At 46.6% G+C, this 49,255-nt stretch carries 48 protein-coding genes, 1 tRNA gene, 1 other RNA gene and 1 riboswitch; of the genes, 38 read left to right on the top strand and 12 right to left on the bottom strand.

Annotated elements, in window-relative coordinates:
* Positions 1–403 precede the first annotated feature (403 nt).
* The 9 genes from guaB (at position 404) to FE296_RS01375 (ending at position 8,675) form a co-directional block, all read left to right on the top strand.
* A complete protein-coding gene (gene guaB / locus FE296_RS01340; protein ID WP_062838151.1) occupies positions 404–1,861 on the top strand; it encodes an IMP dehydrogenase in 1,458 nt (485 codons plus the stop codon).
* Between the two features lie 416 nt (positions 1,862–2,277).
* Positions 2,278–3,666, top strand: coding sequence for a D-alanyl-D-alanine carboxypeptidase family protein (locus FE296_RS01345; protein WP_124118845.1), 1,389 nt, complete (start codon positions 2,278–2,280; stop codon positions 3,664–3,666).
* A gap of 339 nt (positions 3,667–4,005) precedes the next feature.
* Positions 4,006–4,596 (top strand): pyridoxal 5'-phosphate synthase glutaminase subunit PdxT, encoded by a 591-nt coding sequence (gene pdxT / locus FE296_RS01350; RefSeq protein ID WP_150364086.1) that lies wholly within the window; start codon positions 4,006–4,008, stop codon positions 4,594–4,596.
* A 273-nt stretch (positions 4,597–4,869) separates the two neighbouring features.
* Positions 4,870–6,153 (top strand): serine--tRNA ligase, encoded by a 1,284-nt coding sequence (gene serS, locus FE296_RS01355; protein ID WP_150364087.1) that lies wholly within the window; start codon positions 4,870–4,872, stop codon positions 6,151–6,153.
* Between the two features lie 194 nt (positions 6,154–6,347).
* Positions 6,348–6,436, top strand: a tRNA-Ser gene (locus FE296_RS01360).
* 192 nt (positions 6,437–6,628) lie between these two features.
* Complete coding sequence (locus tag FE296_RS01365) at positions 6,629–6,970, top strand: hypothetical protein (RefSeq protein ID WP_124118848.1); 342 nt, start codon at positions 6,629–6,631, stop codon at positions 6,968–6,970.
* Between the two features lie 25 nt (positions 6,971–6,995).
* The gene (locus tag FE296_RS32590) at positions 6,996–7,172 is read left to right on the top strand and encodes a hypothetical protein (protein ID WP_017691325.1); all 177 of its coding nucleotides are present in this window, start codon (positions 6,996–6,998) and stop codon (positions 7,170–7,172) included.
* 21 nt (positions 7,173–7,193) lie between these two features.
* Positions 7,194–7,346: a small acid-soluble spore protein P gene (locus FE296_RS01370; protein ID WP_036607296.1), complete on the top strand. Its 153-nt coding sequence runs from the start codon at positions 7,194–7,196 to the stop codon at positions 7,344–7,346.
* 234 nt (positions 7,347–7,580) lie between these two features.
* Positions 7,581–8,675, top strand: a complete 1,095-nt coding sequence (locus tag FE296_RS01375) for a hypothetical protein (protein WP_150364088.1) — start codon at positions 7,581–7,583, stop codon at positions 8,673–8,675.
* 255 nt (positions 8,676–8,930) lie between these two features.
* Here FE296_RS01375 and FE296_RS01380 read toward each other — a convergent pair whose 3' ends face one another.
* Positions 8,931–9,500, bottom strand: coding sequence for a GNAT family N-acetyltransferase (locus FE296_RS01380; RefSeq protein ID WP_150364089.1), 570 nt, complete (start codon positions 9,498–9,500; stop codon positions 8,931–8,933).
* Positions 9,501–9,543: 43 nt separating this feature from the next.
* Positions 9,544–10,050, bottom strand: coding sequence for a tRNA adenosine(34) deaminase TadA (tadA, locus tag FE296_RS01385; RefSeq protein ID WP_124118851.1), 507 nt, complete (start codon positions 10,048–10,050; stop codon positions 9,544–9,546).
* Positions 10,051–10,382: 332 nt separating this feature from the next.
* On the opposite strand from tadA, the gene FE296_RS01390 reads away from it, so the two are divergent.
* Together FE296_RS01390 and FE296_RS01395 are read left to right on the top strand one after the other, a co-directional pair.
* Positions 10,383–12,722 carry an ATP-binding protein gene (locus tag FE296_RS01390; protein ID WP_124118852.1) on the top strand — a complete coding sequence of 780 codons (2,340 nt, stop codon included), beginning with the start codon at positions 10,383–10,385 and terminating at the stop codon, positions 12,720–12,722.
* 18 nt (positions 12,723–12,740) lie between these two features.
* Entirely contained in the window at positions 12,741–13,442 is a 702-nt protein-coding gene (locus FE296_RS01395) for a pseudouridine synthase (protein WP_150364090.1), read from the top strand.
* Between the two features lie 133 nt (positions 13,443–13,575).
* Here FE296_RS01395 and motB read toward each other — a convergent pair whose 3' ends face one another.
* Together motB and motA are read right to left on the bottom strand one after the other, a co-directional pair.
* Positions 13,576–14,394: a flagellar motor protein MotB gene (gene motB / locus FE296_RS01400; RefSeq protein WP_124118854.1), complete on the bottom strand. Its 819-nt coding sequence runs from the start codon at positions 14,392–14,394 to the stop codon at positions 13,576–13,578.
* Entirely contained in the window at positions 14,381–15,181 is an 801-nt protein-coding gene (motA, locus tag FE296_RS01405; protein WP_017691317.1) for a flagellar motor stator protein MotA, read from the bottom strand. Before motA ends, motB begins: the two co-directional genes overlap by 14 nt.
* A 233-nt stretch (positions 15,182–15,414) precedes the next feature.
* On the opposite strand from motA, the gene FE296_RS01410 reads away from it, so the two are divergent.
* From FE296_RS01410 to rbsK, 4 genes are read left to right on the top strand one after another with little or no spacing between them, the layout of a single operon-like run.
* Positions 15,415–15,708, top strand: coding sequence for a hypothetical protein (locus tag FE296_RS01410; protein WP_150364091.1), 294 nt, complete (start codon positions 15,415–15,417; stop codon positions 15,706–15,708).
* Between the two features lie 25 nt (positions 15,709–15,733).
* Positions 15,734–15,928 (top strand): hypothetical protein, encoded by a 195-nt coding sequence (locus FE296_RS01415; RefSeq protein ID WP_150364092.1) that lies wholly within the window; start codon positions 15,734–15,736, stop codon positions 15,926–15,928.
* Between the two features lie 30 nt (positions 15,929–15,958).
* A complete protein-coding gene (locus FE296_RS01420; RefSeq protein WP_062838136.1) occupies positions 15,959–16,255 on the top strand; it encodes a 4a-hydroxytetrahydrobiopterin dehydratase in 297 nt (98 codons plus the stop codon).
* Positions 16,256–16,299: 44 nt separating this feature from the next.
* The gene (rbsK, locus tag FE296_RS01425) at positions 16,300–17,283 is read left to right on the top strand and encodes a ribokinase (RefSeq protein ID WP_150364093.1); all 984 of its coding nucleotides are present in this window, start codon (positions 16,300–16,302) and stop codon (positions 17,281–17,283) included.
* A gap of 74 nt (positions 17,284–17,357) precedes the next feature.
* Here rbsK and FE296_RS01430 read toward each other — a convergent pair whose 3' ends face one another.
* The 5 genes from FE296_RS01430 to FE296_RS01450 all read right to left on the bottom strand — a co-directional run bounded on the left by FE296_RS01430 (position 17,358) and on the right by FE296_RS01450 (position 22,425).
* Positions 17,358–17,714 (bottom strand): c-type cytochrome, encoded by a 357-nt coding sequence (locus tag FE296_RS01430; RefSeq protein WP_124118856.1) that lies wholly within the window; start codon positions 17,712–17,714, stop codon positions 17,358–17,360.
* Positions 17,715–17,864: 150 nt separating this feature from the next.
* Positions 17,865–18,359, bottom strand: coding sequence for a GNAT family N-acetyltransferase (locus FE296_RS01435; RefSeq protein WP_150364094.1), 495 nt, complete (start codon positions 18,357–18,359; stop codon positions 17,865–17,867).
* 355 nt (positions 18,360–18,714) lie between these two features.
* Complete coding sequence (locus FE296_RS01440) at positions 18,715–19,185, bottom strand: C40 family peptidase (RefSeq protein WP_036607285.1); 471 nt, start codon at positions 19,183–19,185, stop codon at positions 18,715–18,717.
* A gap of 3 nt (positions 19,186–19,188) precedes the next feature.
* Positions 19,189–19,326, bottom strand: a riboswitch (cyclic di-AMP (ydaO/yuaA leader).
* Between the two features lie 245 nt (positions 19,327–19,571).
* On the bottom strand, positions 19,572–20,423 hold the full coding sequence (locus FE296_RS01445) for a hypothetical protein (protein ID WP_124118858.1): 852 nt from the start codon (positions 20,421–20,423) through the stop codon (positions 19,572–19,574).
* A gap of 10 nt (positions 20,424–20,433) precedes the next feature.
* Positions 20,434–22,425 (bottom strand): M1 family metallopeptidase, encoded by a 1,992-nt coding sequence (locus FE296_RS01450; RefSeq protein ID WP_150364095.1) that lies wholly within the window; start codon positions 22,423–22,425, stop codon positions 20,434–20,436.
* A 101-nt stretch (positions 22,426–22,526) separates the two neighbouring features.
* Between FE296_RS01450 and FE296_RS01455 the strand changes: the two genes are divergently transcribed.
* Positions 22,527–23,030 carry a YwhD family protein gene (locus FE296_RS01455; protein WP_124118860.1) on the top strand — a complete coding sequence of 168 codons (504 nt, stop codon included), beginning with the start codon at positions 22,527–22,529 and terminating at the stop codon, positions 23,028–23,030.
* Positions 23,031–23,223: 193 nt separating this feature from the next.
* On the opposite strand, the gene FE296_RS01460 is transcribed toward FE296_RS01455, so the two are convergent.
* Positions 23,224–25,302, bottom strand: coding sequence for a transglycosylase domain-containing protein (locus FE296_RS01460; RefSeq protein ID WP_150364096.1), 2,079 nt, complete (start codon positions 25,300–25,302; stop codon positions 23,224–23,226).
* A 413-nt stretch (positions 25,303–25,715) separates the two neighbouring features.
* Here FE296_RS01460 and speE point away from each other — a divergent pair, with 413 nt between their 5' ends.
* Entirely contained in the window at positions 25,716–26,543 is an 828-nt protein-coding gene (gene speE, locus FE296_RS01465; RefSeq protein WP_017691306.1) for a polyamine aminopropyltransferase, read from the top strand.
* 15 nt (positions 26,544–26,558) lie between these two features.
* Complete coding sequence (gene speB, locus FE296_RS01470; RefSeq protein ID WP_017691305.1) at positions 26,559–27,428, top strand: agmatinase; 870 nt, start codon at positions 26,559–26,561, stop codon at positions 27,426–27,428.
* A 309-nt stretch (positions 27,429–27,737) separates the two neighbouring features.
* Here speB and FE296_RS33705 read toward each other — a convergent pair whose 3' ends face one another.
* Positions 27,738–27,869, bottom strand: coding sequence for a hypothetical protein (locus FE296_RS33705; RefSeq protein WP_017691304.1), 132 nt, complete (start codon positions 27,867–27,869; stop codon positions 27,738–27,740).
* Positions 27,870–28,262: 393 nt separating this feature from the next.
* Here FE296_RS33705 and FE296_RS01475 point away from each other — a divergent pair, with 393 nt between their 5' ends.
* From FE296_RS01475 to argS, 5 genes are all read left to right on the top strand, one after another.
* Positions 28,263–29,444 (top strand): WD40/YVTN/BNR-like repeat-containing protein, encoded by a 1,182-nt coding sequence (locus FE296_RS01475; RefSeq protein ID WP_150364097.1) that lies wholly within the window; start codon positions 28,263–28,265, stop codon positions 29,442–29,444.
* Between the two features lie 222 nt (positions 29,445–29,666).
* Positions 29,667–31,148: an alpha-N-arabinofuranosidase gene (locus FE296_RS01480; RefSeq protein ID WP_150364098.1), complete on the top strand. Its 1,482-nt coding sequence runs from the start codon at positions 29,667–29,669 to the stop codon at positions 31,146–31,148.
* Positions 31,148–31,417, top strand: coding sequence for a DUF6171 family protein (locus FE296_RS01485; RefSeq protein WP_223868733.1), 270 nt, complete (start codon positions 31,148–31,150; stop codon positions 31,415–31,417). The genes FE296_RS01480 and FE296_RS01485 overlap by 1 nt, the downstream gene beginning before the upstream one ends.
* Before the next feature lie 265 nt (positions 31,418–31,682).
* A complete protein-coding gene (locus tag FE296_RS01490; protein WP_017691299.1) occupies positions 31,683–32,108 on the top strand; it encodes a YwiB family protein in 426 nt (141 codons plus the stop codon).
* On the top strand, positions 32,105–33,784 hold the full coding sequence (gene argS / locus FE296_RS01495; RefSeq protein WP_124118865.1) for an arginine--tRNA ligase: 1,680 nt from the start codon (positions 32,105–32,107) through the stop codon (positions 33,782–33,784). The genes FE296_RS01490 and argS overlap by 4 nt, the downstream gene beginning before the upstream one ends.
* Positions 33,785–34,070: 286 nt before the next feature.
* Here argS and FE296_RS01500 read toward each other — a convergent pair whose 3' ends face one another.
* Positions 34,071–35,225 carry a S8 family peptidase gene (locus FE296_RS01500; protein WP_124118866.1) on the bottom strand — a complete coding sequence of 385 codons (1,155 nt, stop codon included), beginning with the start codon at positions 35,223–35,225 and terminating at the stop codon, positions 34,071–34,073.
* Between the two features lie 462 nt (positions 35,226–35,687).
* On the opposite strand from FE296_RS01500, the gene rpoE reads away from it, so the two are divergent.
* From rpoE to FE296_RS01570, 15 genes are all read left to right on the top strand, one after another.
* Entirely contained in the window at positions 35,688–36,257 is a 570-nt protein-coding gene (gene rpoE, locus FE296_RS01505) for a DNA-directed RNA polymerase subunit delta (protein WP_124118867.1), read from the top strand.
* A gap of 93 nt (positions 36,258–36,350) precedes the next feature.
* Positions 36,351–36,629 (top strand): hypothetical protein, encoded by a 279-nt coding sequence (locus tag FE296_RS32595; protein ID WP_190944986.1) that lies wholly within the window; start codon positions 36,351–36,353, stop codon positions 36,627–36,629.
* Positions 36,630–36,709: 80 nt separating this feature from the next.
* A complete protein-coding gene (gene pyrG, locus FE296_RS01510) occupies positions 36,710–38,314 on the top strand; it encodes a CTP synthase (protein WP_076217010.1) in 1,605 nt (534 codons plus the stop codon).
* Positions 38,315–38,541: 227 nt separating this feature from the next.
* On the top strand, positions 38,542–38,928 hold the full coding sequence (locus tag FE296_RS01515) for a response regulator (RefSeq protein ID WP_017691292.1): 387 nt from the start codon (positions 38,542–38,544) through the stop codon (positions 38,926–38,928).
* A 260-nt stretch (positions 38,929–39,188) separates the two neighbouring features.
* Positions 39,189–40,043: a class II fructose-1,6-bisphosphate aldolase gene (fba, locus tag FE296_RS01520; protein ID WP_124118869.1), complete on the top strand. Its 855-nt coding sequence runs from the start codon at positions 39,189–39,191 to the stop codon at positions 40,041–40,043.
* Between the two features lie 147 nt (positions 40,044–40,190).
* Positions 40,191–41,444, top strand: coding sequence for a UDP-N-acetylglucosamine 1-carboxyvinyltransferase (locus FE296_RS01525; RefSeq protein ID WP_017691290.1), 1,254 nt, complete (start codon positions 40,191–40,193; stop codon positions 41,442–41,444).
* A gap of 464 nt (positions 41,445–41,908) precedes the next feature.
* Entirely contained in the window at positions 41,909–43,234 is a 1,326-nt protein-coding gene (gene rho, locus FE296_RS01530) for a transcription termination factor Rho (protein WP_036607258.1), read from the top strand.
* Positions 43,235–43,331: 97 nt separating this feature from the next.
* The gene (locus tag FE296_RS01535) at positions 43,332–44,606 is read left to right on the top strand and encodes a radical SAM family protein (RefSeq protein WP_091039190.1); all 1,275 of its coding nucleotides are present in this window, start codon (positions 43,332–43,334) and stop codon (positions 44,604–44,606) included.
* A 102-nt stretch (positions 44,607–44,708) separates the two neighbouring features.
* Positions 44,709–44,906, top strand: coding sequence for a 50S ribosomal protein L31 (gene rpmE, locus FE296_RS01540; RefSeq protein ID WP_036607255.1), 198 nt, complete (start codon positions 44,709–44,711; stop codon positions 44,904–44,906).
* Between the two features lie 146 nt (positions 44,907–45,052).
* Positions 45,053–45,320, top strand: an RNA gene (gene ffs, locus FE296_RS01545) — signal recognition particle sRNA large type.
* A gap of 174 nt (positions 45,321–45,494) precedes the next feature.
* Complete coding sequence (gene dnaX, locus FE296_RS01550) at positions 45,495–47,240, top strand: DNA polymerase III subunit gamma/tau (RefSeq protein ID WP_124118870.1); 1,746 nt, start codon at positions 45,495–45,497, stop codon at positions 47,238–47,240.
* Positions 47,241–47,281: 41 nt separating this feature from the next.
* A complete protein-coding gene (locus tag FE296_RS01555) occupies positions 47,282–47,593 on the top strand; it encodes a YbaB/EbfC family nucleoid-associated protein (protein ID WP_036607248.1) in 312 nt (103 codons plus the stop codon).
* A gap of 35 nt (positions 47,594–47,628) precedes the next feature.
* Entirely contained in the window at positions 47,629–48,228 is a 600-nt protein-coding gene (gene recR, locus FE296_RS01560; protein ID WP_062838113.1) for a recombination mediator RecR, read from the top strand.
* A 233-nt stretch (positions 48,229–48,461) separates the two neighbouring features.
* A complete protein-coding gene (locus FE296_RS01565; RefSeq protein ID WP_124118872.1) occupies positions 48,462–48,686 on the top strand; it encodes a DUF2508 family protein in 225 nt (74 codons plus the stop codon).
* Positions 48,687–48,718: 32 nt separating this feature from the next.
* Positions 48,719–48,988: a pro-sigmaK processing inhibitor BofA family protein gene (locus tag FE296_RS01570; RefSeq protein ID WP_124118871.1), complete on the top strand. Its 270-nt coding sequence runs from the start codon at positions 48,719–48,721 to the stop codon at positions 48,986–48,988.
* Positions 48,989–49,255: the final 267 nt, after the last annotated feature.

The following is a 49,255-nucleotide window of genomic DNA, read 5'->3' on the forward strand; positions in this document are numbered from 1 at the left end:
GACCGCAGGGTCCTGGGAGAGTAGGACGCCGCCAAGCAAAGAACCACTGCCGATGTTATTCGGTGGTGGTTTTTATTATATAGATATATTATGCAATATGGGATTAAAATACAGATTGAATTTGGTGATTTATCAGCACAATAGGATGTATAAATGTAACGTGATTCGATACGAATTGACGTTTTTTGTGTAATAACTAGACTTGTCCGCTCTGGAAAAACAGTTGTGTTCATCAGGCAATACACCTGATATAACCAAGTACTTTTCCTTGACAGTCTAAATATCGCTTTGCTAAGATGGCAATAATAAATTTTTCAGAAAACGTATTTTCGGCGTAAAATACAGCCTGGAATCTTCGGGTTTTGGACCGTAAAGCTGAGCAAACATAAGGAGGAACACTTGCGTGTGGGAAGATAAATTTGGTAAGGAAGGCCTCACCTTTGATGATGTATTGCTAGTGCCACGGAAATCCGAGACACTGCCTAAAGAAGTAGATGTATCTATTCGTTTGAGCGATAGTGTAAAACTAAATATTCCTTTGATCAGTGCGGGTATGGATACGGTAACTGAAGCGACATTGGCTATTGCCATTGCACGTGAAGGCGGCATCGGTATTATCCATAAAAATATGTCGGTTGAACAACAGGCAGAAGAAGTAGATCGTGTTAAACGCTCGGAGAGTGGTGTTATTACGAATCCATTCTCACTGACGGCAGATCATCTGGTATCTGATGCGGAAGCAGTAATGGCGAAATATCGGATCTCCGGTGTTCCTATTATTGAAGGAGATCAGAAGCTGGTTGGTATTTTGACCAACCGGGATTTGCGTTTTATCCATGATTACGGAATCAAAATTAGCGAAGTCATGACTCGTGAGAATCTGGTTACCGCTCCTGTAGGAACTACACTGCAAGAAGCTGAAGGTATCCTTCAGAAGCACAAGATTGAGAAACTTCCATTAGTTGATGAGACGAACACATTGAAAGGTCTTATCACGATTAAAGATATTGAAAAAGCCATTCAATTCCCTCATGCAGCCAAAGACGCTCAAGGCCGTTTGTTGGTTGGTGCAGCGATTGGTATTTCCAAAGATACATTCGAACGTGCAGATGCTTTGGTACAAGCTGGTGTTGACCTGATTACGGTAGACTCGGCTCACGGACACCATATCAATATCATTGAAGCTGTACGTCAGCTTCGTGAACGTTTCCCTAGCCTGACCATCGTTGCAGGTAACGTCGCTACTGGCGCAGCCACTCGTGACCTGATTGAAGCAGGAGCTTCGGTAGTCAAAGTGGGTATTGGTCCAGGTTCGATTTGTACAACACGTGTTATCGCTGGTATTGGTGTACCTCAAGTAACTGCAGTGTACGATTGTGCAACAGTGGCACGCGAATATGGAGTTCCGATTATCGCGGATGGCGGAATTAAATATTCTGGTGAAATTACGAAGGCATTGGCTGCAGGTGCACACGCGGTGATGCTGGGAAGTTTGTTTGCCGGCACAGCGGAAAGCCCGGGAGAAACAGAAATTTTCCAAGGACGTAGCTACAAAGTATACCGCGGTATGGGTTCAATGGCTGCAATGAAACAAGGTAGTAAAGATCGTTACTTCCAAGATGATGACAAGAAATTGGTTCCGGAAGGAATCGAAGGTCGTGTCGCTTACAAAGGACCATTGTCTGATACGATCCACCAACTGATTGGTGGTCTGCGTTCGGGTATGGGATACTGTGGTACAAGTAACTTGGAGCAACTTCGTAACGATACAGGCTTTATCCGAATTACAGGTGCGGGACTGCGCGAAAGTCATCCCCATGATGTACAGATTACCAAAGAAGCACCTAACTACTCGTTGTAATCTGAAGAGAGTTAATCATTTCCAGGACAGGCTCGGTGATTTTCACCGGGTCTGTCTTTTTTTGCAGATACCCCTGTGATAGAATAGAACAAGCGGTGACGATCCATGGGTGGATTAAGGCGTTGCGGCGGCTATTTGACGTGAATCTATGAATATGGTTTTGAAAAGCAAATGCAGTGCAAAAAAGGCTGCCAGTTAAACAGAAGCGCGGACGTCCTTTTACATAAGCATTTGGATAATGCGGACTAAGTGACAATCGATAATGAACTTTAGGAGCAATAATATTGCTCGTTCGATACAGCGCATATAGCACACATCTCATACATCAAACACGCAGGTTAGGGAACAAGAAAATCGCAGCATAAGCTGCACTGAAGCAATTAATAATGCTTTGGATCGAAGGGAGTATTCATCAATTGAAAGCCAAACACATGAATAAAAAGAAACGCCAAATGCTCAAAAAGAGCGTAGCCTCGGTAATGCTAATTAACATGCTTTGCATGTCTGCAGTAATGCCGGTCATGGCTGCTGCGGATAGCTCCGGTCAGGTTCTGACTGCTGCGGCAACAACAACGAAGACGGAGAAAGCCGTGCAAGTCCCTGGGGTAGATTCACTTGGGCTTGAAGTTAGATCAGCGGTGCTTATGGAAGCCTCAACGGGACAGATTCTACTAAATGTCGATGCGGATAAAGCGATGCCACCTGCAAGTATGACCAAGATGATGACAGAGTACATTGTCGCAGAACAGGTCAAACAAGGTAAATTCGGCTGGGACGATATTGTAACTGTCAAAAAGAATGCTGCACAAAGTATCGGGTCGCGAATTTTCCTCGCGGAAGGTGACCAGCACACAGTTAAGGATCTCTATATTGCTATGGCTGTTGGCTCTGCCAATGATGCTACGGTTGCTTTGGCTGAACATGTTGCCGGTTCGGAAGAAGCTTTCGTGAAAATGATGAATGATGAAGCGAAGCGTATGGGCATGAAGGATACGTTCTTCATTAACTCTTCCGGTCTTGATCGAGCAGATATGCCTGCCGACTTCCGTCCAGCTGAAGACAAGGAAACAGTGATGTCCGCACTGGATGCTGCGATTCTGTGCAGATATATCATTATGGATCACCCGGACTACAAAGATTTTACAACTATTCAATCCTATAAGTTCCGTCCAAATGATAAAGCTCCAATTATCAATTACAACTGGATGCTGGAAGCGAATAAAAATATAACCAATTTCAAAAGCTATGCCTATGAAGGTCTGGATGGAATGAAAACAGGCCATACCACGAACGCAGGTAATAACTTTACAGGTACAGCAGAACGTAACGGTATGCGTCTAATTAGTGTTGTTATGGGCACAGATTCGGAATCCGCACGTTTCAGAGAAACTAAAAAGGTATTGGACTATGGATTTAACAACTTTGAAGTGAAACAGGCAGTCGCAGGCAAAACCAAAGTGACGGGCTGGGAAGCAGTACCTTTGAAAAAAGGGAAAGAAACAACCGTTCCTGTTGTAACAGATAATGCGGTAAGTTTCGTTGTTCCCAAAGGTACTCAGAACCTGGATGTGACGTTCAAAGCCAACGTAACTGAGGCTGACAAGTTGGTAGCACCAATCAAGGCAGGTACAAAGGTTGGTACAGTAACGTACACGTACAAAGCAGATGGAATTGAGCCACAGGAAAAAACAGTGAACTTGATCACTGCGGAAGAGGCGGAAAAAGGCGGATGGTTCCGTTTGTTCTTCCGTGCCGTGAAGGATTTCTTCGTGGATCTCTTTGATGGGATCAAAAACCTGTTTTAGCCCATAGCGTACTTCATGAAAAAGAGTATGATTATGAATTTGATGCTTATGTGGTCATAGTATTGACAAAATGCAAGTTATTCCGACCGGATGGATTGTATATTTACAATTTTTCCGGTAAAATATCAAGTTAGAATTCACGTATAATGAAGCAAAAAACTCCAATGTTCATTTACTGGGTGGAGCGGTTAATAGCTCTATTTAAGGCAATGAGCGACACATACATTACGGGCCGAAGTGTCCATGATCTTGGAGCACCGATGAAGTGCATAGAGATATCCAAACTTGCACCTTTCGAGCGTAAAAGATCGCGGCTGGTAAGAGAAGGGGAATGTGTAAATGAAGATCGGCGTTTTAGCACTTCAAGGAGCTGTCACAGAGCATATTCGGAGTATTGAACGCGCTGGAGCAGAGGGAGTGGCTATCAAACAGGTTCAGCAACTGGAGGACTTGGATGGTCTTATCCTTCCTGGCGGGGAAAGCACAACGATCGGTAAACTGATGCGCAAGTATGGATTTATGGATGCAATCCGCGAGTTTGCAGCTGAAGGCAAACCGGTATTTGGTACCTGTGCTGGCTTGATCGTTATGGCTAAACACATTGCAGGGCAAGAAGAAGCTCATTTGGAGCTCATGGATATGACTGTATCCCGAAATGCATTTGGACGGCAGAGAGAAAGTTTTGAGACGGATTTGCCAGTCAAAGGCATTGAGGAAACGGTAAGGGCTGTGTTTATACGGGCGCCCTTGATCGAGAGTGTCGGAGACCAGGTCGAAGTTCTCTCCACATACAAGGATGAGATTGTTACCGCTCGTCAGGGGCATTTGCTGGCTTGCTCCTACCATCCGGAGTTGACGGATGACTATCGTCTGCATACTTATTTTGTAGACATGGCGAGATCCTACAAACACACGGTAGACTCTAAATAATGCATGATGTACAACCTATGATCTCCCGGTCATCGGATCACTTCCCCAGGAGCCTTGTAAGGCCGCTGGATGGTAGTTGCATCTGAACGGATGCCTGATGTTGCCTGTATCTGCTTCAAAGCGGGAATCGCAGCGGAGGGTGACACCGGGGATATAGGTTGTTTTTTGGGTTACAGGTTCCGATAAGTATATAGTAAGGTATACACAGTAGAGTTTTGAGAATGGATTTAACACAAGGCTTCACGTTGTGAGGTTATTTAGGAGGGGTATATCGTGCTTGATGTGAAAATATTGCGGAATGAGTATGCGCGTGTAGAAGAAGCATTGACTAAACGTGGCAAATCGCTGGATCTTATCGCTGGATTTACCGAGATGGATGCCAAGCGTCGGGAATTGCTTCAAGAGAGTGAAACGCTGAAGAGTCGTCGGAATACGGTCTCCGCGGAAGTTGCTAGACTGAAGAAGAATCGTGAAAATGCTGATGATCTGATTGTGGAGATGCGCGAAGTGTCTGATCGAATCAAAGCAATGGACGAAGAAGTTCGGGAACTGGAAGTGAAGATCAATGATCTCACAATGGCGATTCCGAACATTCCTAACGAAAGTGTACCTATTGGAGCTTCTGAAGACGACAATGTTGAGATTCGTCGTTGGGAAGAGCCGAAGTCATTTACTTTTGCACCAAAAGCACACTGGGAAATTGCGCAGGATCTCGATATTCTTGATTTTGAAGCGGCTGCCAAAGTAACAGGTTCCCGTTTTACCTTTTATAAAGGTCTGGGTGCGCGTCTGGAACGTGCATTGATCAACTTCATGATGGATCTGCACAGCGATCAACATGGATATGAAGAGATTCTGCCTCCATACATCGTTAATCGGGACAGCTTGTTTGGAACAGGTCAACTGCCTAAGTTCGAAGAAGATCTGTTTAAGTTGAAAGATACTGAATATTATCTGATCCCTACTGCTGAAGTTCCGGTAACGAACTACCATCGCGAAGAGATTCTGAATGTAGATCAATTGCCTAAGCACTTTGTGGCATACAGCTCTTGTTTCCGTTCTGAAGCCGGTTCGGCTGGACGGGATACACGCGGCTTGATTCGTCAGCATCAATTCAACAAAGTAGAGCTGCTCAAGCTCTCTACTCCAGAGACTTCGTATGAAGAGCTGGAGCAAATGACTCAAAATGCGGAGCGTGTGCTTCAATTGTTGGGCTTGCCGTATCGCGTTCTGACATTGTGTACCGCAGATATGGGCTTCACTTCAGCTAAAACGTATGATATTGAAGTATGGTTGCCTGAGAGCGACACTTATCGTGAGATTTCTTCGTGCTCCAACTGTGAGGACTTCCAGGCACGTCGTGCCAATATCCGTTTCCGCAGAGAGGCAAAAGCGAAACCTGAATTTGTTCATACATTGAACGGGTCAGGATTGGCCGTTGGACGGACGGTAGCCGCAATCCTGGAGAACTATCAACAGGAAGATGGTACGGTTGTTATTCCTGAAGCATTGCGTCCTTATATGGGCGGCACCAGTGTGATTGCACATCGCTCTTAAGAGTTAGTTAACCATCCTCATCACGAGGAGTACACACTTAATCCGTCATTTTGGAATGGCGGATTGGAGTGTTTTGTATAACTGAAAGCAGTTGTCGGATACGGGATCATCATTTTTAATATAAAAAGCTTGCATTATAATGTCGAGATGTGGTATGATACTTTTCGTGGCAAGTTTATAAAAGTTAATTCCCTGGAGAGGTACCGAAGCGGTCATAACGGGGCGGTCTTGAAAACCGTTAGGGGGCAACTCCACGTGGGTTCGAATCCCACCCTCTCCGCCATACTACACTTATAACAAGGACTCGAGCGATCTCGCTCGGGTCCTTTTTTGCGTTGTGAGTTTGTTAAACGTAGTGAGCATACAGGTTGGTGAACGATGTATACGTTGCACAGTACAACGTTATATTTTGAATAAGGTTAATATGTATAAAAACATCTTCATCGCCGCACTTTATAGGAGTGGAGGTGGTAAGATGAACCGCGAGTTAAACATCGATCAGACAGAGCTTGTAGGGGCTTGGCAAGAACGTTTGCCTCAAGTCCTGAATGTTGGAGACCAGGCTCAGGTAATGGCTGATGAAGCCGATCAGCAGGCGATTCGGATACACATTGCTACAGCAGGGCACGAGATGTACTCTTTTGATTTCAAATGTGCATATGTCGATTCCCGTGAAGTCAGCGTACAGCTGATTGATGTGGAACGGGATGGAAGAACGACGGATGAGCGTACAGAACCGATTCAGGAACTGGCTCACGATTATACACGGCACATTCATGAATGCGCCCAGTCGTTACAATCCCAAACGAGACAATAGCCTGATTCTGAAGGAGTGAACTCAATTGACTAAAGCCAAAGCGGGAGTAGACAAAAACCTGCAAAATGTAGTCGATGATCTGGAGCAACCTGCCGTAAACAGTCATCATGCCCAGCAAATTCAGCAAGATATTAATGATCGCCGTCATCAGGATGCACTGAATCATGACAAAACGGAAGACAGGGACCCATCCCATTCCTAACAATGATGAGGGGGTAATAATATGAGCAAACCAAAAACAATTCCTGTACCGGAAGCGCAAGCATCCGAACAGCATCGTCATTCATCCAAACGCTCTTCCATGCAGGAACCATTATCCGGTTCCAAAAAAGTAAAAAATCAAAATCATGTGGATCATTTGAATCCCCAAGGTTAATAGAAGAAACAGATTCACGCAAAAGTCCCTTGTTACCTAACAGGGGGCTTTTGCGTATTCATACATATATAAAGACAGGCGCATGGTTATTCCCAAAGCTGACATAGGTCTTTGTAGCCATTTTAAAGAGGAAAGATCACATTTTTCCCAAATTAGGTTTCGGTATCTGGCGATATGGTATATCATTGATATTGAATTACTTTTTTTGGGGTTATCACGAGAGGAGAGAAACAAATGACTAAACGTATGGGGGCGCTTCTTCTTACGTTGCTGTTGACCGTATCTATGGCATTGACAGCATGTAGCAGCAAGCAGGAACCAAAAGAGGCATTGAAGACGGCCGCAGCCAATGCTTCCAAATTAACTTCGTATGAGATGAGTTCCAACTTTACAATTAATGAATTGAGCTATAAACCTGGGGATACTTCACAAACTGATCCTACTATGACTCAGTTTATGAGCATGCTGAAGGATGCTCAGTTGAATGTAACAGGTGTATACCAAAGTGAGCCAATGCAGACAGAGATGACTCTTGGCATCGAGCTTAAAGGCGACATGGGTATGACCTTTAACATTCCAATGGTGATGACGGCAGAGAAACTGTATGTGAAAGTGCCGAATATTCCGTTCTTCCCGATTCCGGAGAACGTTGTAGGCAAATTCCTGGAACTTGACCTGAAAGAACTGGCTGAGCAAGAGGGTACGGAATGGAACCCGGATGCTATGGATGCAGCCAAAACGCAAAAGCTGAGCAACGAAGTCATGGACGCAGTGCTGAGCGAGTACGATCAAGCTAAATTCTTCAAAAACCTAGACACCAAAGATGCACAACTTCCTGAAGGTGTAGATGCGAAGCAGGTTGTACAATTTTCGGTGAATAATGACAATGTAAAAGAAGCAGTTACTGTACTGGTAACAAAAGCTATGCCTAAAGTATTGGATATTCTGTCCAAAGAGGAATATCGTGAAATGCTGCAAATGGATCAGGCTGATATCGACAAAGCTAAGGAAGATCTGAAGATCACTGAAGCAGATCAGGCTGAAATGGCTAAAGACTTGGATAAATTGAAAGATGTTCTGACAATTAACCAATTCAACATCGATTTCGCATTGGACAAAAACGACTTCCCTGTATATCAAAAGATGGTCGCTGATGTGCTGATCAAGCCAGAAGATACAAAAGACGAAGTGAAATTGGCATTTACCGGTTCCAATACGTACACCAAGATTAATGAAAAAGCAGCATTCAAAATCAACATCCCTACTGGCGATGACGTAATTACTATGCAAGAGTTCGAAGAATTGATGAACGCTTCATACGGATACTAATCTCGCTGAGTTCAAACCGTCTGTGATTCAAGTGAAGGATCTCCTTCCGCTTGGATACAGGCGGTTTTTTTGTTACACAGCGTATGAGGGGGTATCCGCAAAATAATTGATCTTTTATTTTGAATCGTGACTGGTGATCTATACAAATAAAACCGCACTTTCCTACATAACTAGGGTAGTGCGGTCTTAAATATTAAATTTGTATATTGTTGAATTGGAAATACAGACAGCTTTGTGTGGGAACTTCTAAATTAATTAATTCGCAAGTTCGCCCAGGTCTCCAGCAAGTAGAGCATAGATCTGATGATCCTGATATTTGCCGTTGATCTTGAGGTATTTGCGAGCTGTACCTTCAAGCTGGAACCCGTTCTTCTCCAATACGCGCTGCGAACCTTTGTTGGTAGGCAATACCGCAGCCTGGACCCGATTTAACTTCAGCGCACGGAAGCCATAGGCTACGGCCAGTTTAACCGCTGCTGTCATTCTTCCGCCGCCCTGATAATCCGGATGGATAAAGTAACCCATATCAGCATAATTGGCAACGCCTAATACGACATTGTTAAGACTTACTTGTCCAATCAACAGGCTGTCTTTAATGGTGTAGATTCCAAATTGGTAACCTGTACCTTCTTCTGCAGCATTGACCCGATCCTCAATTCGTCGAGTCTGAGCATCCAATGTATAGAAATCATCTTCTCGCAAGGGTTCTACGGACTGGTATGGGATTCGTGTAATCTGAATCGGGTCCAGATAGGATTGTGTATCTTGGGGTGTGAGCAACCGAAGGCTTATGCCATTGGCTGTATCATAGAGGGTTAGCGCCATTACAGCACACTTCCTTTCTAATTGGAATGTTCGTAGTCGGTGACTACTTTAACTTTTGGCGCAGACTTCTGAAAAATTGAGTTAGCATCGTGGAGCATTCAGGCTGAAGGATATCCGGAATTACCTCGGTGCGATGGTTAAAACGAGGCTCCTGTAGCAGGTTCATCAGTGTACCTGCACAGCCTGCCTTGGGATCAGCCGTACCATAGATTACGCGGGGGACCCTGGATTGTACAATCGCACCTGCACACATCGGACAAGGTTCCAATGTGACGTACAGAGAACAATCCAACAAACGCCAAGCTCCGATGGTCTCGCTGGCCTGACGAATAGCCACCATCTCTGCATGGGCGGTGGAATCCAGTGTAGTTTCACGCAGATTGTATCCCCGACCAATGATTTGGTTGTTTTGTACAATTACAGCTCCAATCGGTACTTCCCCAAGAGCCTCGGCCTTGTAGGCCTCGGCAATGGCCTCCCGCATCCAGAGCTCATGCTGAGCTTCCTCAGATAAATGCGCAAGATCGGTCTGAAGAAAATGGTCAGTCATTACTATATAACTCCTTCCAGAATCGTTTATTCAGCGAACAAGTATTCGGGTTGTTAACATGTTGTGTATAGAAATGTGGATAACCGTATAGTTGCTCACATAGTTATAAACAAACTATCCACAAGCCTGTGGGTATGTGGATAAATATAGTGATTAATTTCATTGTAGAGTTCGAAAATACAAAAAACAACGAATTTCGAGCTTTTCAGTCCTTCGGTAACTTTTGGACACAGGGCAATTATCCTTTTCAAAAAGACATACAAGCGTTATGATGGAGATAGGTTTTGCCATATATCGCCAGAGGGTACAAGCCGAGAGGTGAACAAAAAAACTTGTCTATTAAAACGAAATTATCCATGATTATGTCGTGCTCAGTGCTCGTTATTTTAGTGTTGAATATCGCACTGAGTTATTATACTACAGAAGAGAATCTGAGGCAGGACAGTGAAACCAAGATGGTGCTCACTGCAAAGCAGATTGCAATTGCTGTCGAACAGAATCAATACAGTTCGGATTATGTAAAACGGCAGATTGGAAACAATCTGTGGCTTGCTGCTGTCATGGCAGCGGAAGAATTGGACCCGGATATTAATAATATCACAAATGAAGAACTTGTACGCTTGAGCCAAAAGGTCGGCGTTTCGCATATTTCGTTAATGGAGCAGACGGATGATGACATCGTTGTTAGCCGCTCTTCGGATTCGAGAGAAATTGGGCTGTCCACCAAATCCATGACCTATTGGTATCAGGCCTTTAAGCAGTTGTTTGAAAAACAACAGGTGACGATTCCCCAAGGGCAGAAGTTGGAGCATTTCTGGTCAGATGGATTTGAATATTCTACATCCAGTCCTTCGGATATTGATATCTGGGGTTACTACCATGATGGAAAGAGAAACTACATAATCAATCCCTTCTATAATAATACGGAAGTTGATGACTATGTGAAAATCTCTAGTCCGGATGAGATTTTGAATAAAATTCGTGAGGTCAATCCCTCCATTCTGGAGATTACAGGCATCAATCCGTTGACTTTTGGCAGCCCGAACATGGGTGATGACGGAAGAGATTCGAACTTTAGCAAGTTGAATAACAGACCGATTCGTTTTGGTACATACCAGTATGGTTCTACGGATGAGGATCATCGTGCTGTGGTGCGCGCCATTCGAACAGGGCAAAATGTATCTTTTGTCAGTGAAACGCACGAACAGAAGGTACTGAAGAGTTTTATTCCCATTTTCACACCCAATCAGTCTTCCTATGTGATCAGTATTGTCATGGACTATAAGCAAATATCCTCCATGGTATCTGAGCAGTTGGTGAGCCATGCCTCCATATCGTTGGTTTTGCTGGAGATCGTTATCTTTGGCAGCTATCTGCTCGCAGGGTATATCACACGTCCGATCCAATCCATATTGGGCAAAGTGAATGATGTAGCGGATGGGCACTTTGATTTCCGTCTGAAAGTCCGGAGGAAGGATGAACTTGGCCAACTGGCCAATCGTATTAATGCCATGATTCGTAATCTGGGCCATTATACGAGCCGTCTGAAACAAATGTATGAAGAGAATCGGGCGGTGAAAGAACATCTGGAGTCCATTATCAATCAGACAGCGGATGCCATTCACATTACAGATCTTGAAGGAAAAGTGCTTCGGGTTAACCGGGCATTTGAACAATTATATGGCTTTCGAAGTCGTGAGGTGGAAGGTCGTAATCTGAAGATCATCCCGCCAGAGGCAGAAGAAGAAATGAAACGTCAGCATGCCCAACTCGTTGAGGGAATGTCCATTACATCCAACGAAACCACCTGGATGAAGAAAGACGGGACCCGAGTAGAGGTCAGTGTCAGTACGGCTCCGGTACGAGACGAGGCTGGAGAGATTACCGCGCTGATTAGTGTCTCTAGGGACATTACAAGTCGTAATCGGATGGAAGAGCTGCTCAGACGTTCTGAGAAGCTAACAACCGTGGGCCAGCTTGCAGCAGGTGTGGCACATGAGATTCGTAATCCACTGACCACGCTGCGCGGATTCCTACAGTTACAGCAAGAGAGCAACAAGCTGAATCATCGTCATCTGGATCTGATGTTATCAGAGCTGGATCGCATCAACCTTATTGTTGGTGAATTTCTGATTTTGGCCAAACCGCAGGCGGTTCATTTCCAGAATCGGGATATTCGTTTTATTCTTGGCGATGTCATCTCGTTACTGGATAGTCAGGCGCATCTGCATGGTGTAGAATTTGTACTGCGTGCCTCATCCGATTCGGCTATGGTACACTGTGAAGAGAACCAGCTGAAGCAGGTATTCATCAATTTGCTGAAAAATGGTATGGAGGCCATGCCAAATGGAGGAAGCATCCATATCAAGCTCAAGCATGACGAACAGTCGAAACGCGTCAGAATTGAGATCAGGGATGAAGGGATCGGTATCCCGGAAGAGATGATGCCCAAGCTTGGGGAGCCCTTCTTTACGAATAAAGAGTCTGGAACAGGGCTTGGCCTGATGGTCAGTCAGCGCATTATTCAATCACATAAGGGCATGATGGATATTAAAAGCGTCATGAACAAGGGAACAACGGTTATCATTGAACTGCCTGCATCCGAGCAACAACCGGAAGTTATTGAGGCAGATCAGGTAACGGATGAACCAATTACAGATGAAGAGAGATAGATGAGGTGAGATTACCTTTTGCGTATTAATAAATTTATTAGTGAAACAGGTTATTGCTCCCGGCGTGAAGCCGACAAGTTGGTGGATAGTGGTCAGGTAACCATTAATGGAGTTAAGGCTGAACTGGGCAGTCAGGCAGAAGAAGGCGACGATGTACGAATCAATGGCAAACCGATCAAGGAAAAGAGAAAACACGTATATATTGCGTTGAATAAACCGATCGGAATCACAAGTACAACTGAGCAACATATTCAGGGCAATATCGTTGATTTTGTCGGACACGATGAACGTATCTTTCCAATTGGGCGCTTGGATAAGGACTCAGAAGGTTTGATCCTGATGACCAATGATGGTGATATCGTTAACCGGATTCTTAGATCAGAAGGACGCCATGAGAAAGAGTATATCGTTACTGTTGATCGATCTGTAACCGCGAGTTTCCTTAGAGGTATGAGCACTGGGGTGAAGATCCTGGGTGAAATGACCCTGCCTTGTACAGTGACCCGGATGACGGATCGAGTATTCCGTATCATCCTGACTGAAGGAAAGAACCGTCAGATTCGGCGGATGTGTAGTGCCTTTGGCTACGAGGTTCGTAAGTTGAAGCGTATTCGGATCATGAACATTCATCTTGGAGAAATGGCGACAGGTTCTTGGAGAGAGCTTACCGCTGCTGAAAAAGCAGAGTTGGGCGGTCTGTTGGACTATTCACTGGAATAGTTGACAGGTAAATCTTCCAAAATAGTGTGAAAAAATGTAGAGATAAACCAAAGCATAAGCCTTATATATACCCAAAAGACCGTTCTCCTTGTACCTGGAGAACGGTCTTTGGTTAATGAATCGCTGCAGGCCTCTAGTTTCCTTCGCCAACGGCTTTTACATTTGTATTGTTACTTTGATACTTCCGAATGATAGATACCTCTACACGGCGATTCTGTGCCCGTCCGGTATTGGTGTCATTGCTGGCAATCGGGTGATACTCTCCATAACCACTTGGTGTGAATTTGGAAGGGTCCAATTGCGAGTTCAGCAACAGGATTTTCAGGAAGTTGAGCGCACGATCTGCACTCAGATCCCAGTTATCCTTATATTGGTTGTTCGAAATGGGAATATTATCGGTATGACCGGATACAACCACTTCATATTCAGGGAACTCCTGTAGCATGCTTGAGATTGCTTTGGCCAAGGATCGTGATTCAGGCTTTACATCTGCTCGGCCTGAGGAGAACAGGGCGTTATCACTGATGGTGATCTTCAATTCAGACTGATTCAGCTTGGTGTTCAGCTGGTCCGAAAGTCCGTTCTTCGAGATATACTGGTCAAGCCGTTTCTTGAGCTTCTCCAGATCTTCCTGCTCTTTTTGAGCCATCTGTGCATCCGTTATCTGAGCTGGTGTTTTCTTGGTGATTTCTGTAGGTTCCTGTTTGTTCTTACCCAGATCGGCACCTGGCGTATCCGGATTCATGGACGTATGATCCAGAACACCGGAGCCTCCATTCAATGCACTGCTTAGTGCGGAAGCCATCTGCTCGAACTTGGCTGCATCGAGTGAACTCATGGAGAACAACGTGATAAACAGGGCAAGCAACAAGGTCATCAAGTCAGAATAGGGAAGCAACCAGCTCTCGTCTATATGTTCTTCATGTGGTTCGTGCTTTTTAGCCTTTTTCACCTGATGATCCCTCCTTCTCTTCCAGTTGTTTACGTTCGGAAGGTGTCAGGAATACGGATAACTTTTGGTTGATGGCAATGGTGGATACACCAGACTGTATGGATAACAATCCTTCAACCATCATCAGCTTGATCTCCATTTCTTGCTTGGACATCCGCTTCAGCTTGTTAGACATCGGGTGCCATAACACGTAACCACTAAATATACCAAGGAGTGTTGCGATAAATGCTGCCGCAATCGCATGGGAGAGTTTCTCCATGTCACTGAGATCGGCAAGTGCTGCGATGAGACCTACAACGGCCCCGAGAACCCCGAGCGTTGGCGCGTACATCCCCGCTTGAGCGAAGATCAAGGCACCGCCACGGTGGCGCTCCTCTGTAGCATGAATATCTTCCATCAGTACATCACTTACAAATTCCTGATCGTTGCCGTCGATAATCATACGCATACCGCCACGAAGGAACTGATCGTCAATCTCTTCTACTTTTGATTCCAGTGCAAGCAAACCTTCACGACGGGTAGTGGAAGCCCAATCCATAAACGTGCCGATCAGAGACACTCGATCAATAAGTACTTGATTTTTGAAAATGATCCCGAAAAGCTTAGGGATTTTCTTAACTTCAGACATTGGAAATGCGATAAAGATAGTTCCTGCTGTACCAACAAAGATAATAACGTAGGCTGCCGGATTGTTAACCAGGTTGATTAAGGGCGCACCCTTCAGGAACATACCGAGTACAAGGGAGACCAGTCCAAAAACTAGTCCAATAATCGTTGAAATGTTCATCATACACCTCATCCATGAGATAAAATTGAATCCTTTCAAGCGGCTGTATTCGGGCTTCCGGACGAATTTTTGGCCGCAATCCGTTCAATGTTAGGCATTCCTTACGGTTGCTAAAACAGTTAAAACGGTCATATATGTATTTATCGACCAGAAGGCCTTTTTTTTTAAGGGCTATTTTCAGGTATAATAAGATCAAATCCGCTCCTTAGGGGCCGAATAGGAGTGAAAAGCCAATGGGCGTAAAGCATGGACGGGATTATGAAGGAATTTTGACAGATCTGACAACGGCAATCGGACGCATACCGGATCGGTATGTTTTCTTTGAAATGGACGCGGAAGAGTGGGAGAGACTGGCTGTATCTGACCAACTTGAAGTGGATGAGGCGTTGGCGGAGGATTTGTTCTATGCGCTGGGCGAGGAGTCTGTTATTCCGGTTGGAAGTGGCGTGGTCATCCATGATAAGGAGCAGCACCGCATTCATATTTTGATCGGGGAAGAAGAGTTGACGTTTGTACCTTTAATTTAGTGCGTTTACATGCATTTTCAAGGGTATGGATGAAACTGGAATTGCCCTCGAAGCCTTATGGTCATTGGTTCTATGCCATGTAGTTGATTGGATTTTGAAGCTTGTCCGTGGTAAGATGTTAGTCGTGAAATGGGCCAACCGCATGGCGGTGAGCCTGGCCTTTGAGGTTGCTGTTGATAGCGCCGAAGGTGTCGGTGGTTATACGGACTCACGTCTGTAATGTACCATCCTATGGGGAGGAAGATAACGCATGGTTTTTTCGCAAGAGGAAGTCGAAGCTCATCTGGGGAGGCTGGAAGGCTGGGAACTGGAAGAGGGACGGTGGATTGTACGTAAATTCGTGTTCTCCAACTACATGAAAGGGATTGCATTTGTGGATGAGGTCGCTGCGATCTCGGAAGCATTCAATCATCATCCTTTTATTACGATTGATTATACAACGGTTACGCTGCGTCTCACGTCATGGGATGCGGGGGGGATCACATCTGTAGATATCAAGGAAGCAGGGCAATATAACGAAGCTTATGACAAAATGAGGTCGGAATAACGAGGTCAGTTATTATCGCGCGGCCAGAAGTGAGTGAACCATACATGTCAGACTATAATCAGAAACAACCTCTTATTGCTGTCGTTGGCAGTCTCAATATGGATCTCGTGGTGAAGACAGACACGATTCCGGAAGAGGGAGAGACGGTGAGTGGTGAGGAGCTGCATTATCTCGCTGGTGGCAAAGGGGCGAACCAGGCTGTTGCCGCTGCGCGTCTGGGTGGACAGACTACGATGATTGGTGCGGTGGGATCGGACGGTTTTGGCGAACGTCTGCTGCACAGTCTGACGGAAAGTGGGGCAGATGCCTCGCAGGTTCGCATATTGGAAGACACGGTTACAGGGACGGCTTCCATCTGGCTCTCTCGGGGAGACAACCGGATTATCGTTATTCCTGGTGCGAATGGGCAAGTGGTGCCTGAGATGTTGGAAGAGGCGGATACGGTAAAAAGCCTGACTGCAGCCGCAGCGGTGCTGCTGCAGCTGGAGATCCCGCTGCCAGCGGTTACCCGCGCCGCCCAACTGGCGGCTGAAGGCAGCGCACTGGTGGTGCTCAACCCGGCTCCCGCGGTGCCGTGTCTGCCCCAGGAGCTCCTGCGGTGCGTCGACGTTGTCACGCCGAACCGCAGTGAGCTTGCCGTGCTTACCGGCCGGGATCACCTCCGGCCGGAAGACCTGGATGCGGCGGTCGCAGAGCTCGCCGCATCCCTCGGGGCCGCTGTCGTCACGACGCTCGGCCCCGAGGGAGCTGTGTACGCGGCGGCGCCTGGTGGCCGCGTACAAGCAGGGCGTGCCGGCGCGTGCCGTGCGCCCGGCTACGCCGTAAGCGCCGTCGATACGACCGGCGCTGGCGATTGCTTCAACGGCGCGCTGGCGGTAGCCCTCGCGCGCGGTGAGACGTTGGACGCGGCCGTAGGCTTCGCCATGGGTGCGGCCGCGTTATCCGTGACAAAGCTCGGCGCCCAGTCCGGGATGCCGTCCGCACGTGAAGTTGAGGCCTTTCTGGCTGAGCATGCCGCAGAGGCTTAATAATTGATATAACAAAGAGGCTCTTATTCTCCCAAAAGGGGATTAAGCGCCTCTATGTTATGCGTGTGCAGAGATTATTTCTTCTCTGACAGCCACATGGCGATATTGGCAATCTCTTCATCCTGCAGTTTGCCCTTGAAGGAAGGCATACCACCTTTACCTTTGACAATCGTAGTGTAGATCTTCTCCAGATCATCCTGACTACCGATGTTTGCCAGAGCAGGTCCTACGCCACCTTGAAGCTGATCCCCGTGACAGGAGATACAATTGGCTTTGACCAGTGCTTCAGCCTGTCCGGCATCCAATGTTACTTCCGGCATGGTTGGCTTGGCTTCTTCAGCCACTTCTTCTTTCCCTGGAAGCGTAAACATTAAAACAATAGCTAAAGCGCATGCTGCAAAAAATACTCCGCTCATGATCCATTTGTGCATCCCTTATGTCCCCTCCAGAATGAAAGATCATCTAACCTGAAACTATCCATATCATTATAACGGAACCTGTACTGACATCATAGCATTTTGTGGGAAATTTTTGAACTAATCACATAACAAGGCGCAAATTTGGTTGTTTTGCAATGGATTTTAATCACGAGGCCCTTCATAAACCATACAGTGAAAGGGCTTTAAGCCGCTTGGGGTCTGTCGTTCGTATGTATCCTGGGTGACAAATCCACTCTTCAGATAGACTTGAATGGCACGAGCATTCCAAGTGAGCACTTCCAGATCGATCTCATTCTTCGGATTTCGGCGAATGGCTTCCTGTACAATGGCCGTGACAAAAGCTGTACCTTGACCCTGACCACACAGCTCTGGATGCATGCCAAGGCCAATCCGGGTTACCCCTTGAAGTGGGAAGTATTGAGCAAACCCACATATATGATCGTTCTGATCCAGGACGATCGCATATTGCTCTTGCCGCAGCTGTGCATCTCCGAATTCCACTTCCAGAGCTTTCATCTGCTCCCAGGGGAGCCAGCTGTAGATATTGTAAGGCGGGTCATACTGCCAACTGCAGATAAGCTCCGCATGTTCTTCTCGCATGGGTACAACGTGAAACGTCACAGGGGTTTCCTTCATACACCTGCATGCTCCTTTCCTTGAAACAGAACTCTTTGTCCACTCTACAAAAGAGATGTTCATTTAGCAAGTCTTCCTTCCCAAGAAAAAAAATGAAACAAAAGTTCCGGTAATTCCGTTTATATTATAACGGGATGGGTAAAAACATCATAAGGGCACGGACAAACGAACGCAAAATGGACTCGTTTATGTCGCAGGATATACCCCGAGTATAACTTGCAACATAAATAAGGATTGAAGCACAAAAAAACCGCCGGATACATTCCTGCGGAGAATGTACCGGGCGGTGCTGTTATGCTTCTTGCTTCGTTCCAGTATGGTTAATGGTTACAGCATCATGTTGCTCAGCTTGTCCCTAGTCAAGGGCCAATGATTCATATGCGTCCGTGCTCATAATCCGTTTCGCGCCAACATAACGATTGGCCCAATAGTTTTCACTCAATGCACTGATCGTAACGCCTTTGGAAGAAGAGGAGTGTGCAAACTTTCCATCCCCTACAAAGATTCCTACATGGGATACGCCTTTACCTGTTGTATTAAAGAACACCAGATCGCCAGCTCTCATTTCCATGCGGGATACGGAATCGCCCATGTCGAATTGGGAACTGGATTGGCGTGCCAAATCAATACCCAACTTGTCGAATACATACCGTGTAAATCCGGAGCAGTCAAATCCGTTAAGCGTTGTTCCCCCACTTTTGTATGTAGTTCCCATTGCTGAATCAATTACTGTGTCCATCTTTGAATCTGCGAATGCGCTACCTGCACCAAGCGATAAAGCGAATGTGATGCTAAGTACAGCTGCGGTTAATTTCTTCTTGAACAAGAGATATTCCCCTTCCAACGCCTGCGAGGTTAGCTTAAGGATTCGGTTGAAGGTCCCCTATGATCCCTCTGTAGCAAGATCAATTCACCCATAACTGGTTCCCCCGCTTCCCAGGTGCCAGGAATTTGGCTATGCTAGTTATGCACCTGCGAAATCAAGAAATGACGATTTAATTTTAAGTAGTTACAAATATGAATGTAAAGATTACAAAGTTGTTACTAAAAACTCACTGCGATTATTGTAACAGAGGAGTACGGATTTGGCAACGTTTAGCAACAAATTTAGCAAAAAAAACCTCGACCTTTGACGGGGAAAGGTTGAGGTTTGCCTATTTATAAGTACATATTAGGCCATGAGTTTAACATGTGATGGTAACAATTTTTAAACTATGTGCTCTCACCTTTGGATATTTTGGACTGCCATAATCGGAAATGGCTGCATATTTTCCACAGACTTAATAGACATCTGGCAAGCGGATACGTCTGTTGTAGTATAAGTCCGGTAAGTCCCGTTAATAACCATGAGGCTGAAGTGAATGCCCCAAAGACGAGCAGGTGTACTCCGCCCAGCAGGAGTGCAATGCCGATTACAGCGGTGAGATGACGCAGTGCAATCCAGAGTGCTTTGAGAGTACCGTGAGCCCCGCCTTCTCCTTCTGGTGCCGACACACCGAACTGCATGTAGAGTATGGCATGGTGGATGATCCAACCATATACAATCCAGGCAGCAACATAAGGTATACCAGGCAAAAGTAATTGAAGAGAATGAAATCCGTCCATGAGAATCGAGTAGAGCTTCGGTATGAGCCAGTAAGCGGGCAGAAGTATCAATAAAGTACGTATGGTATGGAGCAGCAGCATCGGTTTCCACAGATTTTTGATTCCCCGGACAAAGGGGATACGCTCTTCTGTAGAATTAAAGTGCTGAAGTGAGTAGAGCAGTCCTGCCTGAATGAGGGGGCTGATCAACATGCGAACCAGCAGCATGCCCCCTAGAATCCATAGATAACGATGAACCTCTGGATGGGTAGACAGGTTAAGTTGACTTTCCATTTTGAACAAAAGTGTACTCAGCTCCCCTGCATCAGCATCTGGATAGCGCAGGAGCAGCGGGACGACTGCCGATTGTACCATGCGATAGAAGAAATATCCCCAAATGAGTTGATAGAGAAATAAGAGTGCGGCAATGAACATATGCTGACGGACGAGAAACCAGCCTTCACGTATTTTCGCTTTCACCGTTTCCACCTCACCATGACAGACCTCCGAATATGGCTTCTATTAGTTTGGTTACACTCATGCTCCAGCGGGACTTCGCCCGCTCATCCAGTCCGGATTTCAGGAAATTGTTCATATGGCGGTTCTCCAGCACGATCGAGTACAGGGGATCGGTCATGGCCCAGGCTACGGGGGATGTGTGAGTTAATTTATAGGTGATGCGATCTTCTTTACCATTCCATTGCTTGGTGAGGATATGCCCGTCTTCAAAAGCAATGCGAACAGGAACGGCGTTGTAATCACTCCCTTTTTTTGCGATCGTCACGGATGACTCGTACAATGTTTGGCCGTCTTTCTGTACAGGCGTAACACGAATCTTCTCTACAGCAAAGTCAGCCATTCCGTTACCATAGACATATTGATCAAAATAATCAGACCAGGAAGTGCGGGTCACTTGTTCCACAACGTTCTGAAAATCAGCCGAAGTGGGATGTTTGAAGCGGTACTTCTTCACATAGGTAGAGAGAATGCGCTCCATCTTTTTTGCACCGACTTGATGTTCGATACCAAGCAATACAAGCTTGCCACGTGTATAGACATTGGCTGCATACTCATTCTGTGAATCAAACTTCCAGGATTCTTGTGTTAAGGATGAAGGAGACGTAATCAGTCCCGATTGTACCGGCAGATTCGGTATCAATCCATATTCCTGCTCCATCAGTTTGTCTTCTGCATAAGAAGTGAACCCCTCATCCAGCCAGGCTTCCTCGAATTCGTTGCTGGCAACCATGCCGTAGAAGTACTGGTGTCCAATCTCGTGGACTACGGTACGTTCCAGGTCATAACCTGGGGTAGTATCATCGGCTCCAAAGGCCGTAACTAGCGTAGGGTATTCCATACCTCCAGCACCGTTCCCCGCTTTGGGTGGAACTACAATGGATAAGGTTGCGTAAGGATACGGGCCAAACCATTTGCTATAATTAGCTAGTGCGGCCTTCGCGGCGTAGAAATAACGTTCTTTCAGATCCTGATGAGCAGGGTCCAGATATAACTTGATTCGTACACCAGGCACATTGGGTGCGGAGAATGGCTCCTCTGCGTACACAAAATCGGGTGAGGCTGCCCATGCGAAGTCATGCACATCATCGGCGTAGAATTGATAGACCTTTTCTCCGTTCTTCACCACGGCTTGCTGCGTTGGAAATCCGGTAGCAGCCACTTTGTATGTTTCAGGCACCCGAATACGCACACTATATATACCGAAGTCAGCGTAAAACTCTGAATTGCCATGGTACTGGTGCAGATTCCAGCCTTCCGTTGTTCGTCCACGTCTGCCCACAGGTTCATAGGCACTTAATTTGGGAAACCATTGACCTGCCATGACAAAATGATCAGCAGTTCCCATCCGGGCAAAAATCTTGGGCAGATTCACTTCAAATCGGGTGTGGAGTGTGATACTTTCCCCGCCTTTGACGGGTTTGGGCAGGCGTACTTTAATGAGGGTGGTGTCCTTGATATTTCCGTCATCTGGTTGCACATACTGCATCCGGTGCAGCAGAGAGAGCCCGTCCTCCGTTTTCATTTCGGTAATGTTCATGGAGCCATAACCATTGGTAGGCATGACATCACCCCGAAGCTTTCCACCGGATTCCTTCATAAAGGTGGTATCAGCAGAAGAGAAAGCGTTGGGATACATATGAAAGTAAAGCTCGCTGACGGTTTTTTTGCCTGGATGAGTCCAGGTGATCGTCTGAGTCCCTTTCAATACGTTTCCATCGACCAGCTTCACATCCATGTGATATTCCACAACACGGTTGCTGTACACTTCGGCTGTAGGGGTCTGTACACTTTCTGGAGGTGCTGGGGTTGGAGCTATTGCCTTGGGCTTGCCCGATTCGGGGGCGAGTACTGGCAATTCGGAATGAGTTGAGCGATTATAACCCAGAGTGATCCATATCCCTCCGGCAAGTACACACAGGGCCAGGGATGCAGTGAGCCAGCTCTTGGCGCGTCGTGGAATCATCGTTAAATACCTCCCGTTGACAAGCATCTACAGCATGTATATGTTTGCAATGGGACAATTATTAGTTAAAATATTTGTATCAACCCTTGGAGGCTATAAACATGGACCAAAACGAGCAAAACGGCAAAAAACAGATTGCCTTGAATATCGTTAGTGCAAAAAGCAAGCATAAAGGCTTCGGTGCAGGCTCCATTGATCTGAATAACCTTTCCCCGGTCATTATTGATAATGGCGAGGCTAAAATCGATATCGGTGCGATGCATGCGAAGAGCAAGGTGGAACGCAATATCAAGTTCTCTACCAATCGTGAAGATGTGCCCAACGGACGCCAGGTATGGCTAGTGTGGGTAGCTGTCGATCGCACGGAAGAAGGCCAACTGTATGGTGGAGCAACGGCATGTGAGATGTGGATTGATACGGAAGCAAGACGTGGATGGAAACTGCTGGCGGAACATGTGAATCGCATGGATTATGCCTTGAAGCGTCGCTTCATGCTGGATGAGCTTGGACCCGAAGCTCGAGCTGCACTTAAGACACTGTTGATCTCACACAACGAAGAATGGTGGAATGCTTCTCCAGATGAATTGAAAGAAGCACTCGCCTAAGGCAGATCATTCAACACAGTATAAAAGAAAAAAAAGGCCCCTCGACCGGAAAGTTCGGTTGGGGGTCTTTTGCTTGTGCATTAATCGTATTCAACGATCTGAATAATTATGAGTTTTCATCCGAAGTGAATTTCCAAATGCTTAATATAACCAGGGGTCATAGGTGACGTAACTAAGTCATCGCGTATTTGCGTCATTCTACCCACCAACGTTTGAAATCTCCCCACCAGGAATGTTTCTCTTCCTGTATGCCTTGTTGATTCTGTACCTGACGAGTTTTCTCATCTTCTCCAGAATCCGAATCATCCGTCGTACCATGACATACCTCTGTCGGTTCAGTACCATCAATAAAAACTTCCAATCGTTTCTCTTCACAACCGTTGCCTGCCAGCTTGCCGGATTCCGGGTCAATATATACACTTACGACATGATCAGGCACGGTGAAGATTTTGGGTGGTACGCTCGCAAGTGCCTGCTCTGTGAACTGGGCAAAGATCGGCGCTGCCCGGCGGCCATCCGAAGTCGAGATGGCTTTGCCTTGGTCGTAACCAACCCATACCGCGGTGGAGAGCTCAGGTGTGAATCCAACCAACCAAGCATCTGTATTGGTTGTGCCAGTTTTTCCGGCTACCGGACGTTTAATCGCCTTAGACACCCGGTTGCCCGTTCCTCCATTTTCGAAGACACTTTCCATTAAACGAGTTAGGACATAAGCTGCTGCAGGTTCCACGACGGTCTCAGCCTTGGTTTGAGGCGATTCATAGAGCACACGTCCTGCGGCATCCGTCACTTGCAGAATGGCGACAGGTGGTGTCCGTTGTCCACCAGCAGCAATGACGGAAAAGGCCGACGCCATCTCCAACGGGCTGACAGGTGACGTTCCCAGTGCAAGAGAAGGTACGGCGCTCAGGTTGCTTGTAATGCCGAGGTTTTTCGCCATACTCACAACCTGCTCAGGACCGATCTGCATAATGGTGTTCACCGCATAGATGTTGTCTGAAGCGGCGATCGCTTGCCTTAGATCAATCTCACCCAGATACTTGTCTCCAAAGTTGCCGGGTTTATAGGTTTTGCGGTCATTGTCATAGTGAAACAGGGTAGGTTCACTGTTAAATATGGATGCACTGGTGAGCTGCTTGGATTCCAAGGCTGCCAGATACATAATGGGTTTAAACGCCGAACCTGGCTGGCGCGTTGTCGCCAGAACATGGTTAATCTGATTGGTGCGATAATTCTTGCCCCCCACCATGGCTTTGATGTAGCCCGTACGAGGGTCGATGGACACGAGGGCCGTCTCCAGCTCACTTTTGGCATCCATACCCTTCGCTATGGCGTCTTCAGCTGCTTTTTGAACACGCAGATCCAGGGTGGTGTAGATGTTCAATCCCCCATGATCCAGCATCGCTTCACTGATTCCCAACTCTTTGATCGCCAGATTCCGGATATAGTCACGGAAATAAGGGGCGCTTTCCACCGTTTTACGCTCGCTTTCCGGTTTGAACGAAAGCATTTGCTCATAGGCCTTATCCGCTTCGGCCTGGGTGATCTTGCCGATATCAGCCATGGCATTCAGCACAATCTTCTGTCGGTCTTTGGCATTCTTCATATGGTTATAGGGTGAATAGTAGGTCGGTCCTTTTGGGATTCCTGCCAACATGGCACTCTCTGCAAGATCCAACTGTTTGGCTGATTTGCCAAAATACATTCGTGAAGCCGCTTCGATTCCGTACGCACCATGCCCATAATAGATTTCGTTCAGATACATCTGCAAAATTTCATCCTTGCTGTATTTCATCTCCAATTGCGCCGTGTACATGGCTTCCTTGGCTTTGCGAGTCCATGTTTTCTCATGAGACAGATACAGGTTACGCGCCAGCTGTTGAGTCAATGTACTCGCACCCTGCGACATCTGCATATGTTCGAGGTTAACGAGCACAGCCCGTCCCATCCCTTGCACGTCGAACCCGTAGTGATTATAGAATTTGCGGTCCTCTACAGCCAGAGTGGCATTGACCAGATCTGGAGCGATATCTTCCAGTTGAACGGGTACAGAGTCTTTGCCACCTGCAGAGAAGGTAGCGATGACTTCACCTTGACTGTCCAGTAATCTGGAATTCCGATCAGAGTCTGCTAGGGGCAGGCTGGTTGCGTATAGATAGACCAATCCTGCAGCGGTAGCAAGTATGGCGAGCACGGCGAGCAGAGACAGGTTTTTAAACAATTTACGTACACGGAACCCGCGTTTGCGGGTCTTTTGATTTGGCTTGGTCATGGAACGGGCTCCTCTCTTTTCTTCCAGTATGGGACTTGATTGGCAGGGATATTCAATCGGGTGCATAAGCAATCAAAATGTAGCATTTTCGCCCGGGAAAACCGTTTTGCAGTATAAACGTCAATCGCGTATAATGCAAAAGGGTAATGAAAAGGTAAGATTCGGCACAAGATACTAAAGCGCGTAAGGACGAACAGGCGAATGGTCATTGATTCATTGATTAGTCAGACGCTCTGCACGCTCAGGTCAATTTAATCTATATAATGAAGTGAACCGCGGACCTTTCCCGCAGGCCAGCAATTATAATGCGATATGGCGCCGAACGCTGGACGTGCTTGGGCGAACCGATTATAGTGCACAACACTTGGTCGGGTATGGCTGATCATTAACTTTACGGAAAGAAGGTAGAGATCATGGAATTGTGGTTTACGGAGAAACAGACCCCGGTATTCGGGATCACCGCGAAGATTAAGCAGACCTATGTTACAGAGAAAACGGATTTTCAAGATTTGGCCATGGTAGAGACCGAAGAATTCGGTAACATGTTGCTTCTTGATGGCATGGTGATGACGACTGTAAAAGACGAATTCGTATATCACGAAATGGCGGCACACCCTGCGCTGAACACTCACCCGAATCCGAAAAAAGTTCTGGTTGTCGGTGGCGGCGATGGCGGAGTCATTCGTGAAGTCATTAAACATGCTGCTGTAGAAAAAGCAGTTCTCGTCGAAATTGACGGTAAAGTTATTGAATACTCCAAAAAATATTTGCCTGAAATCGCCGGCAAGTTGGACGAGCCTAATGTTGAAGTGCTCGTAAACGACGGCTACATGCATATTATTGAACATAAAAATGAATACGATGTGATCATCGTAGACTCTACGGAGCCTGTAGGCCCGGCTGCGCCATTGTTTGAGCGTGGGTTCTATCAAGGCATCTACGAAGCATTGAAAGAAGACGGAATCTTCGTTGCCCAAACGGACAACCCTTGGTTCAAGGCGGATCTGATCCAGAAGGTGAACAAAGACGTCAAAGAAATCTTCCCGATCGTACATGTGTACGGCTGTAATATTCCAACCTATCCAAGTGGTTTGTGGACATTCACTATGGGCAGCAAGAAACATGACCCGCTCGAAGTGGATGAGACTCAAATCCCGGAGATGGATACCAAGTATTACTCTCCGCGTCTGCACAAGGCAGCATTTGTACTTCCTAAATTCGTGGAAGATTTAACGAAATAAAAGGGGAAATCATTAATGAAACTGGATCAAGCTTATTCAGGAAACGTATTTATTTGCAGCTCTGAGGATTATGAGAACTCCAAAGCGGTTATCTATGGCATGCCGATGGATTACACCGTCAGCTTCCGTCCGGGTTCCCGTTTCGGCCCATCTCATATCCGTCAGGCATCGGTTGGACTTGAAGAGTACAGCCCGTATCTCGACAAAAGCATTGTAGACATGACGTACTTTGACGCTGGAGACCTGCTTTTGCCTTTCGGTAACGCGGGACGCAGCCTTGAGGTAATTCATGAATACATCGGAAGTCTGCTTGCTGACGACAAATTCCCAGTTGGTCTCGGTGGTGAGCATCTGGTTACTTGGCCAGTCATCCAACAGATGTACAAGAAATACCCGGATCTTATCCTGATTCATATTGATGCACACGCTGACCTTCGTGAAAACTATGAAGGCGAGCCATTGTCCCACTCCACACCAGTGCGTAAAGCAGCTGAGTTGATGGGTGGCCAAAACATCTATCAGTTCGGTATCCGTTCCGGTTCCCGTGAGGAGTTCCAGTATGGTCGCGAGAACATCAACTTCTATCCATTTGAAGTGGCAGCTCCGATGAAGGAAGCTCTTCCGAAGATGGGCAACCGTCCGGTGTATGTGACCATCGACATCGATGTGCTTGATCCGTCAGCAGCACCAGGAACAGGTACAGCAGAGGCGGGCGGTATTACGTCCAAGGAACTGCTTGAAGCCATTCATATGATCGCGGGATCTGATGTAAATGTAGTTGGTTGTGACTTGGTTGAAGTTGCACCAATCTATGATCCAACACAACAGACACAGATTGTAGCTGCGAAGCTGATCCGTGAAATGCTGCTTGGATTCGTGAAATAATCACAGACTAATCGATAAGTATAACGCTCTCTGTCTGCGCGGTTTCAAATTTGGGCAGGGGAGGGCGTTTTTGTATTGTTAACTTTTGGACAGAGCTGTGCTATACTGACTACATAAGTATTCAGTAGTATATTAATTGATATATTACATTCGTGAAGTATATGGTGATCGGGTTCGGTCATATACTAAAAAAGAGTCTTCACCGCGTCAACGGTAAAAACTCTTAGGACCCGAAAGGCTGTGGATTGCCACGGCGCGCATGAACTAAATAATGCTATTCAAGCGAAACCCACCGTCAGGCGTCCAACCTTATGAGGTGGGTTTTCGCTTGCTACGAAACTTTTTGCGCAACCAACGGTAAAGCTTTCGCCCACTCAGTACAATACTGAGGATCGCAGCAATCCATCGGATTACATCAAGCAACGCCACAAGTTTGACCATCGACGTCACCCCCTTTCGGGAAGCTGCGCCGTGATCTGGAAAACATCCACCGTTATTCAAGAGTCCATAAAATCAATTATAGCACGTATGTTCCTATGTCTCTACCATTTATTGCTTGTATCAGTATAGGCTCGCATATGCAGATATCTTGCCTTGGCATGACTCCATCTTAATATGTATGCCTTTTATTAAGTATCAGTTTTGTTATTCTTGCTGTGGTGACGTATCCCATTTAACTTAGAGTACACAATGTTTGGTGATGAACCACCCTTGCCTACATGATCCAATCATGGGTAAAGGTGGTTTTTTTCTTGCGAAATTGTCATCGGGGTTAATCAGATTGTTACGTTAGAACCATCATATTTGGGTAAAACCATAAATGGAGGTGTTACGATGACAACCAAGAGTACAATGACATGGAAACGGATTGGTGCACTCGCATTATCGTTAACGCTGGCTTGGGGGATGGGTCCGGTACATACGCTATCAGGTGCTAACGCCGCATCCTCACAGGCATGTGGAAAGGGAGATCATGGACTATCTGCTACATTGAAAAAGGGCAGCGGTGTGGAAGAGCAACACCTGCAATTTACGGACATTGATTTTCTTAATGATACAACTGGACGAGCTGGGGGTGAGGGCTTCCTGATGGGCACCTCGAATGCAGGATGTACGTGGCAGTCCATATATACCGGGCAGTGGCAATTCACACAGCTTGATTTTCCGAATAATGTGAACGGATATGCGCTGGCGCGAGTGAAGGATTCACCTGCAACCTATCTGGTCCGTACCAACGATGGGGGATCGCACTGGACGCGGCTCGATACGCCGGGCATTCAATTCAAGCGAATCGATTTTCGCAATAAAGATGTAGGTTATGGTTACACCTATAATGGTGCATATCAGACGAAGGATGGCGGGGTAACCTGGAGTAAAATGAATACACCTGCCAACACGCGTGCAGCTGCCTTTGCAACAGAAAAGCAAGGGTATGCCGTGGTGGTTGTACCTGGATCGGGATATCATCTGAAGCAAACGAGTGATGGCGGCAAAAACTGGACAACCTCTCTTCGAGTTGTCTCAGACACATGGAGCGGAGCAGATCTGTATGCACATGGCCAGCAAGTATGGGCCCTTCTGTATGGTGATGCAGGCATGTCTCAACAATCCTACTCCCTCTATGCGAGCGGTAATCAAGGCAAGAATTGGACCCAAGTATTTGCGCAATCCACAGCAGGGGGAGGTCCTGCACCAGGTACAAACAGTACGGGCAAAGGAAATGGACCAGCTAACCCGGGTGGTCATCCCGGCAACATGGCGTTGATTGGTAATCAGACCGCGTATCTGTCTGCAGGTTCACCCGCAGCTGGCAAAGTGGGTATTGGACGTTCTTATGATAAAGGTTCCACGTGGAAAAATATTGACCTGAAAGATCCGGGATACAGTTCTCGTATCTCGTTCCCATCTGCCAAGACGGGTTGGCTCGTAGTAACAAGTGATAACTCTCCTGCAATCTATCAGACTACGGATGGTGGAACGACGTGGACACAAAAAATGTTGTTGCCTTCAGAGTAGGATTAAGTAGCCTGTATTCTGAAATAACAAACGGGCAAATCCAAATTAGAAATGTATAAAAGTCAATTTGGTAAGTCTCTGTATGAATTTCTACACAAACAAGCCTCTTCCTAATCAATTACACAGGAAGAGGCTTGTTTGTGTAGAAATAAAAACGGTTGAAACCTACTCCAAAACGAGTTATTGTAAGCGATAACAATACAATTTATGGGGGTTGAAATCATGGTTGATGTTATTCTAAAGGCGGATTCAGATCAAGGATTAATAAATCGCAATATATATGGTCACTTTTCCGAACACTTGGGACGTTGTATTTATGAGGGGCTGTGGGTAGGAGAAGATTCACCCATTCCGAATAACGATGGTATTCGAAATGATGTATTGACGGCCTTGCAGAAGCTTAATATTCCAGTACTTCGCTGGCCAGGCGGTTGTTTTGCCGATGAATATCACTGGAAAGATGGTGTAGGTCCGAAGAGTGAGCGTGCTCGTATGATTAATACGCACTGGGGCGGTGTGGAAGAGAACAATCACTTTGGTACACATGAATTCTTGAGATTATGTGAGTTGCTCGGCACGGAGCCATATATTAGTGGCAACCTGGGTAGCGGTACAGTGCAAGAGATGCAGGAATGGGTGGAGTACATCACGTTTGACGGCGAATCCCCGATGGCGAACTGGCGTAAGAGTAACGGTAGGGAAGAACCGTGGAAAATGAAGTACTTTGGCGTGGGAAATGAGAACTGGGGATGCGGCGGCAATATGCGTCCTGAATATTATGCGGATGAATATCGCCGGTATGCTACATATGTACGTAACTATTCCGGGAACGAGATTTATAAAATCGCTTGTGGGCCCAACGAAGGCAACTATGAATGGATGGAAGTCCTGATGCGGGAGGCTGCTCGCTTTATGGATGGGATTAGTCTTCATTATTACACCATCCCTACAGGAGAGTGGACTGATAAAGGTGCAGCTACAGGATTTGGTGAGGCTGAATGGTTCACCACCTTGAAAAAGACGCTCCATATGGATGAATTACTGGTGAAGCACTCCGAGATTATGGACAAATATGATCCAGAGGGCAGAGTCGGCATTATTGTGGATGAATGGGGCACGTGGTATAACGTTGAGCCGGGAACCAATCCAGGATTCCTGTATCAACAGAACACGATGCGGGACGCTGTGCTTGCAGGTGTTAACCTGAATATTTTCAACCAACATAATAAACGGGTACACATGGCAAATCTTGCGCAGATCGTCAATGTACTTCAATCGCTTGTGCTCACGGAAGGGGACAAAATGCTCCTGACACCTACGTATCATGTGTTTGATATGTATCAGGTTCATATGGACGCGCAGCGACTGGATTTGAATTTTGAAAGCCCTGGGTATACCTTCGGAGAAGAAACCATTCCTCAGCTCAGCTTGTCAGCCTCCCGCAACAAGGATGGGGTCATTCATGTGACAGCTTGTAATCTGAGTCATACCGATGAGTTGGAAGTTGTGTGTCAGCTGGACGCAGCTCAAGCGGCTAAAGTAACTGGGCAGATTCTGTACCATACTGATTTTGGTGCATTCAATACCTTTGAACAGCCGGATCATGTTCAACCTGTGGCGTGGGAAGGACTCACACTGGAGAATAACACCTTGCGTTTTGTTCTTCCTCCAGCATCGGTTGGGGTCATCGCTGTTGAGAGTTAATGATGAAAAGGCAGGAACCTTGCAAGGGCTGTAATGATCAGTACGATGTGAAGATTAGCGATACCAAAATGGCCAGACTTGTGGAGATTGCCTCGCGTTCGCGTCCGACGGTACAGGATGAGGAATATGAACGTCGGCTATCCATCTGCTCTGCTTGTCCGGGATTGCAATATGGCACAACTTGTCGGTATTGTGGCTGTCTCGTACAGGTGCGAGCGAAGCTGAGTGAGTCGACATGTCCTTTTCCTTATGAATCCCAATGGGCCTGATCGGATGAACGAATCTTATTATAATGAAGCAAAAGGGAGTTGCACTTTACAAGTGCGGCTCTTCTTTTTTGGCTTGATGAGGAAAAAACTCTGAATTTGGATTTGAATTGAGCGAGGGAACTGGATATAGTTATACAGTAGAGTGTAGGATAGCGAGCTATCCGGGAATATGAGCGCGTATAGCGACACAACAATACGGGAAGGGCTGTTCTCACCGGCCGTGCCTGATTTTGCGTCGCCTCGAATATAATGGAGGTTAACATTCATGTCGAACATGCGACCGGTACACATCCGGCTGCACAGCCGTTATGAAGGTGAAGATGTGCTGCAGGAAATGCAGGGTGAAGCTGTGTTAAAAGGGTCCGTTCTTTATGTGCGTTATGAAGAACCGCAGGTTGGACCTGAGGGAGGCACAACCCGCACAACATTGAAGCTGGGCGGACAATCCATCAAGATTATACGTCATGGTGAGGTGGAATCGGAGCAGACTTTTGAATTGAATCGGAAGCTTCCTGGTTTCTACCGATCACCATACATGTCGTTTGCCCTGTCCACGCATACACAGAAGCTGGAACTTTCCATTCAGGGATTGAGCGCACGCGCAGCGTGGAGCTACGACTTTTACCGCTTTGATGAAGAATCCGGACATTTCGCGATTAGTTTGCATATACAGGAGGAACCAATTTCATGACACGTAATCCACTAGATACGATTAACGAACGGGTAAGTACGGCCATCGGCAACGCCATTGTGGCAGCCGGAATTGTTACGCAGGACGAATTGCCAGCCATCACATTGGAAGTGCCGCGTGAGAAGACACACGGGGACTTGGCGACCAATGCCGCCATGCAGCTGACCAAGATTGCCAAGCGCAATCCGCGTCAGATTGCTGAAGAGATCATTGCCCATCTGAATCTGGCTGAAGCCGGAATCGAGAAGGCTGAGATTGCGGGCCCAGGATTCATTAACTTCAAATTGGACAAGAGTTACCTTTATCCAGTACTTGCGCTTGTGCAGGAGCAGGGTGAAGATTACGGAAGAATTAACATCGGAGAAGGACGCAAAGTCGAGATGGAGTTTGTTAGTGCCAACCCGACAGGCAGCCTGCATCTGGGCCATGCCCGTGGAGCAGCTGTAGGTGATGCACTATGTAACATCCTTGACTACGCAGGATATGATGTAACCCGTGAATACTACATTAATGATGCAGGTAATCAGGTGTTTAATCTGGCTCGTTCCATTGAAGCTCGTTATCTGCAAGAGCTGGGTCAGGATGCTGAGATGCCTGAAGACGGTTATCACGGTGAAGATATTAAAGGATTCGCCAAGCAGCTTGTTGCTGAAAAGGGTGACGAATTGCTGTCCATGCATCCGGGTGACCGTGCGGCTTATTTCCGTGACTTTGGCCTAGAGAAGGAACTGGACAAGATCAAACGTGACTTGAATCGCTTCCGTGTTAACTTTGACATCTGGTTCAGCGAAACTTCCCTGTACGACAACGGAGAAGTGCTGCGAGTACTTGATGAATTGCGTGACCGCAATGAGATCTATGAGCAAGATGGAGCAACTTGGTTGAAAACGATGCAGTACGGTGACGACAAAGAACGTGTACTGATCAAGAACGATGGCACGTATACTTACCTGACGCCAGATATTGCTTATCACCGCGACAAATATGCTCGTGGATACGACACGATGATCAACATCTGGGGTGCCGATCACCATGGATATATTCCACGGATGAAAGCTGCGATGCAAGCACTGGGTAATGACCCTGAGAAACTGGTGGTCTTGATTGCACAGATGGTGAGCTTGTTCCAGAACGGTGAAAAAGTGAAGATGTCCAAGCGTACAGGTAAAGCTGTAACGATGGAAGATCTGATGGATGAAGTCGGCATTGATGCCATCCGTTACTTCTTCACAATGCGCAGTATGGACTCCCATCTGGACTTTGACATGGACCTTGCGATTTCGACATCCAATGAGAATCCGGTATTCTACGTGCAATACGCTCATGCACGTGTGTGCAGCGTATACCGTCAGGCTGAAGAACAGGGTATTGAACTGCTGCCACTGGCACAGATCGACCTGTCCAAGCTGACAACAGAGCACGAGTATGACCTTCTCCGCAAAATGGGAGAGCTGCCTGAAGAAATCTCGGCAGCGGCAACAGGATATGCACCTCATCGTATCATCCGTTATGTATACGAGCTGGCATCCCTGTTCCACAGCTACTACCGTGCAGAACGTGTCATTACGGAAGATGCGCAGCAAACTCAAGCACGTCTTGCGCTGATCGGTGCTGTGCGTACCGTTATCGCAACGGCGCTTCGTCTGGTAGGCGTAACCGCTCCAGACAAAATGTAAATTCCAGGCTCGCAGCCTACCGCCGCTCTGCCTAAGGCAAAAAGTCTCCATGTCCACGTTGAGTGTCTTCAACGTGGTACATGGAGACTTTTTTTGGTTGTGTACCCGGAGTTGAAGAAAACGAAATGCCTGGTCCAAGGTACACTAGCCTGCCCTGACATCACAGCGGGCGTAACCTAGAGTCTCAGCCACTACGTAATACTCCCTCATACGTACTGCCTGGGTCGGGCTACTGCGTTTCGCCACGAGCCTCAATCAAGTGCTGCTGACGGCTGGCAGAGCTGGCTCACTCCCCGCCCTCCTGCATTAGTTTCAGGGCATCAATCTCACCACCTCGCACCTTGCTTTTTGCGGTGGTGGTCTTGCGGGCGCGCAGCGGGATCGTAGCACGTTTGACGAGTGTCTTGATTTCGCTGGGGGACAAACCCGGATGTTTTGAAAGCAGCAAGGCGATAGCCCCACTCACATGGGACGTCGCCATGGATGTGCCGCTCATCTCGTGATGCTTGCCTTGTACCCAGGAGGAGACAATCTTATCACCGGGTGCATAGACATCCACATATGCGCCACGATTGCTGAAGGACGCAATACGTCTGTTTTTGTCGGTTGCCCCAACGGATATGGTTTGCGGATACCTTGCCGGATAATCAATACTGCGGCGTTTGCCGTCATTTCCTGACGAAGCAACAATGACGATTCCAGCATGGTATGCACGATTGACAACGTCAAGAAGCGCCTTGCTGCGTGTTTTCATGCCAAAGCTCATATTGATGATATCGACCTTGTTACGTACACACCAGTCGATGCCAAGTACAATGTCGGATACATAAGCCGATCCGTTGTGGTCAAATGCTTTCACCGGATAGATCAGGGAGCGTGGAGCTACACCAATCATGCCTGCAGTACTGTTGGCAGCAGCGATAGTCCCTGCAATGTGGGTGCCGTGTCCGTTATCATCATGAGGAAGCAGACTGCGGTTTAACAGATTGATTCCGCGTGCCAGGGAATAACGAAGATCAGGATGGTGATAATCAGCACCTGTATCAATCACACCGATTTTAATCCGGTGTCCGGTAGACACAGACCATACTTTGGGCGCCCTAATCTGCTTCACTCCCCAGGGTATGCCTTGAGCATTGCTCGGTTTGCTGTGGAGTGCGGTGGCATGAAGGGAGATAGGTACGTCTGCTTCAATCGTAATTTCATCCCCATAGCAGTATAGGTCCTCCGGGCGTTGGACTGGAGCGATAATGGAACGAGCCAGTCGCGAGGAACGGACAGCCCCAAGGTCGGTGAATTCATTCCGCATTCGAGACAATTCGACGAGACAGGCCTCGTACTGCTGTGGTTTGGCAAATCGGATCAAGTATCGCCCTCCCTGTTCTGGTTCAGGGCGTCGCATTCCGTCAATCAATTGATGCAATAAACCAGTATAGTCCATAATGGGCAGCCCCCTTCGGGATGAACATGCTGAGGTATTCTATGAATGCGCTCATCCCGCCGCATGGGGAACTTGCCCTTTTTTTACAAAAACACATTCTCTTCGTGTCAAAACGGGCGCAGGGACATATGATGGATGGAGAGCTAGAGGGCTCTTGCGGGGAACCTGGTGAGGAGTAATCCTCCAAGGGTATACAGTCAGAAGGCGGAGGGGACTCCGTCTTTTTTATTATGGAGTTGTCTCTTTGACAAAAGAGGATATTCTTGTGGGTACGATGTCACTTCACGTTTAATATATGGACATATTGTTGCTGCTCTCCGCATTTGCGCCACATCCGTACATAAAAACTTGCTTTTTAACGCTAAATAGGTTTTACTTAGGTTTGTTAATGGATATGTTATACGTAACAGTCCAGTTCGTAGGGGTTAAAAAGTGAATTTTGTGTGAGAGGAAGTGTCTGCAGTGAGTACCTCGCTCAACCTGAAAATTGATAAAGAAAAGGTAAAAGAGATCCCTTTGGTGGACCTTGCCTTTATGGTGCTGAAAGCGGCTAATACGCCGTATTACTATCGTGACTTGATGAATGAGGTAGCGAAGCAGCGCGGAATGACTGATGAAGAAATCAACGAGTTTATCGCCCAGCTATATACCGAGATTAATATCGATGGCCGTTTTGCTTGCGTCGGTACAAGTCTGTGGGGCTTGAAGCGCTGGTATCCGGTAGCCGGAACAGAAGATTCCATGACGGGTGCGAAGCGTCCGCGTATCATCAACGATGAAGACGATGATCTGGAAGATGAAGACTTCGGTGAAGAAGAAGACAGCTATAACAGTGACGAAGACTTCGACAGCACGGATAAAGACGAAGAAGAAGACGAAGAAGATGAAGACGAAGATGACATCTTTGATGAAGAAGACAGCGAAGAAGAAGTGCTGGTTGAAGATGACGATCTGGAAGATGAAGACCTCGAAGAAGACGAAGAAGAGTCCGAAAACGAGGATGAATTTGACGACGATTCTGATAATCGGTAGTCATTTTTGACGTCTATAATTTACCCGTTTCCCCGGAATAGTCAGCCTTGACAGCAGACGGGGTAACGGGTAAACTATTGCATGGGCTTATGAATGAGCGACAATATATTTATGTTTTTTATAGAAGGTGCCCCGTCCTGCGGGAGTACTTTTTTTTGTATTTTTAGAGGCATAATTTTGCAAAATGATTTCTTTCCGTATGCTCCCGGCCAACATTTCGTGGCCCGTTTTTGTATATCAAAAACACCTAATGGAATGAAGGCTACCGGAATATTTGCACTATTTTTTGCTGTAGAACAACGTGTATTTAAACCGTCTTCGCAGAAAGAGCAGTTCGCAGATGCAGGGAATTTCTGCCATTGCTCTTTTTAACGATGATTACCTGGGAAACAGGTTACGATAACACCATATATCGCCTGAATTTCTGTACTTATATTAGGAGGGTAATAACAGTGACAAAGTATATTTTCGTGACGGGCGGAGTTGTGTCCTCCCTAGGCAAAGGGATTACGGCTGCTTCTCTGGGCAGATTGCTGAAAAACAGAGGGCTTAAGGTAACGATCCAGAAATTTGATCCATATATTAACATCGACCCGGGAACAATGAGTCCTTATCAGCACGGTGAGGTTTTTGTAACGGATGATGGCGCGGAAACGGATCTGGACCTTGGCCACTATGAACGGTTTATTGATATCAATCTCTCCAAAAACAGCAACGTCACGACTGGTAAAGTATACTCTTCCGTCATCAGCAAAGAGCGGCGTGGGGAATATCTGGGTGGAACGGTACAAGTTATTCCACACATTACGAACGAGATCAAAGAGCGTGTATTCCGCGCTGGACGTGAAGCGGGTTCGGATGTGGTTATTACGGAAATTGGCGGAACAGTGGGCGACATTGAGAGTTTGCCTTTCCTAGAAGCTATCCGTCAAATCAAGAGTGATGTAGGTCGCGACAATGTGATGTACATCCACGTAACACTTATTCCTTATATCAAAGCAGCTGGTGAAGTGAAAACAAAACCAACGCAACATAGTGTTAAGGAATTACGCAGCATTGGTATTCAACCGAATGTGATTGTATGCCGTACGGAGTATGAATTGTCTAAAGACATGAAAGCCAAGATCGCCCTCTTCTGCGACATTGATGAGAATGCCGTGGTTGAATGTCGTGATGCAGACACCTTGTATCAAGTACCTCTGAACCTGCGTGAAGAAGGCTTGGATGAGATCGTGGTAAATCACCTGAAACTGACTACTCCTGCACCGGATATGAGCGAGTGGGAAGGGCTGGTTGACCGGATCAACAAGTTGGAGCATACAGTTGAGATTGCTATTGTTGGTAAATATGTAGCGTTGCATGATGCATACCTGAGTGTTGTTGAGTCGTTGTCTCATGCAGGATTTGCATCCAATGCTGATGTGAAAATCCGCTGGGTTCCTTCTGAAGATATTACGGATGAGAATGTAGGCGACCTGTTGCATGGTATTGGCGGTATCCTTGTTCCTGGCGGATTCGGAGATCGTGGTATTGAAGGTAAAGTATCGGCAATCCGTTATGCTCGTGAGAAACAAATTCCGTTCTTCGGTATTTGCCTGGGTATGCAGGTTTCCGTTATTGAATATGCACGTTCCATCGTTGGTTTGAATGGTGCGAACAGCTCCGAGATTAATCCGGCTACGGAATTCCCTGTGATCGATCTGTTGCCTGAGCAAAAAGATATCGAGAATCTGGGTGGCACGATGCGTCTGGGGCTGTATCCTTGTAAGCTTCAGGAAGGTTCTTTGGCGATGGCTTGTTATGATGACGAGCTGGTGTATGAAAGACACCGTCACCGGTATGAGTTCAACAATGAATACCGTGAAACGATTGAAAAAGCAGGACTGGTTATCTCGGGTACATCCCCGGATGGACGTCTGGTTGAGATCGTGGAACTTCCAGGACACCCATGGTTCCTGGCGGTACAATTCCATCCGGAATTCACTTCCCGTCCGAACCGTCCGCAACCATTGTTCCGTGAGTTTGTAAAAGCTTCTCTGGAGAATGCGCAGAAGTAATACAACGTATTAATGTTAACGTAATAGATATTGGGATGTTCCTGGCAACCATAGCGGATGCCAGAACATCCCTTTTTTTGCGTAAAAAGCAGATGGATATGCTTTTTGTCATTTTGTGAATGTAGCGGGATTTTAATGGAAGAGGTAGAATACTTATCATGACGACTATGGGATAGTTATCCAGATTCAAAGATGTACATGCTTTCCTAATTCTAGGAGGTTACAGAGTGGAAGATAAAAAAGTTTTGATTGTTGATGACCAGAATGGTATTCGAATCCTGTTAATGGAAGTGTTCAGCAGTGAGGGGTATAACACGTTTCAAGCACCCAACGGCAAGGTTGCTCTGGAGATTGTGAATAATGACAAGCCTGACCTGGTATTGCTCGATATGAAGATTCCTGGGATGGATGGTCTGGAAATTCTGAAGCATATTAAAGAAATCGATCCGGGTATCAAGGTCATCATGATGACCGCTTATGGTGAACTGGACATGATTAAGGAAGCCACGGATCTCGGAGCGCTCATGCACTTTACGAAACCATTTGATATCGACGAGATGCGAGTGGCTGTGAATATGCAACTTCGCAATGGTACGGCCAATAAATGCAGCTGAATCCTGTTGATACAGGATTTTTTTGCGTGTTGAGTACATAGAAGGTACTTGGTGGGAGAATGGGGTATTTCACTCCTTCATCCGGGGAATATTGGAAATGGGGAAGTTATAAAGCGGTGTCTATGAAAACTGTGCTGCAAAGCACAGCATTTTTGCAAATGCTTGTTTAGTATTTGACATGGGATGTGGTATAATAAGCCCGTATGTGATTTCGGCTAAAAACCATAGACACAACCCAAACCCCTAGGAGGATTGAAACCATGCCATTAGTATCTATGACAGACATGTTGAACAAAGCACTTGAAGGAAAATATGCAGTTGGTCAATACAACATCAATAACCTTGAGTGGACTCAAGCGATTCTTGGTGCAGCTGAAGAAGAAAAATCCCCAGTAATCCTGGGTGTATCCGAAGGCGCAGCACGTCACATGGGCGGCTTCTACACTGTAGTTAAAATGGTAGAAGGACTCATTCACGACATGAAAATCACTGTTCCAGTTGCAATTCACCTGGACCACGGTTCAAGCTTCGACAAGTGTAAAGAAGCGATCGATGCTGGATTTACATCCGTTATGATCGACGGTTCCCACCACTCTATCGATGAAAATATCGAAATGACTAAAAAAGTTGTTGAATATGCACACGCTAAAGGCGTTTCTGTAGAAGCTGAAGTAGGTACTGTAGGCGGACAAGAAGACGACGTTATCGGCGGAATCATGTACGCTGACCTGAACGAGTGTATCCGTATCGTTAAAGAAACAGGTATCGACACATTGGCGCCAGCTCTTGGTTCCGTACACGGTCCTTACCATGGTGAGCCTAACCTGGGCTTCAAAGAGATGGAAGAAGTTCGTGACGCGGTACAAGTTCCACTCGTATTGCACGGTGGTACAGGTATTCCTAAACACGACATCGACAAAGCCATCTCCCTGGGTACTTCCAAAATTAACGTAAACACAGAGAACCAAATTGCTTTCTCAAAAGTGGTTCGTGAAGTGCTTGCAGCTAAACCAGATGCTTACGATCCACGTACATTCATCGTACCAGGCCGTGATGCAATCAAAGAAACCGTTAAAGGTAAAATCCGCGAGTTTGGTTCTAACAACAAAGCGTAATTTAACTTTACCAGTTCCATACTGTGAAATGGAAAAACACCGCCTAGCCGGTGTCTTTCCATTTTCACACCTTATTTCTACATCGGAAGCCAACAGCACGTATTGCCGTTCATCGGCTGCAAAACACGTAGGGGGACATTAAGCTTTATGGAAAAATTGATGATTAGTGGCGGACGTCCGTTACAGGGAACTGTAACTATAAGCGGCGCCAAGAACAGCGCCATTGCGCTTATTCCTGCAGCATTGCTTGCCGAGTCAGAAGTCGTGTTGGACAACCTGCCGCTTTTGAGTGACGTGGCGGTTTATGCAGAAATTTTGGAGGAACTCGGAGCACGTGTGACTTGGGAAGGCAGTCAGATGAAGATTGACCCTTCTGACATCAAATCCATTCCTATGCCGAATGGTCCCGTGAAGAAGCTTCGCGCTTCGTATTATATGATGGGTGCATTACTAGGGCGTTTCAAAGAAGCGACCATAGGTTTACCAGGGGGCTGTAATTTTGAGCCTCGTCCAATTGATCAACATATCAAAGGGTTTGAAGCGCTTGGCGCAACCGTAACAAACGAACATGGCTCCATTCATTTGCATGCCAAAGAGCTGCGCGGAGCAAAAATCTATCTTGATGTAAGCAGTGTCGGCGCAACCATTAATATCATGCTGGCGGCTACTCGTGCCAAAGGCTCTACAATTATCGAAAACGCGGCTAAAGAGCCTGAGATTATAGATGTAGCAACACTTCTGAATTCCATGGGTGCCAGCATTAAGGGTGCAGGTACCGAAACGATCCGTATTGAAGGAGTCTCGGAGCTTAAAGGCTGCCGTCATTCCATCATTCCGGACCGTATCCAAGCAGGTACGTATATGATCGCTGCAGCGGCGACGCGCGGAGATGTTCTGATTGACAATGTGATTCCCAAACATCTGGAGGCTTTAACGGCAAAGCTGCTGGAGATGGGGGTTGGCATTGAGGAATTGGATGAAAGTATACGTGTCATTGGTAAACCAAGTTATAACCACGTGGACGTGAAGGCGCTTGTATATCCTGGTTTCCCAACGGATCTACAGTCACCCATGACCAGTGTTTTAACACAGGCAACGGGTGTGAGTGTCCTGAGCGACTTTGTATACAGTAATCGATTCAAGCATGTGCCTGAGTTGGTACGGATGGGCGCAAAGATTCGAGTAGAAGGACGGTCAGCGATTATCGAAGGCAGTGCATTAAACGCGGCCAAAGTAAAAGCATCCGATCTTCGCGCTGGAGCAGCGCTGGTGATTGCCGGTCTCACCGTCAGTGAAGGTGTGACTGAAGTGACGGGGGTCGAATATATCGACCGCGGTTATGATCATCTGGTGACTAATCTGCGCTTGCTCGGTGCAGATGTATGGCGGGAAACTGATTAATAGGAAGCATTATGCATGATTCAGTCCTACACATGTTTATTTTAACTGAACTGCATATCTTTTGATAATTAGGTAAACCTGTTTTAATAGAGTTCTCAGTCTCTCCGGCATAAGACGAAATGTTTCTGTTTCCTTTACCGGAGGGTCTTTTTTTGAATTAAACTTCATATGGCTGTAAGAACATCATTTCTCATCCCCAACCCCCGGTTTTGTTTGAACTGCGCTCCATAGCCGGTCTATCCGGATTGATCGCCTCAATGCATCGTTCACTCAATAGCGGATCTGGCCGAATGTTGGCCATCCCACCCGGAAACTTACACTCAAAGACAAGTATTTGCATTATAACGGTTACATTCCGTACAATGGACAGAAGGGATTGTGGCAGACGCCGCTCTCTATAGCCGGAACATCTAGCGAAACTATCCATTTCACACGGACTTATTAATTGAATAGGTGGTTATTATATGGATCTACAAATTTCCGATTTGGAAGAAATGAAACTAACGGACCTCTACAAACTGGCCAAAAAATATCAGATTCCTTACTATGGTACGTTAAAAAAGAAAGAATTAATCTTTGCTATACTACGTGCACAAGCTGAACAAAGCGGCCTGATGTTCATGCAAGGCGTACTCGAGATTTTACCTGAAGGTTACGGATTTCTTCGGCCGATTAACTACTTGCCAAGTACGGAAGACATTTACATCTCAGCTTCTCAGATTCGCAAGTTTGACCTAAGAACAGGTGACCTCGTATCAGGTAAGTGTAGAACGCCTAAGGAAAACGAGAGATACTTCGGTTTGTTGCAAGTCAACGCTGTAAATGGTGAGAATCCATCGGCGGCTGCAGAGCGACTTCACTTCCCGGCACTAACCCCACTGTATCCGCAGAAAAAACTGGTTCTCGAAACATCCCCCAACCATTTGTCCACACGAATTATGGATGTGCTCGCCCCGGTAGGATTGGGACAGCGCGGATTGATCGTAGCACCTCCCAAAGCGGGTAAAACGCTTCTCCTCAAAGAAATTGCCAACAGCATCTCAACTAACAATCCTGAAATTGAACTGTTTGTCCTGTTGATTGACGAACGTCCAGAGGAAGTAACGGATATGTCGCGTTCGGTAAAAGGGGAAGTTGTGGCTTCAACATTTGATGAACTGCCTGAGAATCATATCAAGGTGGCGGAATTGGTGCTTGAACGTGCGCTTCGTTTGGTTGAGGCTAAAAAGGATGTCGTTATCCTGCTGGATAGCATTACACGTCTTGCCCGTGCATATAACCTGGTTATTCCACCATCCGGTCGTACGCTTAGTGGTGGTATTGACCCAGCTGCATTCCATCGTCCGAAACGTTTCTTCGGTTCTGCCCGGAATGTGGAAGAAGGCGGAAGCTTGACCATCCTGGCAACGGCATTAATTGATACCGGTTCACGTATGGATGACGTCATTTATGAAGAGTTTAAGGGTACAGGTAACATGGAGCTCCATCTGGACCGTCGTCTGGCAGAGCGCCGCATATTCCCGGCAATCGACATTCGTCGTTCCGGTACACGTCGTGAAGAAGTGCTGCTCAGCAAGGAAGAGTTGGATACAATCTGGGCGATTCGTAAAAACATGAATGATTCCCATGACTTTGTTGAAGGATTCCTAAAAAAACTTCGTAACAGCAAGACAAATGCAGAGTTTTTGGCGGCATTTGATTCGGCTGGTAATAGCCCGACAAGCAATTCGGGGACAACAACAACCCGTCGCTCACCTAGACAGACAGCTACGTCAGGTACATCGACGTAAGTGTCGTTTAATTAATCACTTTCTTTTTGCAGCATTGCTGTAAATGTTACAATACACTCGTCGTTAGGTTTAACCCATTAGATGTGAGGAGAACATCATGTATTTAGTATACGCAGATGAAAAAGGTAATGTATTTGATCATCCTTCCCTGTACGGGCTTGCCCGCAGTGGAGATATGATCGTTGAGATTATGGAAGACGAACTCATCCCTTTGCCAGAGGGTGCAACGTTGGTTGGACTCCCGAGCACCCGGCCCATTGGTATGGACCCGGATACCGGTGAGATGCTGCCAATGCCAACGGACACACAGGCTGTAGGTGCGTTGCTTCCACAGGGATTCACTCGTTTGTGTCTCCCTGGATATGTGAAGACGGATAAGGAGTATAAGCTGCCTTTGTTCGGTTATTCCGCAGTAGTTTGGAAAGATGGCGGTTTCTATGTCACGGCTGCGAAGTCGGATAGTCCTGACCAATGGAATCCGCTGAACTGTGATCGTGATGATGTACGTTCCGGGGTTAAACGGTTGACGGAGCAATATCCTGAGAACCGTCTTTATACCCATCTGTCCAATTGTGCGCTCGGATATGAATGTCTAACTTCGTCGAACACGTTCCTGAATCGTTGGGAAGGTGGAGTACCGGTATCCTATTCTTGCAATGCGGGCTGTTTCGGGTGTATCTCCGAGCAACCGGATGATAGCGGTTTTGTTTCCCCGCAGACACGTATGAACTTCCGACCACGTGTGGATGAGATTGTGGAGGTTATGCTGGAACACCTGAAGACCCCGGAGTCCATCATTAGTTTTGGACAAGGTTGTGAAGGGGAGCCTTCCACGCAGGCCAAGCTGATTATTGAAGCGATTCGCGAAGTGCGTTCCGTAACGGACATGGGGTATATCAACATTAATACCAATGCTGGTCTGAACGATCACATTAGGGGTATTGTAGATGCTGGATTGGATCTGATGCGCGTAAGTACAATTAGTGCACTGGATGACCACTATAACGCCTACTATAAACCGCGTGGTTATACCTTAGCCAATGTTGAGAAATCGATGAAATACGCAGCGCAGCAGGGTGTATACACGTCCATTAACTATCTGATCTTCCCGGGCGTAACAGACCGTGAAGAAGAGATTGAGGCGATGATTGAGTTTGCGAGAAGAACCGATCTACGCTTGATTCAGATGCGTAATCTCAATATTGATCCGGAGAGCTATCTTGAATTAATTCCTCCAGCTCAAGGTGATATCTTGGGCATGAAGCAGATGATTGAGATTTTTGAAGACGAGTTGCCTGATGTTGTGATCGGATCGTACACCCATGTTCCACCAGCTGGAATGGCGCGCCCAAAACGGTTGATTACCTCTTAACAATAATGGATTGCAACAGGCACAAGGCCGTGTTATAATCTCAGGGTTGTGCCATTTACTCTGGGTCCGCTTGAGGCTCAGGGCGGAAAGAGGTGAAAGGTAATGAAAGAAGCAATTCATCCTAATTACACGATTGGTCAAGTATCTTGCGCTTGCGGGAATACTTTTGAGACAGGTTCGGTTAAAGACGGACTTCGTGTAGAGATTTGCTCCGCGTGCCACCCGTTCTTCACAGGTAAACAGAAGTTTATCGATGCTGGCGGCCGTGTTGATCGTTTCAAAAAGAAATACGGAATCTAATTGGACAATTCTTGGAGTTGTCTGCTAATTGCATCCAACACACCCCTGCTGATCTGGCAGGGGTTTTTATATGTTATATGTAAGCATAATCGCATTCACGTTCCTCTGGTTGCAATTTGGATAACCTTACGTTATACTATTTCTTACCGTGCTAGATGGGGAGGTAGCGGTGCCCTGTAACTCGCAATCCGCTATAGCGAGGTTGAATTCCTGCTAGAGGTTTTGCCGATGTGAGGTTTGGTCCCTAAACGTGGTGTTGACGGTTGGGTCCTCCGCAATGAGTACTCATGAACCTGGTCAGGTCCGGAAGGAAGCAGCCATAAGTGAGATCACTCTTGTGCCGGAGGGTTGCCTAGCCCGAGCTATTGTTCAGGGGTGCCACTTGGATCGCAAATATCGATAGCAGGTGCACGGCTTACCATTTAAATGTAGAGACCTTTGCAGTTGTATGTATGCAGAGGTCTTTTTGATATGTCTTAATAAACCACGCATGAATGAGTCAGATAAAGTTTGGATTCACCCTAGAATATAGTATAATAGGGGAACGACAAAGGACTCGAATGCGAAGTGGAAGGAAGGTAACGCATCATGGAGCATATCGCGTTATACCGGGCTTGGCGTCCCCAGTCGTTTCAAGATATGGTGGGGCAACAGCATATTATTCAGACCTTGCAGAACGCGATTCGTGAACAGCGGACTTCCCATGCCTACTTATTTAGCGGGCCCAGAGGAACGGGAAAGACAAGTGCCGCCAAGATTTTGGCCAAAGCTGTGAACTGCGAACGTGGGCCTGCGCCTGAACCTTGTAACGAGTGTGAAGCTTGCCGCAGAATTACGACTGGCGCTGTGATGGATGTGCAGGAGATTGATGCTGCATCCAATCGGGGCGTTGAAGAAATCCGTGATCTTCGGGAAAAGGTTAAATATGCGCCAACCGAGGTCCGGCAGAAAGTCTATATTATTGATGAAGTGCACATGCTGACAACGGAGGCATTCAATGCTTTGCTCAAAACATTGGAAGAGCCACCACCACATGTGATGTTTATTTTAGCAACAACGGAACCACACCGCCTTCCGGCTACCATTATATCGCGCTGTCAGCGATTTGATTTTCGCCGGGTATCCCTGGAAGAGCAGACAGCAAGACTTACACTGATCTGTGAACAGGAAGGCATGGAGGCTGACCAGGATGCACTTCAATACATTGCCCGTTTATCGGACGGTGGAATGAGGGACGCACTTAGTGTGCTGGATCAGATCTCTTCATTTACGGATGGACGAGTAACGTACCAGCAGGTCATGGACATGACGGGTGGAATTGCTTCAGAGCAATTTGCCAAACTGGCTGCTTCGCTGCTCAAGGGTGATGTTGGTCATATTTTGCAGATGATTGAAGGTTTCATGCATGAAGGAAAGAGTGCAGACAAGTGTATGGAGAATTTACTGTATTATTTCCGTGATTTGCTTATGATTAAGATGGTACCTGATGCAGACAAACTGACGGACCGGGTACTTAATCCGGAGTCTTTCCGTGATATGGCGGAGTCATTCACCAGGGAACAACTATTCCACATGATTGATACCCTTAATCGGTACCAGAGTGAAATGAAGTATGCAGTACAACCACAGACATTATTCGAAGTTGCATTGCTTAAACTGTGTAGTATTCCAGCTCAAGGTGAGGCTTCTGTTCAGGTGGGAGCTTCAGCTCATGCAGCACCTGCTGATGGGGGAGAGATCAACCGCTTGAAGCAGCAGCTTGCTGAGTTGGAGAAGAAGTTGGATCGTGCACTAAAAAGTGGTTTGTCTGGTGGAGAAGGTTCATCGAGTGCTCCATCTCGCCCGGCAACAAGGGCCCCTGTATCGAGAGGCAACTCCCCTGCGAAGCTTCCTGCACAGTTGGATCAGTATGTTGCGCGCAAGGGAGCCCCTGAGTTCGCAGAGATTAGCAAAAAGTGGAGTCAGATCCTGCAACGAGTGAAGGAAGAGCGGGTTACCGTTCACGCCTGGTTTGTGGATGGTGAGCCGGTATCATTGCTTGAAGACAATGTGTTGGTTGCTTTTAAAAACAACATTCACCGTGAAACAACGGAAAAGCAGGCTAACCGTGAAGTCATTGAGCGGGTGTTGTCCGAACAGCTTGGGCGACCTGCACGATTGGTGACGATGATGCTCAAAGATTGGACCGGAGCAACGGAGGGAGCTTCTGAAACGCCAAAGGAGGACTTTAAGCTTGAACCTGAGCATGAAGACGGCGGTTCAAGCAACAAGCAGCCATGGATTGATGAAGCCATCCAGCTCTTTGGTGAGGACCTTGTAGTGATCAAAGAATAATGCGCATAGCGCGATAACCATAACAAAGGAGATGAATAATTATGAACAACATGAACCAAATGATGAAACAAGTGAAGAAAATGCAGGAGCAAATGCTGAAAGCACAAGAGGAACTGGCGGACAAAACAGTCCAAGGTACTTCTGGTGGCGGTGTAGTGACGGCTGAAGTTAACGGACACAAGAAATTGCTTGCTATCACGATCAAACCTGAAGCGGTAGATCCGGAAGATGTTGAAATGTTGCAGGATCTCGTTATGACAGCAGTTAATGATGCAATGGCCAAAGCCGATGAGATTGCCAACAAGGATATGGGCAAGTTCACAGGCGGCATGAATATTCCGGGATTATTTTAATTAAAAATTGATCCTGTCAAAGGAGACACAATCGATTGTATTATCCCGAACCAATAGCCAAGCTGATTGATGCCTTCACCCGGTTGCCGGGTGTAGGTCCCAAGACGGCAGCGCGTTTAGCTTTTCATGTGCTTAACATGAAGGAAGATGACGTTATCGATTTTGCCAAAGCGCTCGTAAGTGTGAAGCGTAATCTTCATTACTGTTCTGTATGTTGTAATATCACTGATACGGACCCGTGTCGTATCTGTCAGGATAAGTCCAGGGATGTCTCTGTAATCTGTGTAGTTCAGGATTCGAAAGATCTGGTGGCCATGGAGCGCACCAAGGAATTTGATGGATACTATCATGTGTTACAGGGTGCGATTTCACCTATGGAGGGAATTGGCCCAGATGATATTCGTTTGAAGGAACTTCTGATTCGATTAAGTGATGAACGTATAAAAGAGATCATTCTGGCGACGAACCCCAATATTGAGGGTGAGGCTACAGCGATGTACATCTCCCGCTTGGTGCGTCCGTTTGAGATCAGTGTGACCCGGATTGCGCATGGATTGCCTGTAGGTGGCGATCTTGAGTATGCGGATGAAGTGACCCTTTCCAAAGCGTTGGAAGGGCGCAGGGAGATGCGTTAGTGTGATCAATTTGTATTACGCAGCGAACTTCCTTGGAAACTTCGGATGCTAAATAAGTTTCGATGTGCAAAGAGAGCCTTAGGGCTCTCTTTTTTTTGTGAAGAAAATGAATGCCTGAGTTCTAAGTTTGTCCTTTCCCTGATAAGTATGAGAATATGCTTTGCTGATCAGGAGGGGGAGAGTTTATGTTTTTGTGGCGAAATACACGGAACTCGGTAGAGAAGCACAACAGAATGTTGAAGGAACTTGAGGCGGAACAGATCTATGCAGATATTCAGATGGCTAAGCAGGAATGGGAGCGGGCTATGAGACAGTTCGAAGATGCACAGGGGCAGGATGAGATTGATTATGCCATTTATGTATTAGAGGCAGCTGAGCGGAAGTACCAGATCCACTTGAGAAGAGCAAAGCGTGCCAGAGCGGATGATGTTACATCACAGCGAGGAATTAGTATGTAGTCATGCTTACATTAAACACGGAGGTGTAACATATGAAGAGTATCATACTAGGAAGTGTATTGATTATTTCATTACTGGGGCTTATCGTTGTTTTATTCAGAAAACGGCTAGGATTATCGTTTCTTACGTCATTCGGAATTCATCTGGTGTTGGCCGCAGTAGGGATATATATAGTGAATTATTCCGGCTGGATTACAGGAACCTACATCCCACTGAACCCTGCAACGATAGGGACTGTAACTGTTTTGGGATTGCCAGGTGTGGGGCTATTATTAGGCTTGAAAATTTCTTTGTTCGGATAGTTGACTCGTGGGATATTTATATGGTACATTATATCTCGTTGCTTTGCTTGCTTGGTTAGATGCTTTAGATGAAATGAAGGAGTTCATTACGAACTTCGAAAAAGAATTTCAAAAAAACACTTGACCAAAACAAACGAAGTATGATATATTATAAAAGTCGCCGCTGAGAGAAAATGGTGACGAAAAAACGAGTTTGATCTTTGAAAACTGAACAACGAGTGAGTAAACATTCTGCTTGCAGAATGAACGCAAAAGTTTGAAACAAGC

This window comes from Paenibacillus sp. UASWS1643, from assembly GCF_008693195.1.
Lineage (GTDB): Bacteria > Bacillota > Bacilli > Paenibacillales > Paenibacillaceae > Paenibacillus > Paenibacillus amylolyticus_B.

Bases quoted from the DNA above. Each gene is read 5' to 3' on its own strand.
- FE296_RS32595 (WP_190944986.1), top strand. From the start codon at position 36,351: ATGAGCGACAATATATTTATGTTTTTTATAGAAGGTGCCCCGTCCTGC.
- FE296_RS01525 (WP_017691290.1), top strand. From the start codon at position 40,191: ATGGAAAAATTGATGATTAGTGGCGGACGTCCGTTACAGGGAACTGTA.
- rpmE (WP_036607255.1), top strand. From the start codon at position 44,709: ATGAAAGAAGCAATTCATCCTAATTACACGATTGGTCAAGTATCTTGC.
- FE296_RS01555 (WP_036607248.1), top strand. From the start codon at position 47,282: ATGAACAACATGAACCAAATGATGAAACAAGTGAAGAAAATGCAGGAG.
- speE (WP_017691306.1), top strand. From the start codon at position 25,716: ATGGAATTGTGGTTTACGGAGAAACAGACCCCGGTATTCGGGATCACC.
- FE296_RS01570 (WP_124118871.1), top strand. From the start codon at position 48,719: ATGAAGAGTATCATACTAGGAAGTGTATTGATTATTTCATTACTGGGG.
- pdxT (WP_150364086.1), top strand. From the start codon at position 4,006: ATGAAGATCGGCGTTTTAGCACTTCAAGGAGCTGTCACAGAGCATATT.
- FE296_RS33705 (WP_017691304.1), bottom strand. From the start codon at position 27,869: ATGGTCAAACTTGTGGCGTTGCTTGATGTAATCCGATGGATTGCTGCG.
- FE296_RS01565 (WP_124118872.1), top strand. From the start codon at position 48,462: ATGTTGAAGGAACTTGAGGCGGAACAGATCTATGCAGATATTCAGATG.
- rbsK (WP_150364093.1), top strand. From the start codon at position 16,300: ATGTCAGACTATAATCAGAAACAACCTCTTATTGCTGTCGTTGGCAGT.
- motA (WP_017691317.1), bottom strand. From the start codon at position 15,181: ATGAACATTTCAACGATTATTGGACTAGTTTTTGGACTGGTCTCCCTT.
- FE296_RS01535 (WP_091039190.1), top strand. From the start codon at position 43,332: ATGTATTTAGTATACGCAGATGAAAAAGGTAATGTATTTGATCATCCT.
- FE296_RS01500 (WP_124118866.1), bottom strand. From the start codon at position 35,225: ATGGACTATACTGGTTTATTGCATCAATTGATTGACGGAATGCGACGC.
- tadA (WP_124118851.1), bottom strand. From the start codon at position 10,050: ATGACTGACCATTTTCTTCAGACCGATCTTGCGCATTTATCTGAGGAA.
- FE296_RS01455 (WP_124118860.1), top strand. From the start codon at position 22,527: ATGGACCAAAACGAGCAAAACGGCAAAAAACAGATTGCCTTGAATATC.
- FE296_RS01380 (WP_150364089.1), bottom strand. From the start codon at position 9,500: ATGGCGCTAACCCTCTATGATACAGCCAATGGCATAAGCCTTCGGTTG.
- FE296_RS01375 (WP_150364088.1), top strand. From the start codon at position 7,581: ATGACTAAACGTATGGGGGCGCTTCTTCTTACGTTGCTGTTGACCGTA.
- FE296_RS01435 (WP_150364094.1), bottom strand. From the start codon at position 18,359: ATGAAGGAAACCCCTGTGACGTTTCACGTTGTACCCATGCGAGAAGAA.
- fba (WP_124118869.1), top strand. From the start codon at position 39,189: ATGCCATTAGTATCTATGACAGACATGTTGAACAAAGCACTTGAAGGA.
- FE296_RS01430 (WP_124118856.1), bottom strand. From the start codon at position 17,714: ATGCACAAATGGATCATGAGCGGAGTATTTTTTGCAGCATGCGCTTTA.
- FE296_RS01420 (WP_062838136.1), top strand. From the start codon at position 15,959: ATGGTTTTTTCGCAAGAGGAAGTCGAAGCTCATCTGGGGAGGCTGGAA.
- argS (WP_124118865.1), top strand. From the start codon at position 32,105: ATGACACGTAATCCACTAGATACGATTAACGAACGGGTAAGTACGGCC.
- FE296_RS01415 (WP_150364092.1), top strand. From the start codon at position 15,734: ATGGATGAAACTGGAATTGCCCTCGAAGCCTTATGGTCATTGGTTCTA.
- FE296_RS01475 (WP_150364097.1), top strand. From the start codon at position 28,263: ATGACAACCAAGAGTACAATGACATGGAAACGGATTGGTGCACTCGCA.
- FE296_RS01485 (WP_223868733.1), top strand. From the start codon at position 31,148: ATGATGAAAAGGCAGGAACCTTGCAAGGGCTGTAATGATCAGTACGAT.
- FE296_RS01460 (WP_150364096.1), bottom strand. From the start codon at position 25,302: ATGACCAAGCCAAATCAAAAGACCCGCAAACGCGGGTTCCGTGTACGT.
- FE296_RS01410 (WP_150364091.1), top strand. From the start codon at position 15,415: ATGGGCGTAAAGCATGGACGGGATTATGAAGGAATTTTGACAGATCTG.
- FE296_RS01480 (WP_150364098.1), top strand. From the start codon at position 29,667: ATGGTTGATGTTATTCTAAAGGCGGATTCAGATCAAGGATTAATAAAT.
- dnaX (WP_124118870.1), top strand. From the start codon at position 45,495: ATGGAGCATATCGCGTTATACCGGGCTTGGCGTCCCCAGTCGTTTCAA.
- FE296_RS01365 (WP_124118848.1), top strand. From the start codon at position 6,629: ATGAACCGCGAGTTAAACATCGATCAGACAGAGCTTGTAGGGGCTTGG.
- FE296_RS01370 (WP_036607296.1), top strand. From the start codon at position 7,194: ATGAGCAAACCAAAAACAATTCCTGTACCGGAAGCGCAAGCATCCGAA.
- FE296_RS01490 (WP_017691299.1), top strand. From the start codon at position 31,683: ATGTCGAACATGCGACCGGTACACATCCGGCTGCACAGCCGTTATGAA.
- speB (WP_017691305.1), top strand. From the start codon at position 26,559: ATGAAACTGGATCAAGCTTATTCAGGAAACGTATTTATTTGCAGCTCT.
- FE296_RS01450 (WP_150364095.1), bottom strand. From the start codon at position 22,425: ATGATTCCACGACGCGCCAAGAGCTGGCTCACTGCATCCCTGGCCCTG.
- rho (WP_036607258.1), top strand. From the start codon at position 41,909: ATGGATCTACAAATTTCCGATTTGGAAGAAATGAAACTAACGGACCTC.